This window comes from Rhodococcus sp. NPDC059179, assembly GCF_042754885.1.
Classification (GTDB): Bacteria; Actinomycetota; Actinomycetes; order Mycobacteriales; family Mycobacteriaceae; genus Rhodococcus_G.
Map to the genome: position 1 here is coordinate 56,858 of NZ_JBHZBV010000007.1, position 56,653 is coordinate 113,510.

Consider the following 56,653-nt stretch of genomic DNA (forward strand, 5'->3'; position numbering starts at 1 on the left):
TCTTCACCCATCCCGAACGCGCCGACCACCTGTTGCGACTGCGGGCCGACCGCCTGACCGGCCATCTGACGCCGACGGCGCCCTGAGCGGCGCGCAGCCCGCGTCAGCGAACCGTGCGTGGTTTTCACCCCAGCTGGGGTGAGACGCGTGCACGGGCGGCGGGGCCGCTTCGTGGGATGATGGCGGGCATGCCGCCTTCGTCACCGCTCCCACTCGATCCGATCGAGGAGGCCCATCGCCAATGGGAGAAGCACGGCTGGGGCGACGTCGCGGACGGCATGGCCGCGGTGACCTCGCTGATGCGCGCGCAGCAGATCATGATGGCCCGCGTCGAAGAGGTGCTCAAGCCGACCGGGCTCACCTTCTCCCGGTACGAACTGCTGACGCTGCTCACCTTCACCCGTACCGGCGCACTGCCTATGGCGAAGGCCAGCGCGCGCCTCCAGGTCCACCCGACCAGCGTCACCAATGCGGTCGATCGGCTCGAATCCGCGAAACTCGTTCGCCGGGTGCCGCATCCGAGCGACCGTCGCGCTACCCTGATCGAAATCACCCAGGCCGGCCGCGATTTGGCCCTCACGGCCACCGAGCAGCTCAACACCCAGGTCTTCGCTCAACCCGGATTATCCGCCGATAAGCTCGACACCCTCGTGCGGATTCTCGCGGAGCTCCGCCGTAGTGCGGGCGACTTCGACACCGGGGACGCACCCAGCAAGTGGTGAGCTGATCACGAGCAAGGAGTGCGACGACAGGTGCTGGTTCTTGGCGTTTCGGCGGGCGCTAGTGGAGCCCGTGCGGTGCTGGCGTTCTCGGACCGCCCGCACCACGACCCGGTGGCGCGCTGCGACGTTCGGCGTCGGCCGGGCACGACCATCGGCGAGCCCGTCATCTCCGCGATCCGCACCCTGCGCACCACCGCGGTAGAGCGGGCCGCGGTGATCGGCGCGACCGCGGTGACCCTGCGGACCGGCATCGACCCAGGGGCAGTGGAGAGTGCGACCGCCTCGACCACCCGGCAGCACGTCCGCGTGGTACCCGAAACCTCCGCCCAGTTGCGGTATCTGAGGTTCACCGGCCGGTTGCCGCGCCGCGGGTCGGTCCTGCTCTACGACGTCGGGAGCTCGGGCCTGGCGGCCTGCGTTGCGGACGCGGTGTCCGGCGAGGTGTTGGCATCTCGCCGCAGCGCGGTGGTCGGCGGCGACCAGTTCGATCGGCTGGTTCAGCAGCACCTGGCGGCCCGAGGGATCCGGCTCGAGCCGGCGGCGTGCCGGGATCTCAAGGAGCAGCTCGGGTTCGAACGGATCGTCACGGCCAAGGACCCGGAGAGTGGTGCATGCCAGGTGCTGACGAACAACGACCTGGCCGGACTGTCGGCGGATGCCGTCGCCCACTCGGGGACCTTGCTGCGCAGCATGATCCGCGAATCGGGGTCGATCCCATCCGCGATCGTGTTGCTCGGCGGCGGCGCGCACACCCCGGCGTTGCACTCGAGACTCGAGGCGCTGATGCGGATCCCGGTGGTCACGCCGCCGGAACCTGCATCGGTGGCGGGGCGCGGAGCCGTGCTCCTCGCCGCCGCCACCGGAATGCCGTCCCAGCGCCGAGGTCCTGCGCTCAGCGGTTGGTGAGGCTCGGCGGTTGGTGACACTCAGCGGTGGGTGAACTCCGGTGCCCGCTTGTCCACGAACGCCGCCATGCCTTCCTTCTGATCCGCGGTCGCGAACGTCGAGTGGAACACCCGGCGCTCGAACCGGACACCCTCGGCGAGCGTGGTCTCGAAGGACCGGTTCACGCTCTCCTTGGCCATCATCGCGATCGGCAGTGACATCTCGGCGATGGTGGTCGCCGTCTTCAGCGCCTCATCGAGCAGGTCGGCGGCTGGAACGATCCGCGAGACCAGGCCTGCCCGCTCCGCCTCCTGCGCGTCCATGTTGCGTCCGGTCAGGCACAGGTCCATCGCCTTCGCCTTGCCGACCGCGCGCGTCAACCGTTGCGAACCACCGATTCCCGGGATCACCCCGAGCTTGATCTCCGGCTGGCCGAACTTCGCGTTGTCCGCGGCGAGGATGATGTCGCAGAGCATGGCCAGCTCGCAGCCGCCGCCCAACGCGTAGCCCGCGACCGCGGCGATGGTGGGTTTGCGGGCCGAGGCGAGCCGATCCCACGCCGCGAACCAGTCATCGAGAAACATGTCCATGTACGGCTTCGGCGCCATCTCCTTGATGTCGGCGCCCGCGGCGAAGGCCCGCTCGGACCCGGTGATGAGGATCGCGCCGATACCCGGATCGCCTTCGAGATCGGCGACCGCGGCCACCACCTCGCCCATCAACTGGGCATTGAGCGCGTTGAGCGCCTTCGGCCGGTTCAGGGTGATGACACCGACCCGGCCCTTGCGCTCGAGCAGGATGGTCTCGAACTCGCTCACGCGTTCTCCTCGTTCGCACGCCGACGAATGTCGTTGATGATGGCGGAGAAGTCCAGCGTGCCGCCGGTCTCCTCGTGGAACCGGGAGTAGATCTCCGCGGCGCGTAGGCCCAGCTCGCCCGGAACACCGTTGCCGCGCAGGGCGTTCGCGGCCAGGCCGAGATCCTTGTCCATCAGTGCCGCGGCGAAGCCGGCCTGATACTCGTTGTTCGCCGGGCTGGTCGGCACCGGACCCGGCACCGGGCAGTAGCTGGTCAGCGCCCAGCACTGACCCGACGCGTTCGATGCCACATCGAACAATGCCTGGTTGCTCAGGCCCAGCTTCTCGCCGAGCACGAACGCCTCGCTGACCGCGATCATGGAGATGCCCAGGATCATGTTGTTACAGATCTTCGCGGCCTGGCCGACCCCGGACCCGCCGCAGTGCACCACCTTTCCGCCCATCACCTCGAGCAGCGGGCGGGCCGACTCGAAGTCCGCCTCGTCCGCGCCGACCATGAAGGCCAGCGTGCCCGCTGTCGCGCCCGCCACGCCGCCGGAGACCGGGGCGTCCATGCCGCGGTGCCCCGCCTTGACCGCGAGGTCGTGCGCCTGGCGGGCATCCGCGACGTCGATCGTCGAGCAGTCGATGAACAGGGTGTCCTGGGCCGCGGCCTCGAGCAGTCCGCCCTCGTACAGCCCGATCACGTGTCTGCCGCTCGGCAGCATGGTGATGACGACGTCCGATCCGGCGGCCGCGTCCGCGGCGGAGGCGACGACCGTGACGCCGTCGCGGGTCGCCTGCTCCAGCGCCGCAGGCACCAGGTCGAAGCCGTTGACCTGATATCCGGCCTTCGCCAGGTTCGCGGCCATCGGGCCGCCCATGTGACCGAGACCGATGAAACCGATCCGGAGGTTGGCTGCGGCGCTCATGACTTTCCTTCCCCGATGCTGCTGAGTTCCTGGGTGTTGCCGGGAGTATGTGAGCTGGGCGGGGTTCCGCTCGGACTGAGACCGAGCTCGAATGCCCCCAGCCCGGCGAAGAACCGATCGACCTGCTCCTCGGTGACCTCCTCCAGGGTGGCGGGAGACCAGGCGGGATTGCGGTCCTTCTCCACCACCTGCGCGCGGATGCCCTCGACGAGGTCGTGCGAATGCAGGCAGGCCGACGACACCCGGTACTCCTGGTTCAGCACCTCCTCGAGGCTGCCGAGGTCGCGCGAGCGGCGCAGCGAGCGCAGGGTCACCTTCGCCGCGGTGGGCGACTTGGTGAGGATCTGGTCGGCGGCGTCCGCGGCCGCGGGTATTCCGCTGTCCCGCAGCCGCGCGACGATCTCCTCGACCGTGTCCGCCGAGTAGGCGTCGCCGATCCACCCCCGCTGCGCCAGCAGCGCCGAATCGGGCGCGGGCTCGGTGAACGCGGCGAGGGTGCGCTCGAGGGGCTCGGTGGCGAGCGCCGCCAGGAAGGCGGGCAGTCGGCCGGACGGAATGAAGTGGTCGGCGAGGCCGCAGGCGATGGCGTCGCCCGCGGTCAGCCGGGCGGTGGTGAGCGCGATGTGGGTGCCGAGCTCGCCGGGGGCCCGCGAGAGCAGATAGGTGCCACCGACGTCGAGCACGAATCCGATTCCGGCCTCGGGCATCCCGATCATCGAGCGCTCGGTGACGATGCGGACGCTGCCGTGCGCGGACACCCCGACGCCGCCGCCCATCACGATGCCGTCCATGATCGCGACGTACGGCTTGGGATAGCTCGCGATCGCGGCGTTGAGCACGTACTCGTCGCGCCAGAACTCGCGCGACCCGTCGCCGCCGTCCTGGGCGTCGTGGTAGATCGACACGATGTCCCCGCCCGCGCAGAGCCCGCGCTCCCCCGCGCCGGTGAGCACCACCGCGCGCACGTCGTCGTCGCCGGACCACTCGGCCAACGCGGCCGCGAGTTGGTGCACCATCGAGTGGTTGAGCGCGTTGATCGCCTTCGGCCGGTTCAGGGTGAGCAGGCCGAGGCCGTCGCGCTTGTCGACGATCACCTCCGCCTCGGTCGCGCTCACGCCGCTGGTTCCATGTGCTCCGCTCACTGCGTTCACGCCGCGCCCGCCGATCCGACGACGGAGCGGGCGATGACCACCCGCATGATCTCGTTGGTGCCCTCGAGGATCTGGTGGACCCGCAGATCGCGCACGATCTTCTCCAATCCGTACTCCGACAGGTAGCCGTACCCGCCGTGCATCTGTAGTGCCTTGTTTGCCACGTCGAATCCGGTGTCGGTGGCGAATCGCTTTGCCATCGCGCAGATTTCGACCTTGTCGTTCGCGTCCGCGTCGAGTGCGGCCGCCGCCCGCCACAGCAGGGTGCGCGCGGCCTCGAGTTCGGTGCGCATGTCCGCGAGCTGGAACTGCAGCGCCTGCGAGTCGAGCAACGCCGAGCCGAACGCCTTGCGCTCGGCCAGGTGGTGCACCGCCTTCTGCAGCGCGGCCTGGCCGCCGCCGACCGAGCACGCCGCGATGTTGAGCCGGCCGCCGTTGAGACCGGACATCGCGATGCGGAAGCCGTCGCCCTCCCGGCCGAGCAGGTTGGCGGCGGGAACCCGCACCTCGTCGAGGATCACCTGACGGGTCGGCTGCGCGTTCCAGCCCATCTTCTTCTCGTTCGATCCGAAGGACAGGCCCTCGGCGCCCTTCGGGACGATGAATGCCGAGATGCCCTTGGCGCCTGCGGATCCGGTCCTGGCCATCACCAAATAGACGTCGGAGGTGCCTGCGCCGGAGATGAACTGCTTGACCCCGGTGAGCAGGTAGTCGTCGCCGTCCCGCACGGCCTTGGTGCTCAGTGCCGCGGCGTCGGAACCGGCACCCGGCTCGGTCAGGCAGTAGCTGCCGAGCTGGTCCATGGCGCACAGGCCGGGCACCCACTGGTGGCGCTGCTCGTCGGTGCCGAACGCGTCGATCATCCAGGTGACCATGTTGTGGATGGAGACGTAGGCGGCGATGGAGGGGCAGCCCTTGGCAAGCTGCTCGAAGATGCGGACGGCGTCGAGTCGGGTGAGTCCCGACCCGCCGACGTCCTCGCGGATGTAGATCCCACCCATGCCGAGCGAGCCGGCCTTGCGCAGCACGTCCACCGGAAAGTGTTTGGCCTGATCCCACTCGATTGCATTGGGGGCCAGGTATTCCGAGGCGAAGTCCCGAGCGGTGTCACTGATCGCCCGCTCGTCATCGGTCAGGGTGAACATGATCGGTCCTAGTCCATCGTCGGGATGACGAAGTGGTCCGCGGCTTCTTCCTTCTTGCCGGAAGGCCAGCGCTGCGTCACCGTCTTGGTCTTGGTGTAGAAGCGGATCGAATCCGGGCCGTGCTGGTTCAGGTCCCCGAAACCGGAGGCCTTCCAGCCGCCGAAGGTGTGGTACGCGATCGGGACCGGGATCGGCACGTTGATGCCGACCATGCCGACCTCGACGCGACCGGCGAAGTCACGCGCGGTGTCTCCGTCCCGGGTGAAGATGGCGACACCGTTCCCGTACTCGTGGTCCGACGGCAGCGCGAGGGCCTCCTCGTAGTCGTGCGCGCGGACGACGAGCAGCACGGGTCCGAAGATCTCTTCCTTGTAGACCCGCATCTCCGGGGTGACCCGGTCGAGCAGTGTTGCGCCGGTGAAGAATCCGTCGCCTGCGCCCTCGATCTTCGTCTCGCGTCCGTCGACCACCACATCGGCGCCCTCGTCGACCGCGATCTGGGTGTAGTCCACGACGCGCTTGACCGCGTCCGCGCTGACGAGCGGGCCGAAGTCGACGCCCTTCTCGTTGGACTTGCCGACGTTGAGCTTGTGCACCCGCTCGGTGAGCTTCTCGACCAGCTTGTCCGCGGTCTCCTCGCCGACCGGCACGGCGACGGAGATGGCCATGCACCGCTGGCCGGCGGAACCATAACCGGCGCCGATCAGCTGGTCCGCGACGTCGTCGAGGTCCGCGTCGGGCATCACGATGGCGTGGTTCTTCGCGCCACCGAAGCACTGCGCGCGCTTGCCGTTCGCGGTTGCGGTCTCGTAGATGTACTGCGCGATCGGGGTGGAGCCGACGAAGCCGACCGCCTTGATCCGCGGATCGTGCAGCAGCGCGTCGACGGCCTCCTTGTCGCCGTTGACAACGTTGAAGACGCCTGCCGGCAGGCCCGCCTCGAGGAACAGCTCGGCGAAGCGGAGCGGCACCGAGGGGTCCCGCTCGGACGGCTTGAGCACAAACGCGTTGCCGCAGGCCAGGGCCGGGCCGGCCTTCCACAGCGGGATCATGGCCGGGAAGTTGAACGGCGTGATGCCTGCGACGACGCCGAGCGGCTGACGCATCGAGTACACATCGATGCCCGTGCCTGCGCTCTCGGTGTACTCGCCCTTGAGCAGGTGCGGGATGCCGATGGCGAACTCGATCACCTCGAGGCCGCGCTGGATGTCGCCCTTGGCGTCGGGGACGGTCTTGCCGTGCTCGGAGGACAGCAGTTCCGCGAGCGAGTCCATCTCGTCATTGACGAGCGCGACGAACTTCATCAGCACGCGGGCCCGCTTCTGCGGGTTGAACTGGGCCCACTCGAACTGAGCCTCGGCGGCGTTGGCGACAACGGCCTCGACCTCAGACTTGCTGGCCAGCGGCACCTTTGCCTGCACCTGACCGGTGTTCGGGTCGAAGACGTCACCGAACTTGCCGGAGGTACCGGCGACGCGCTTGCCGCCAATGAAGTGGGTAAGTTCCTGAACCATTTTCTTGGACCTGTTCTCACTAGGGCGAATGCCCGCGTCACTGCGTGGCATCCCACGGGGCGCGCGGCTCGGAGTTCCGGATATGTTGCCATCCTATAGTTGGATGTCCATGTATGTCTAGGGGTGGCGCCGACGACCAGGCGAGACGCCGCCGCCACCCCCGGCCGCCGCGCACAAGATCATTCGAAACCCGGGGTGCGGACGCCGTCGGCGGAGAACAATCACGGTCATCAGGTGCCCGCCGGACAGCCGCCGGGCGCGCGCGAATGGGCAAGAACGTCAGTTGCACTCTCTCGTCTCAGGATGGAGATCGCCCGATGGAGCCCCAGATCGAATCGACCCCGTGCCCGATCGACTCAGCGCAGTGCTCGGCCGAATCACCCTTCCCCCGCCGGACTTTCCTCGGCGCGGCGGGCGCGCTCGTCGCGGCGGGCATGGCGGGAATCGGCGCGGCGGGGCCGAAGGCGGTGGCCGCGGAAGGGTCCGGCATCCCCCTCAGACGCCCGAACATCGTGGTCATCATCACCGACCAGGAACGTCACCCGATGCACTGGCCTGCCGGCTGGGCGGACCGAAACCTGCCCAACCGCAAACGCCTCGCCGACCGCGGGCTCACCTTCACCCGATCGTTCTGCAACAGCGCGATGTGCTCCCCCAGTCGCAGCACGTTTTTCACCGGCCTCTACCCGGCCCAGCACGGTGTCACCGCCACCCTGACCGAGGGCGGCACTGTCTCGCCCACCGAACCGCAACTGCAGGTCGGCGAGCAGAACATGGCCCGGGTGCTGGAGTCGGCCGGCTACAACGTCCACTACCGCGGCAAATGGCACATGAGCAAGGGCGCCTCCGGCGGCGACCCGAGCAGCGCCGACATCGCCGCCTACGGGTTCCGGGGCTGGGTACCGCCCGAGGGCGGGCAGGACACCAATCCGGACCACTTCGGTGGCGGCTGCTCCGATATCGACCAACGCATCGCGGACGACGCGGTCGAGTTCATCGGGGGCCAGGGCGCCGACGGCGATGCGCCGTTCGCGCTGATCGTCTCGTTCATCAACCCGCACGACGTCCTCGCGTATCCGCAGACGTGGGACGCCTTGAACGACAGCTGCGACAACTACGGTTCCGAGGCGGAACAGGCGTTCAACCAGGGCATCTCGCTGCCGCCGAGCGTCGACGAGATGCTCGCCGTCAATCACAAGCCGACCGCCCAGATCCAGTCCCAGCTGCTGCTGGCCGCCGGTCTCGGGCCGCTGATCGGCCCGGAGGCGGCGCAGAATTATGTGAACTTCTACGCCTACATGCACAAGGTGGTCGACGACCACATCGGCGCCGTCCTCGACGCGCTCGAAGCCGAGCCTGGAATGCGCGACCGGACGGTGATCGTCCGGATGTCCGATCACGGCGAGATGGGGCTCTCGCACGGGGGCCTGCGCCAGAAGATCTTCAACGCGTACGAGGAGACGCTCCGTGTGCCCCTCGTCATCAGCAACCCAGTGCTGTTCCCGAAACCGGTCGAGACCGACGCCATGGCGTCGCTCATCGACGTGGTGCCCACCCTGGCCACCCTCGCGGGCGCGGACCCCTCCGCGTGGCGATTCCTCGGCACGGACCTGACGCCGGTGGTGGCCGACGCGGCCGCGCACCCGGACAATCCCAGCGCCACGGTGCAGGACAGCATCCTGTTCACCTACGACGATCAGAACTGCGCCACCCCGAACGGTCAGTTCATCGTCACGCAGCCCAATCACATCCGCTGTGTCCGGGACACCCGATGGAAGTACTCGGCGTACTTCGATCCCGCGGGCGTCGTGCCGCCGCAGTACGAGCTGTACGACCTGGTCGACGACCCGCTCGAGATGCACAACCGGGCGAACCCACTCAACGTCGGCTACTACGCCCCCGAGCAGGCCGCGGCCATGCGCGCGTCGCTGTTCGCCGCGATGGCGCGGACGGGTACCACCCCGGCCCGGGGTCTGTAGGCCGCTGAGCGGGACGCGGGGGTTGTGGGCGCCCCCTGGCAGGCAGACGCTGGGGACATGTCTGAATCCACCAAGCCCTCCCCCACGACCGCCGTCATCGTGACCGGCGGCGCGTCGGGCATCGGCCTCGCGTCCGCCCGCTCCCTCGCCGAGGCCGGCCGTCCGGTCGCCCTCTGGGACCTCAACGAGGCGAAGGCCAAGACCGAGGCCGAGGCCATCTCCGCCGAGTTCGGCGTCGACGCGATCGGCGTCGCCGTCGACCTGAGCGACCCTGACCTGTATGCCGACGCGCTGGCCACCACCCGCGCCGCGCTGCCGAACATCGGCGGATTGGTGCACGCCGCGGGCGTCGTCGACCAGGGTTCGCTCGAGGGCGTCACCGTGGACGTATGGGACCTCGGCATCAACACCCACCTGCGTCCGCTTGTGCTGCTGACGAAGGAGCTGCTGCCCGACTTCACCGCCAACCCGGGCTCGGCGATCGTCGGCATCGCCTCGATCAACGCGCACCTCGGCAACGCCATCAACCCGGTGTACAGCGCGGCGAAGGGCGGCATGCTCGCGGTGGTCCGCTCGCTCGCCGACCGGCTCGGCCCGGACGGCATCCGCATCAACTGCGTCTCGCCGGGCCAGATCCTCACCCCGATGCTGCAGCCCACCGTCGACCTGCTGCCCGAGGGCACGTTCGAGCGCCGCATCCTGATGGGTCGCCTCGGCCGGCCGGAAGAGGTCGGCCGAGCGGTCCGCTTCATGCTGTCCGACGAGGCCAGCTACATCACGGCCAGCGAGCTGGTCGTCGACGGCGGGAACATCTCCTCGCAGCGGATGTAGCCACCCGGCGGCCAGACGCCGCTGCCGACGCGGCCCGGCCCACTACCCCCCAAGGGTTGCGGGACCGGGCCGTTTCCGTTGGCGCAGCACACTATTCGTTGCCGACCCCGCGCCAATGCGAAGGAGCGGAAACACCGGCAGGCAGACGCGTTTCGCCACTACCACGGGCTGCGTTGATCTGCGGCTGGGTGACGAACAACGCGGCGGAAAGATCGGCGCCCTCCAACCTCGCATCACGCAGATCCGCCCCCAGCAGGTCGACCGCGGTGAGGTCGCTTCCCCTCAGGTCGGCGGCGATCAGGCAGGCGCCGCGCAGGTCCGCGCCGCACAGTCTGTGTGCTCGCAGGTTCGTCCCGGCAAGGTCCGACCCGGGGGCGAGGCTCGGGTCCAGATGGCCGGCTTCGGCGAAGTAGGAAGCCCGAGCTTCCTCACTGATGTCCATGAGAACTGCTCTGACGGCGGAGTGCAGGGCCTCCATATCCGCCGAGACCAGTTCGGCAACGCCGCCGCGAGTCATATCGCCGATGGTGGCTGCGAGCTCGTGGGCTTCGCGTTTCGCGTCCGGGTCATAGGCGCGTGCCTGCGCCTCGAACAGGTACCACAGCATCTCGTGTAGCTGCTTCATGATCTTGAAAGCCGAGAACATGGGTTGCTGCGTACTCGGACGCTCGCGCCAGCTGAACCCGGAGAACAACCGCTGCGATACGGCTTGTCCCGCACCGAAACAGTCAAAGACCGTGCAGCCGCGGAAACCTCGGGAGCGGAGTCTGTCATGGACCGTGCAGGAGAAATCCGGCCCGAGGTTCCGACACGGCGAGCCGGCCGGCTTGTCCTCGGCGAAATCCACCGATCGGGAGAATCCGAAGGCGGTGCAGCACAGAGCGAAACAACGTCCGCAATCCGCGCGCAGATCCTGGCGTCGCAGCGGTGCCTGCGCGGCGGTCACCGAAGAACCTCCAGCTCATCGAGGCGGAGGGCGGACGGGCGCCGCGGATACGGCATGACTGTGTGTGTCGATGACACGATCAAGTGAGCTCCAAGTGGCGATTCCAGTACGGGACGGGAGCCGGGAACCCGACATCGGGTTCCCACTCGGGGCACACGGAATCACCAGCGCACGCAGGCGCTGCTCACGATCATCGCGAAAGGTCTGGGTCAAGAACGAGCTGTGTTGTTCACTGCCGACAAAGTACCAGTTCAGGCGCGGCGATCCGAGGTAGGCCGACGGCGCTTGACCCACCGCGGTCGAACGGGGTGGGTCACCGGCCACCCAGGATCCGGTAGTAGGCCGTCAGCTCCCTGAGCGCGGCGGCCACCACCGGCTCCTCCACCCCGCCCGCCCGCAGCGCCCGACGCAGCGGCTCCGGCGTGAGATCGTCCGGGGCGGGGCGGAACTCGACCTTCGGCAGCGGCGGCAGGTCGGTTCGGTCGCCGAAAAAGTTGTCGAGGTCGGGCGCGGACTCCGAGTCGGCACCGTCCGAGTCGAACGAGCGGATCAGGGTGTCGAGGTCGAGGCCGCGCAGGGTCAGGATGACCAGCGGATCGGTGTCCAACCGCTCGGCGGTGAGGTAGACGATGGCCGCCGCGTGCTTGCACGGCCAACCCTGGTCCGGGCAGGTGCACCCGAAGTCCAGTTCGCCGGACTCGGTGGGCAGCAACAGATCCCCGAGCTCGATCGGCACCGTGCCGGACGCGAGCGCGGCGAGCATGCCCGGCGTCGAGCGGACCCGGGCGATGAGCGCGTCGACGGCGTCCGGGTCGAGCGGGCGGAGGGTGAACGTCGCGGTGAAGGGGTCGATCTGGCTGCCCTGCACCTCGCCCACCACCGCCCCCGGCGCGATCCGGTAGCTGATCACCTGTCCCGTGCGGGCGTGGCCGCGACCGCGCGCGATCCGGCCGGCATCGGCGACCTGTTCCATCGACGTCACCAGCGCGCGGCCCCACCAGGACTGGGCGAACGCGCCGCGCCGCGACCGGGCCGCCGCGCCTTGTCCTTTCCGCGGCGTGCCGAACTGGCTGAAATCGGGACGGGGCCTGTTCATTCGCCCACCGCCTCGTCGCCGAGCATCATCAGTTCGCGGAGTTCGTCGGTGGACATCTCGGTGATCCAGTTCTCGCCGGTGCCGACGGCGAGGTCGGCCAGTTCCATCTTGCTCGCCAGCATCGCGTCGATCCGCTCCTCGAGGGTGCCGACGCACACCAGCTTGCGGACCTGGACGTCGCGGCGCTGACCGATCCGGAAGGCCCGATCGGTGGCCTGGTTCTCGACCGCGGGGTTCCACCAGCGATCCAGGTGCACAACGTGATTGGCCGCGGTGAGGTTCAGCCCGGTGCCGCCCGCCTTGAGCGAGAGCAGCATGACCGGCGGCGCGGAGTCGTCCGCACCCTGGAACCGTTCCACCATCGCGTCGCGCTTGGCCCGCGAGACCCCACCGTGCAGGAACGGCACCTCGGTGCCGAACCGCTCGGTCAGATACGGCACGACGAGCGAGCCGAACTCGCGGAACTGGGTGAACAGCAGCGCGCGTTCCCCGTCCGCGAGCACCGATTCCAGGATGTCCTCGACGAGGCCGAGCTTGCCGGAACGGTGCCTGCCGCGACGCTGCACCTGCGAGCCGTCTCCGAGGAAGTGCGCCGGGTGATTGCACACCTGTTTCAGCCGGGTCAGGGCGGCGAGCACCGCCCCCTTGCGGGCCGCGCCCTCGGTGTCCCTGATCCGGTCCATCATGTCGTCGAGCACCGCCCGGTAGAGGGAGGCCTGCTCCGCGGTCAGGTTGGCGCGCACCGTCATCTCGAACTTCTCCGGCAGGTCGGAGATCACCTCCGGATCGGTCTTGACCCGGCGCAGCACGAACGGCGACGTCACGGTCCGCAGCCGCGCCAACGCGCCCTCGTCGTGTTCGCGTTCGATGGGGACGGCGAACCGGGCCCGGAACTGCTGCGCGCTACCGAGCATTCTCGGGTTCACGAAGTCCAGGATGGAACGCAGCTCGTCGAGCCGGTTCTCGACGGGGGTCCCGGTCAGCGCGAGCCGGTGGGCCGCGGGGATGGCCCGCGCCGCCCGCGCCACGGCAGTGCCCGAGTTCTTGATGTGCTGCGCCTCGTCGAGCACCAGGCGGCGCCAACGCTGCTCGCCGAGGGCGGCCGCGTCCCTGGCCAGCAGCGCATAGGTGGTGATCACCAGGTCGTGCTCGGCCACCATCGCGGTCAGGTCCTCGCCGCGGCGACGGTCGGTGCCGTGGTGGACGAGCACCCGCAGCCCCGGCGTGAACCTCGCGGCCTCGCGCTGCCAGTTCCCGACCACGGACATGGGGCAGACGAGCAACGTGGGAGCCTGCTCCCGCGCCGAGCCGCGATGATCCGTCCCGTCGGCCCGTTCGTGGGCGAGCAGGGCGAGCAGCTGCACGGTCTTGCCAAGGCCCATGTCGTCGGCAAGTACGGCGCCGAGGCCGAGGTCACTCATGAATGCGAGCCAGTCCAGGCCCCGCCGCTGGTACGGCCGCAGCCGCGCCACGAGCCCTGGCGGCGGCGGAACGCTGGTCTGCTGCGCATGCGAATCGAGCAGTCCCGCAACCCAACCGGTGGAGGTGATCTCCTCGACGGGGACGGGCGGCGGTTCCAGCGCGGTGAGCTCGCCGAGCAGATCCGCCAGGGTGGTCTCGACACCGTCGGTCTGCCGGGTGACGTACTCGGCGGCCCGCGCTAGCGCGGTCTTGTCGGCCTGCACCCACTGTCCGCGCAGCCGCACCAGGTCGGTCTTGGTCCGGGTCAGCTGCGCCATCTCGGCGGGCGTGAGCACCATGTCGCCGAGCGCGAGCTCCCAGTTGTAGGCGACGAGCTGGTTCATTCCGACCGCGCGGTCCTCGGTGTCCGCCGCCACCGGCGGGCTGCTCACGCGCAGGCGCAGCGACGGGGCCACCACGCTCCACGCGCGCGGCAGCAGCAGTGTGACGCCTGCCTCGGCGAGTTCCTGCGCGCCGTGCGCGACCAGGTCGGTGACGACCTCCAGCGGAAGCAGCAGGTCCAGGCTGTCCGGGTCCGACGGCACCGCGCGGAGCATCGGGTAGACGGCCATGGCCTCGGCGAGCTTGCGCACCCCGACCGTCAGCGCCTTGGGATCGCCCAGATGCACCGGCACCGGGCTGGGCGCCTCGCCCTCCGGCCGCAGGCAGACCTCCAGCCGCCAGAGCACGAGGGCGCCCTCGTCGGATGCGGACCCGTCGTCGTCCTCCGGCTCGAGCAGCCGCAGGACCAGTTCCGGCTCGTCCACGGTGAGGCTCTGCCGCCACTGTTGCAGGTCCGTGGCGATCTGCTGGCTACCGTGCGCGAATGGGGAACCGGCCGCAAGCGCCGCGAGCAGCGGATGCTCGCTGCCCCGGTCCCCGAGCAGGTCTCGGACGATCGGGTCGGTGACCTCGAAGACGAAATCCTCCAAGACCTTTCGCGCCCCGCCGGATCCGCGGAGCACCGCAGGCATCACCGCCGCCAGCTCCGCGAGCCAGGCCCGCTGCCGATCGCCGCCGACGAGCCGCCACCGGACCCACCACTGGCCCTCCGCGCGTTCGAGATCCGGGACGACCCGACCGGCCCGGACCCAGCGCTGCACTCCCCTTGCGACGTGTGCGAGGTAGCGGAGGTCGCCGGGAATCCCGGCCACCTCGCCCGTGGGGAGGTCGAGTAGCAGCGCGGCAGCGGTCGGCGGCGCCAGGGCGAGCGCGGGCACCGTCACCTCACCGAGGGTGCCGTCGCCGTTCGGCAGCGACACGGTGACCCGATGCCGGAACTTACGGCCAAGGGCACGTCGCAGCGACGCGGGCAGGTGCTCGTCGGCGCCGTCGACCGGCTCGGGGGCGCCGCCGTCACGCCACAGCATCAGCCCCGATCCCGGGGACCAGACCGCGTGCACCATCCGACCATCCAATCAGGCCGGTCGGACAGTCCCCGATTCCGCTGGATTTATGGGCCTGACCAGCGGGATAATTGGACATTGTCGAATCCGGTCGGGAGCGGGAGATGACCATACTGGTTCAGGTGCTCGAACAGGGCTACTCGCACAGCACACCGTGGCAGCAGCGTAGATACCAGTTCGTCGACGCAGCCCATATCGTCGGCCTGCGATTGGACGGGCAGTCCGGTGTCTGGCTGGACATGACCCGGCCCGGCGAGTCACACCAGTTGGCACTGACGCCAACGCCCGACCTCTCCGTCTACTTCCTGATGCGGGTATTCGACGACCTCGCGAACTGCGAGCGCCAGGGCGGTTCCTGGATGATCGGCCACGACGGCAGCAACCTCGAATCGATCACCGCGACCCGGTTCCCGATGCCCTGACCTCGGGAGCCCTGCGAAGGCCCGATCTGCCCCCTATGCAACCAACCGAGCGATTGCTAGGTTCGGTGATCCGTACCGCAATTGGGGGGTAGATGTTCCGAGCGTCACGCACCGCGGCCTTGGCCCTGTTTCTTGTCGCGCTGCTCCTGCCATTTGGGGCCGGCACGGCGCAGGCCGACCCGCTACCCGAGAACTACAATTTCTTCGCGGGCATCCCGAACGAGCTGACCAATCCCGGCGGCTCGCTGCCCGGGGCGAACGATTTCGAATGCACGCCGTCGGCCGAGCACCCGCGACCGGTGGTGCTGGTACACGGAACGGGCGGCGGACAGCAGACCAACTGGGGCGCCTACGTCCCGATGCTCAAGAACGCGGGATTCTGCGTGTTCGCCCTGACCTACGGCGCGATTCCCGGTGCGCCGTGGCCGATCTCCGCGATCGGCGGCATGGCACCGCTCGAGAACAGCGCGGCCGAGTTCAAGGCCTTCGTGGACCGGGTGCTGTCGTCGACCGGCGCACAGACGGTGGATGTCGTCGGGCACTCGCAGGGCACGCTGATCCCGACGTACTACCTCAAACACCTCGGCGGCGAGGGAAAGATCACCAACTACGTCTCGATCGCGCCGCCGTGGCTGGGTATCACCGCTCTCGGGGTGGACGGGTTCCCTGCCATCGCCAAGCAACTCGGCGTGTCGGAGACCGCGATGCCGGTCTGTCAGGGCTGCGGCGAGATGAGCGCCGAAGCCGACTTCATCAAGCGGATCAACGCCGGCGGCACCCCCTATGTCCGGGGCGTCAACTACACCAACATCTCCACCCGCTACGACGAGGCCATCGCCCTGCACCAGGGCCAGGTGCCGGGTCCTCCCGGCTACACGGTGAACAACATCGTCGTGCAGGACACCTGCGCGCAGGACTACTCCGAACACGCCGCCATCGCCGGCTCCAAGCGGGCGGCCTACATGACGCTCAACGCGCTCGACCCGGCACACCGACGCGAGGTGCCCTGCATGTTCGTCCCACCGTTCACGGGCTGACGCGGGCAGTCAGGCCAACCGCCGAGGTACCGTCGGAGCACTATGTTTCGTCCAACGCTCGGCAAGTCGATCGCGATCAGCGGACTGACGCTGGCGGGGTTGTTCTGTGCAGGAGCGCCAGCGACGGCGGATCCGACGCGCGACAGATGGGTGAACATTCCGGACACCGCGACCGTCGCTGACGGAATCGCCTGTGGCGGCCGGATCGGAGGAGTCACAGTCGCTACGGACAGGCTGCTCGGGCTGGTCTACGTTCGACTGAACGCGACGTTCGTCGGTGTGTTGACGACGCCTGGAATGCCGTGCTCGGTCCTTGCGACGCTGCACTGGCGCAACCTCGGTACCGGCGCGGCTGGATCGTGGTCCACCGAGGTCAGTGGAGGGGTGATCGACTTCCCGGCGGAGCCGTGGACACACCTCGCAACGGGGTCCGGCCGCGTCGAGGTCACACTGACCACCGATCGTCCGCACATCCCCAGCGTCACGGAGATCGCTGTGTATTGAGTCGGCGAGCCGGTAAATCGGACGGCAACCGCGACCGGCGACTGAACGGGTGGACTACCGACAGTCCCGGCGTTAGCGTCGAGCGGGTGAGCCGGACCATCCGAGAAGCCCTGAACAAGGACACCCGCCTGTGCATGTCGCTGGCCGCGCGGCCGTCGAACATCGGCACCCGGTTCCACAACTACCTCTACGAGGAACTGGGCCTGGACTTCGTCTACAAGGCGTTCACCACCACCGACCTGCCCGCCGCCATCGCGGGCATCCGGGCCCTCGGAATCCGCGGCTGCGGTGTCTCGATGCCGTTCAAGGAAGCCTGCATCGAGCACGTCGACGTGATGCACGATTCCGCCGCCGCGATCGCCTCGGTGAACACCATCGTCAACGACGACGGCCGGCTGCACGCGTACAACACCGACTACGAAGCGGTCGCGACCCTGCTCGCCGAGCACCGGATCTCCCGTGGCCTCACCGTCGCCGTCGCGGGCAGTGGCGGGATGGCCAAGGCGGTAGTCGCGGCGCTGCGCGACAACGGATTCGGCGACGTGACGGTCATCGCCCGCAATGAGGGCACCGGACGCGCACTGGCCGGGCAGTACGGCTTCGAGTGGAGTCCCGAGCTCGGGGCGCGGCGGCCGCAGCTGCTGGTCAACGCGACCCCGATCGGCATGGCGGGCGGACCTGCGGCCGAGAGTTCCCCCTTCTCCGGCGACGCCGTTGGAGCCGCCGAGGCGGTATTCGACGTGGTCGCGATGCCGCCGCAGACCCCGTTGATCCGGGCCGCGACCGCCCTCGGTACGACGGTGATCACCGGCGCCGAGGTGATCGCGCTGCAGGCCGCCGCCCAGTTCGAGCTGTACACCGGGGTGCGCCCGACTCCCGACCAGATCCGCCGGGCCTCCGAGTACTCGCGATCCTGACCATCCGCGGCGTTGCCCTACGGCGTTGGCCCGGTCGCGGCGGGACGCGCCGGATCGCTCGACCACTGCGACCACGACCCCGGGTACAGGGCAGCCTCGGTCCCGGCGATGGCGAGCGCGGCGACCTGGTGCGCGGCGTTGACCCCGGACCCGCAGTAGACCGCGACCGGCGTTGAGCCGTCTGCCCCCAGCCGGGCGAACCGCAGGCGCAGCGCCTCGGTGTCCACGAATCGCCCGGTGCCGTCGAGGTTCTCGGTCGTCGGAGCGCTGCGCGCACCGGGAATGTGCCCGGCGCGCGGATCGACCGGCTCCGCCTCGCCGCGGTAGCGCTCGCCTGCCCTGGCGTCGAGCAACACCCCGTCCGCCGCCAGCTCCCCGGCCTCGTCCGCCGTCACTGTCGGCAGGTGTCCGATGGTGAGCACGACGTTCCCGCCCGGGGCCGATTGGCCCGCACCGGATTCCAGTACCAACCCCGCCGACGTCCACGCCGACAGACCGCCGTCGAGCATCCGCACGTCGGCCACCCCGGCCCAGCGCAGCAACCACCAGGCGCGCGCGGCGGCGGTGTTTCCGGTGGCGTCGTAGACGACGACCGCGTCGCCGTCGTCGATCCCCCACCGCCGGGCGCAGGCCTGCAGGTCCGCGATCCCCGGCAGCGGGTGCCTGCCGAGCTCGGGTGCGGGCGGCGCGGCGAGCTCGGTCTCCAGGTCGACGAACCGGGCACCGGGAATGTGTCCGGCCAGGAAGTGCTCCCGGCCGTTCGGGTCGCCAAGCGCCCAGCGGACGTCGAGCAGCACCGGCGGCCGGGCCGCGCCCAGCCGAGCCGCGAGTTCCTCGGCCGTGACGAGCACCCCGAGCTCGCGTCGCAGCAGCTCGGCCATTTGCTCGCTGAACGCGACGAAGGTGACCGCCTCCACGGAGGTGTCCGCTCGGCGCACCGCGGTGACGGCCTGGTGCACGGCGTCCGCGTGCGGCCAGCCGTAGACGCCTGCCGAGATCAGCGGGAACGCGACCGTCCGCGCGCCCAGCTCGTCGGCCACCTCGAGGCTGCGGGTGTACGCCGACCGCAGCACCGCGGAGCGATCCTCGCCTGCCGAATACACGGGGCCGACCGTGTGAATCACCCAGCGCGCGAGCAGATTTCCCGCGGCGGTCGCGACGGCGTCCCCCGCGGGCAGCCCGTCCGGCAAGGTCGTCGCGCGCAGCCGTCGGCACTCCTCGAGGATCCTCGGGCCGCCTGCGCGGTGAATGGCGCCGTCGACTCCCCCGCCGCCGAGCAATCCGGAGTTCGCCGCGTTCACGATCGCGTCCGCCTCGAATGTCGTGATGTCACCGCGGATCACGTCGATTGCCACCATGGCCACACCGTACCCCCGCCGAGAGTGCAGCTGTCGGGGCAAACCGCCAGGTGAGCCGCCAGCAGGTGCACACTCGACGCCAGCGCCGCGGGTCGCCGAGCGTGCAGCTTTCGGGGCAAACCGCCAGGTGCGCCGTCGGCAGGTGCACACTCGACGGCCGGTCAGCGCACGGTGATGGTGCGACCGTGCCAGCCGGTGGCGCCGTCGGGGATCGGCGGGGTGCGCTCCTCCACCTGCACGTTGCCGTCGAGGTCGGTGGCCCGCACCTGCACGTTGTGCACCCCCTCGGGCGCGTCCCACTGCCAGGTCCACTGACGCCAGGTGTCGAGGGAGTATTCCGGCGCCAGGGTCGCGGTCTGCCAGGGACCCTCGTCCACCCGCACCTCCACCTTCTCGATGCCGCGGTGCTGCGCCCACGCGGTGCCTGCGATCAGCACCCGCCCCACCGGCACCGGAGCGAAGGCGGCGGGCACGTCGATGCGCGAGGCCGTCTTGATCGGTCCCCTGGCCCCCCATCCCCGCTTCGTCCAATACGCCTGCGCCCGATCGAATCTGGTGAGCTCCCAGTCGACGACCCACTTGGTGGCCGAGACGTAGCCGTACAGTCCCGGCACCACCTGACGGACCGGGAACCCGTGCTCGAGCGGAAGCGGTTCGCCGTTCATCGCGACGGCCAGCATCGCGTCGCGCCCGTCGCGCAGCACCTCGACCGGCGTACCGACCGTGAAGCCGTCGACGCTCGTCGACAGCAGCATGTCCGCATCGCCCTGCACGCCGACCTCGTCGAGGAGGTCCGCCATCGGGAATCCGATCCAGGTGGCGTTGCCCGCCAGGTCGCCGCCCACCTCGTTCGAGACGCAGGTCAGCGTGATCCTGCGCTCGAGGGGCGTCCGCCGCAGGAGCTGGTCCCAGGTCAGCGTGACCTCCCGGTCCACCATCCCGTGGATGCGCAGGCGCCAGTCCTCCGTCGTCAGCCTGGGCACCTGCAGCGCGGTGTCGATCCGGTAGAAGATCGGGTTCGGGGTGATGAACGACGTCGCGCCGGGCACCTCGATGTCGACGCCGGGCGGGATCGGCGCCGCCCGGTCCGCGACCGCGGGAATCGTCACCCGGCGTCTGCTGTCGAGCACCCCGCTGAGCCGCTGATTCATCTGCCGCCCGGCGACGCCCGCCGCGGCGGCGACGGCGGCGGCGACCGACGCGAGGACCAGGAACCGCCTGCGGGGCATCCCCTCGGCACGGCCGCGCGGCTGATCGCCGAGTTCGGCGGTGAGCAGCCGCAGCACCACGATGCCCAGGACCACCCCGATTACCGTCGGCACGGTGTCGACCCAGCCCGCGCCCGGCCGCGTGGCGGCGGCGTACACCCCGACCAGACCGAGCCCGACGAGGATCGCGCTGCCGTACGGCCGCCGCCGGCGCTCGACGATGCCCGCGACCGCCGCGGTCACCGCGATGAGGACCGACATCCCGACGAACAGCGCCGGCTTGTCGCTGGTGCCGAAGGTCGAGATGGCGAATTCGCGCGCCCAGGCCGGGCTGCGGTCGACGGTGGTCGACCCGACCGCGTAGAAGGGCGACGAATCCGGGCCGGTCAGCGCCGACAGCAGCTCGCCGACGCCCAGGACGACGCCCGCGGCGACCACCCCCGACGCCGCCCGCGCGATCAGTCGCCGCCTCGGCCTCGAGGCGATGGGATCGCTGTTTCTGGACGTCGAACTCGTAGCCGGCATGCCCGCCTCCGCTCCCCTGCATGGTAGTTCGCAAGGTCTTCGGAGCCGAGGGGTCGCGCGGATGGGTCCGGTCAGCGGGTGGGTTCGGTCGACGCCGTCGCCGCGGGTGCCTGCGCGGTCGCGGCCAGCCGGTAGACGTGATCCGGAGAGATGACCTCTGTGATGGCGGTGCCCAGCAAGGTGCTCGGTTCGGTGCCCTGATACGCCTCGTCGGTGTTCGTCATGATGACCAGGGTGGTCTGCTTCTCCGGCAGGTAGACCGTGACGGTCTGGTACCCGGGCAGGCTGCCGTTGTGCCCGATCCAGCCTGCGACGTCGAAGATCCCCAGGCCGTACCCGATATCCGCGGCATGACCCGGGATGCTCACCGTCTCGAGCCGCTGCGCCTGCGTTTCCGGCTTCAGCAGCGTTCCGGTCGCGAGCGCGGGGCCCCAGGTGTGCAGATCGTCGAGGGTCGAGATCATCGCTCCCGCCGCCCATCCCCACGACGGATCCCAGTCGGTGGCCGCGGCTTCCTTGCCGTCGGCGGTCTGCACGGTGTAGCCCTGCGCGTGCGGCTCCGGGAACGCGTTGGTAGTGGGAAAGACCGTCCTCTCCATCCGCAAGGGATCGAGGATCTTCTGCTGCACGTAGTCCGGGAGAGAGAGTCCGCTGACCTTCTCCACGACGAGTCCCAGCAGCGTGTAGTTGGTGTTGCAGTACTGGAACCCCTGGCCCGGCGGGAACGTCGCCGGCTCGGCGAACGCATAGCCCAGGACCTGCTGCGGGGTGAAGTTCGCTCGGGGGTTCGCGAAGAACGCCTTCTGGAAGGCGTCGCTCTCCGAGTAGTTGGCCAGACCGCTCTGCATCCGGGCGAGTTGGCGGATGGTGATCTGATCGCCTGCGGGGACGCCGTCGATGTACTTCGAGATCGGGTCGTCGAGACCCACCTTGCCCTCGTCGACCAGCTGCAGCACGCCGGTAGCCGTGAACGTCTTGGTCAGGCTGCCGATCCGGCTGTAGAAGTCGGTCTGCATCGGAGCGCGGGTGTCCTTGTCCGCCACCCCGAACGCCTTCACGTAGTTGCCGTCGGGTCCCCAGACCCCGACGATCGTGCCTGGCACCGAGGTCTGCGCCATCGTGGCCTCGATGGCCGCGTCGAGCCGCTGCGCGAGGCCGGAATCGATTGTCACCGCGGCGGTCGGCGCCGCGCCGGTATCCGATGAACCGGAGGTCGAACCGTCGGAGCACCCCGCCGCTACGAGCAGAGTGACGGCCGCGGCCGCGAACAGTCCACGGCGTCTGCGCGTCTGGGTGTCAGTCGGCTGGGTCTCAAGCGTCTGGGTCACATGCGTCCTGGTCACGACCTGTGCTGTCATCGCCGGGTCCCGTCGTCGACGTGCGCTTGCCTGCCGAACCTACTCCCCGCGGCCCGTGCCCGTCCCCGTTTGACTCGAGAGCCGCCGAATCAGAACTGCTGCCACGCCGGCTTGTGCCGCAGCGCGTACCGGTAGTAGTCCGACAGCACAAGCCGTTTCGCCGCCGCCTCGTCGATGACCACGGTCGCGTGCCCGTGCAGTTGGATCACCGAGGCCGGGCAGAACGCGCTGAGCGGGCCCTCCACCGCCGCGGCGATGGCGTCGGCCTTGCCCGCACCGACCGCGACCAGCACCAGGTGCCCGGCCTCGCCGATGGTGCCGAGCCCCTGGGTCAGCACGTGGTGCGGAACGTCGTCGACGCTGCCGAAGTAGCGGGCGTTGTCGAGGCGGGTCTGCTCGGTGAGCGTCTTGATCCGCGTCCGTGAGGTCAACGCCGATCCCGGTTCGTTGAAGCCGATGTGACCGTCGGTGCCGATTCCGAGCAGTTGCACGTCGATGCCGCCTGCCTCGGCGATGGCGGCGTCGTAGCGGGCGGCCTCCGCGGCCAGGTCTGGCGCCTGCCCGTCGAGCCACTGCACGCGGCAGGGGTCGAGTTTCACCCGATCGACGAATTCGGACCGGATCACGGAAAAGTAAGACTGCTCATGGCCTTTCGGAAGCCCGACGTACTCGTCGAGCAGGAAGACCCGGACGGACGAGAAGTCCAATCCGGTTTCGTGATGCCGCCGCACGAGCTCGCGGTAGCTGCCGAGCGGGGACGATCCGGTCGCGAGGCCGAGCGTCGTCGGGCCGCGGCGTACGTGGTGCTCGACGATGTCTGCGACGGTCGAGGCGACCTCTTCGGACGTCGACCGGATCACGATCTCCATGTGGCTTCCACCCTACCGGCGCGGGCACCCTCGACCCGGCCGTTCCCGACGCTGTCGACTCGATCACGATCTCGCGTGCGACGGCCTGGTCCGCGGCCGGAACAGGCCGGATTTCGCTACCGTTGACCACGCGCCGCGGTGGCGCGGACCACCATCGATCAAGGAGTCAACAATGCTCGGACTCGGCATCATCGGCTGGATCATCATCGGTGGGCTCGCAGGCTGGATCGGTAGCAAGATGATGGGCACCTCGGAGCAGCAGGGCATCCTGCTCAACATCGTCGTCGGCATCGTCGGCGGCCTGCTCGGCGGCTTCCTGCTCAACCTCGTCGGCGTCGACGTCAAGGGCGGTGGGCTGATCTTCAGCTTCTTCACCTGCCTGCTCGGCGCGGTGATCCTGCTGTTCGTGGTCAAGAAGGTGCGCACCTAGGTCTCTCGAGGGTGCAGTTTTCGGAGTGAACGCCCAGGTGCGGCGACGCTAGCTGCACGCTCGGCGGGGCGGAGTCGAGGCGGCCGGACCCGGATGTCCCGCGTGCCCCCTTCGACGACTGCGGCAAGATGGCCGACGTGTCAAGAACCCTCGAGCCCGAGCCTGCGGGAGCCGAACCGGCCGACGCCGTCGCGCGCGATCCGGGCCTCTCGCACCCGATCAGCGCGGGCGTGGTCACCGCGCTCGTCGGCTTCACCAGCTCCTTCGCGGTGGTGCTCACCGGCCTGCGCGCGGTCGGCGCGAGTCCGACCGAGGCCGCGTCCGGCCTGATGGCGCTGTGCGTCACCCAGGCGATCGGCATGCTCTGGCTCTCCCGCTTCTACCGGATGCCGATCACCCTGGCCTGGTCCACCCCCGGCGCCGCGCTGCTGGCCGGAACGGGCATGGTCGTCGGCGGCTGGCCCGCAGCGGTGGGCGCCTTCGTCATCGTCGGCCTCGCGGTCACTCTCACCGGGCTGTGGCCCCGGCTGGGCCGACTGATCGCGTCGATCCCTACCGCGCTCGCCCAAGCCATGCTCGCGGGGGTGCTGCTCCCGCTCTGCCTCGCCCCGATCACCGCGTTCCGAGACTCGCCCGCCGCGGTCGCCCCGGTCATCCTGGTCTGGCTGGTCCTGCTGCGGATCTCCAAACGCTGGGCCGTGCCCGCCGCCTTCGCCGCGGCCGCCGTGGTGATCGGCATCAGCATCGCCGCAGGCGACGGCACCCTCGACACCGCCGCGCTGCTGCCGACGCTCGACCTCACCGCCCCGCATTGGACCTGGCAGGCGATGGTCGGCATCGCGGTGCCGCTGTACATCGTGACGATGGCCTCGCAGAACATCCCGGGGACCGCGGTGATGTCGTCCTTCGGGTACCGGGTGCCGTGGAGATCCGCGATGACCGTCACCGGCATCGGCACCGTGATCGGGGCGCCCGCGGGCGGCCACGCGATCAACCTGGCCGCGATCAGCGCCGCGCTGTCCGCCGCGCCCTCCGCGCATCCGGACCCGAAGCGGCGCTGGGTCGCCGCCTTCACGGCCGGCTGCTCCTACCTGGTGCTCGCCCTGTGCTCGGCGGCGCTGGCGACCCTGGTCGTCGCCGCGCCGCGGGGCGTGGTGGAGGCCGTCGCGGGACTGGCGCTGCTCGCCATCCTCGGCGCCTCCCTCGCCGCCGCGGTGTCCGAGGAATCCGATCGGGAGGCGGCCGTGCTCACCTTCCTCATCGCCGCGTCGGGTGTCGGGATCCTCGGCATCGGGTCGGCCTTCTGGGCCCTCGTTGCCGGACTGCTGATCCGGCTGGTCCTGCGGGGTATCAGGCCCCGGCCACGAACTCCTTGAGGATCTGGCTCAGCGTCGCCGGGTCCTCCAGCATCGGCAGGTGCCCCGCCGCCACCTCCCGCCGCCACCCGGCGCCGAGCTCGTCGGCGTACCGGCCCTGCAGCGCCACCGGGAATTCCTTGTCCCGCGTCGTCATGACATATCCGGTCCGCGCGGGCAGGACCCGAGCCGAGACGCGATCGCGGTACAGGCGCTGGGATTCCGGCTCGAAGTCCGCGACGATGCGCGCGACGTCCGCCGCGCCGATCCCGGAGCACAATCCGGCTCGGATCACCTTCTCGGGCGGCCTGGTGCCCGCGACCCGCATGATCAGTCCGACGATCTGCCGCCCAGGCGCGGGCAGGGCGCCGAGGAACGACCGTCCCGCCGCAGGCACGGACGCCGCGACGCCGAGCAGCCCGCCGACCCGCTCGGGCGCGACGGCCACGACCTCACTCGCCACGACCCCGCCGATCGAATGCGCAACGATGGTGAACTCCCCGTCGGGCGCCTGCGCCAGCACCGCCTCCGCGTAGTCCCGCAGCGTCGCGCGCGCCAGCTTCGGGTACCCCGCGACGACCGAGTCGACGGGCAGCGAGGCTCGCACCTCATCCCAGATCCAGGCCGGAAGCCCTGCCCCGCTGAGAAACACGATCGGCGTCTGCGGTTCCGAGGTCATCAGCACTCCTTGTGTGGGGGGTGAACCCAACGGTAGGCGGGGGGTCCGACACGCACCGTGCCCGATCCAGTGCCTCGTGCTCGAAGTCCACTGATGGGAAGACTTCGGGCGGGGCTAGGGTCGGCCCATGCCCTCCTCCCCGCCCGACCCGACCGCCGCCGACTATCCCGTGCTGTGGCCGGTACCCACCCGCTGGGCGGACAACGACCACTACGGCCACGTCAACAACGTCACCTACTACTCGTACTTCGACACCGCGGTGAACGGCTGGCTGATGTCGACCGTCGGGGTGGACATCCGCGACCTGCCCGCGATCGGGGTGGTCGCCGAGACGTCCTGCACGTACCGCAGCGAGCTGAGCTTTCCCGATCAGCTGCAGGTCGGCCTGTCCGTGGACCGGCTCGGCACCCGCAGCATCGTCTACGCGCTGGCGATCTTCCGCGAGGGATCCGGCGGCGCCCTCGACCTCGCCGCGACAGGCCGGTTCGTGCACGTCTACGTCGACGCGCAGACCCGCCGACCGGTGGCCATCCCTGGGGAGATCCACGCCGCCGTGAGCCGACTGGTCCGCGCCGACTGAGCCCGGGTCACCCGCTCCCCGACCGACGGAAACACCGAACGCCCCGCTCTGCAGAGCGGGGCGTTCGGGCAGTGCCTGGAGCTACGTCGTGGTGGTCGGCGGGGTGGTCGGCGGAGTCTCGGAATCCGCCGACAGGCTACTGAGAAGCGGCATCAGCAGGGCGAGGATCTTTTCCATGGTGTTCTCCTTCAGCGTGTTCTCTGTCGCCGTGGTTCCGGCTTGCCGAGAAGTGTGCACCATCGAGCGTGACCGCCGTCACGTTTTAGAAATCTCTTTGGCAAGACATTTTTGATCACGAATCGTCAACGGTTTGGGCTAGCGGAGCCCGGCCTTCCTGGCGATGTCCATCGCCTGCGCCACGATGTCGTCGATCAACTTGGTCGAGGGCGCGCCGACCGCGGCCGTGTTCCGCGGATCCTCCATCGTCCGCCGCAGCACCCCCTCTGCGATGATCGAGATCTTCCACAGCGCCAGCGCGTGCCAGAAACCAAGCGCGGCCGGATCCCTTCCGGTCTCGTGCATGTAGGCCTTCGCCAGCTCCTCCCTGGTCGGAAAGCCCTCCAGCGTCGACGCCGCGAAGGGCCCCGGCACCTCGTCGCCTGCCTGCGCCCAGTACGCGAGCAGCGCGCCGACGTCGGCGAGCGGATCACCCAGCGTGCACAGCTCCCAGTCCACCACCGCGACCACCCGCCCGTCGTCGCGTGCGGTGATCACGTTGCTCAGGTGGAAATCGCCGTGCACCAGGGTCAGTTCGGTCTGAGCGGGTATCGAGCGGGTCAGCAACGCCGCCAGCTCGTCGACCGCCGGGATGTCGCGGGTCTTCGACTTCGCCCACTGCCCGGACCAGCGCTTGAGCTGACGCTCCGCGTACGGCGAGTGGCTCGCGAGATCGTCCAGGCCGGCGAGCTCGAGGTCGACCCCGTGAATGCTGGCCAACGCCTTGGGCATTGACAGCCCGGTGGCACGCCGACGCTCCGGCGTCAGGTCCTTGGCCACGCCGATGCTGTCGATCACGACGCCGTCGACGAAGCTCATCAGCATCAGCGGCGCGTCGGTGATCGCCGGATCCTCCGTCAGGCCGAGAACTTTCGGCACCGGCACCCCGGTCCCCTGCAACGCGGACAGGATCCGGTACTCGCGGGCCACGTCGTGTGCGGACGCCAGCAGGTGCCCGAGCGGCGGCCTGCGCAGCACCCACTGACCGCCGCCTGCGTCGGACACCAGGTAGGTCAGATTCGACTGGCCGTTGCCGATCCGCTTGAAGTCGAGCGGCGCCACGGCGCCGACCCCCATGTCGGCGATCCAGTTCGACACCGCCTCTTCGTCGAGCCCTACGGCGTTGCTCATCGGGTTCCCTTCCCTGTGACGGACTGTGCGGCGGTGGATTCGGTCATGTCGAGACCGCGCCGGACGCCTCGGCCGCGAGCCGGTACGGCCGCAGCTCCTGACGCGCGATGGTTCGTTTGTGTACCTCGTCGGGTCCGTCGGCGAGCCGCAACGCGCGGAGGTGCGCGTACATCATCGCCAGCGGGAAGTCGTCGGACACCCCGCCACCTCCGTGCACCTGGATGGCGCGGTCGACGATCTTGAGCGCCATCTGTGGCGCGGCCACCTTGATGGCGGCGATCTCGGTGCGCGCCTCCTTGTTGCCGACGGTGTCCATCAGCCACGCCGCCTTGAGCGTCAGCAACCTGGCCATCTCGATCTCGATGCGCGCCTCGGCGATCCAGTCCTGGATGTTGGCGCGGGCGCTCAGCGGACGCCCGAAGGTGACCCTGGTCGAGGCCCGCAGGCACATCAGCTCCAGCGCGCGCTCCGCCATCCCCACCGCACGCATGCAGTGGTGGATGCGCCCCGGCCCGAGTCGGGCCTGACTGATCATGAAACCCGCACCGGGACCTGCCAATACGTCGGCGTCGGGCACGCGGACATTCTCGAACAGCACCTCGGCGTGCCCCTCACGGTCCTGATAGCCGAACACCGGAAGCCCGCGCACCACTGTGATCCCTGGGGCGTCGATCGGCACCACCATCATCGACTGCTGGCTGTAGACGGGACCGGTGGGATCGGTCTTGCCCATCACGATCAGCACCCGACAGTTGGTGTGCAACGCATTCGACGTCCACCACTTGCGACCGTTGAGCACCCAGGCGTCGCCGTCCCGGACCATGGTCATCGCGATGTTGGTCGCATCCGAACTGGCCACGTCAGGCTCGGTCATGGCGAACGCGGATCGGATGCTGCCGTCCAACAGCGGCCGCAGCCAGCGTTCCCTGTGCTCGTCGGTGCCGAAAAGCGTGAGCACCTCCATGTTTCCGGTGTCCGGTGCGGAGCAGTTGCACGCCTCGGACGCCAGATGGCTGCGACCCATGATCTCGGCCAGCGGCGCGTACTCGGAGTTGGTCAGTCCCGGTCCCAGCTCGGGGTGCGGGTGAAACAGGTTCCACAGCCCGCGCGCCCGCGCCTCGACCTTGAGTTCCTCGATGATCGGCGGCTGGAAGTGCGGGTCCGCCGACTCGCGCATCTGCTGCTCGTAGACCGCCTCAGCCGGGTAAATCCGCTCGTCCATGAACGCCAGCAGCCTGTCGCGGTACTCCTGGCAGCGCTCGGTGGGTGCGAAATCCATCAGCTTCCCTCTCCCTTGGCCAGCGTGTCCGTGACGACCGCGACCGTGCAAGCAGTGATGCTAGTTCGCGGACGCGGCGGCGACCGGCGGACGGAGATATCGCGGCCGACCCGCAACCAATAGGGGACGACCTACGCAATCGGAGTCGAGTGTGAATCTCAAAGCCCTGTCAGGATGCGCGGCGCTCGGCGGCCTCGCCGCCGGGATCGCGCTGGCGTCGACCATGCCAGGCGATTACGCGATCGTCACCGACGACGCGCGGTTGGACATCCTGTTCTACAGCGACGTCGCGGGCGCGGCCCTCGGCGCGGTCGTGGCGACTCTCGTCGCGTGGTGGGTCCGCGGTCAACGGCGGTCGGCAGGAGCGGCACTGGCGGGCATCGCACTGTTGGCGGTCGCGGCGCTGTCGGGGACCTGGCAGTTCGAGCTGTATCCGAACGCGATCGGCGCCGGACTGCTGCTCGGCGGGCTCGCCGGACTGTGCACCAGCTCTCTTCCGCAGGCGGCGTTGGCGGCGGGTGTGATCGCCGGGTCACTGGTCGCCGGACCCCTGGAGACCTATCGGCAGTCGTCGATGCCGCGGAGATACGCGGATTACCTGGTCGACGCGGGACGCTCGACCGATTCGTCCGGGCCCGCGGGCCTTGTCGTGCTCGTTCTCCTGGCCTCGACCGCGGCGCTGTTGATCGTCGCGCTGGTCCGGTCGGGCGCGTCGCCGGACCACGGGCCCGGCGAGCCCGGGAACCCGGCCGGGGCCCGCGGGCGCCAACTGGTGGTGGGGATCCTCGTGCCCCTCGTCGGGCTGGCGCTGTACTGGTGGTTTGTCCGCACCCTCGAGACTCCGACCACCGGCACGCCGGGACGCTGGGTGTGCGGGATCGCCGTGGTTCCGGTGGTGCTCGCCGCCGCGCTGTGGCTGCCCGGACGTCTCGGGGCGGTGCTGCTCGGCTCGATGGCGTTCATCGCCGCCGCCGAAACGGGCTACCCGGGCGGGATGGACCGCCACGCGTCGCCCTGGTTGCTGGTGACGGTCGTCCTCGTCCTGCTCGGCGCGCTGCTCGGTCGACGCCTGCCTCGGCCGCTGGCGGGAGTCGCGGCGCTCGCCGTGGTCGCCGCGTCCGCGACGCTCGACCAGCCGCCGTGGGACAACCTGCACATCGGCGCGGTCCTGCTGGGGCTGCCGCTCGCGGCCGGATACACGGTCGTCGCGAGCCTGCCGTCGAGCCCGTCGGTGACCAGCACCGCCCTGGCCGCGCCCGCCGTGCTCGTGGTGCCCTTCACGGCCCAGTTCGGGTGGACGGCGTACAGCCCCCTGACCGAGCGCGCACTCGGGTCACCGAGCGTCTGGTCACTGGCGTCGGCGGCCGTGCCGGTGGCCGTGATCGTTGCGTGCGGCGTAGCGATGGGCTGGGTGCGTCGGCGCCCCGCCGAACCTGAACTGAGCTGACAAACCGACCCGCGACAAGGCATCCGATTTGCGCGAAGATGAGGAAACGGCTCGTCATCAGCTGCGCGCCCGGCGAGTTCCCGATCTCGAGCATCGGAGTGAAACCGCGATGAGCACCACCACACTTCCGCACCCGCCGCACCGGATCCCCATCCTGGGCGATCTCCTGACCGCCGATCCCGCCCGTCCCGCGCAAAAACTGGCCGAACTCGCTGACCAGCTCGGCCCCATCTACGACACCAAGATCTTCAACAAGCACCTGACCGTCGTCTCGGGGCCCGAGCTCTATGCCGAACTCGGCGACGAGAAGCGGTTCGGCAAGCACATCGGATTCGGCTTCGAGGAGTCCCGGCGGTTCCTCGGCGACGCCCTGGCCACCGCATACAGCGACGAACCGAACTGGTCCCGGGCCCACAACATCCTGATGCCCGCCTTCACCCTGTCCGCGATGAAGAACTATCACGACACCATGCTCGAGACCGCGCGCGAGCTGATCGGATACTGGGATCAACGGGTCGGCACCGGCACCGTCGACGTGCACACCGACACGAGCAAGCTGACGCTGGAGACGATCGCGCGGATCGGTTTCGGCTACCGCTTCAACTCCTTCACCTCCGCCGAGCCCGACCCCTACGCCGCGGCAGTCTCGCGCACCTTCGCCTATATCGGGCGCGCCGGGTTCCACATCCCGGTGCACTGGGTGGAGAACCTGCTGCACCACAAGTCCGTCACACAGCAGGAGGAGGATGTGGCGTATGCCCGCGGGGTGGTCGACGACGTCATCCGCGCCCGCCGCGCGGACCCGGCCGCTCAGCCCGACGACCTGCTCGCCCTGATGCTCACCACCGCCGACCCCGAGACGGGGCAGCGACTCGACGACGAGAACATCCGCAACCAGGTGATCACGTTCCTCAATGCCGGGCACGAGACCACCTCGGGCACACTGTCGTTCGCGTTGCATCTGCTGGCGACTCACCCCGAGATCGCGGACCGGGCCCGCGCCGAGCTCTACTCGCTGTGGCCGGCCGGAACCGAGCCGGAGCCGGTGTTCGGCGACATCCACAAGCTGAAGTACCTGCGCCGCGTCGTCGACGAGACGCTGCGGCTGTGGCCGATCGCCCCCGGCTACTTCCGTGAACCGAAACAGGACACCGTACTCGGCGGTCACCCCGTGGAGAAGGGTCAGGCCATGCTGGCGCTGACCCTGCAGGTGCAGCGCGACCCGGCGTGGGGCCCGGACCCGCTGACGTTCGACCCGGACCGATTCCTGCCCGACCGCGCCCGCACCCGACCGACCGGGATCTACAAACCGTTCGGCACCGGCATGCGTTCATGCATCGGACGCCAGCTCGCCCTGCACGAGTCCGTGCTCGCTCTCGCGCTGATCCTGCACCGCTACGACCTCGACCCCGAGCCCGGCTACCGGCTCGAGGTGGCCGAGGAGTTCACGCTCAAACCGGTTGGCCTGCGGCTGGGTCTGCGTCGGCGCCAGGGCCCAGCTCCCGGCGACGGACAGCCGCGTCCATGACTCCTGGCACCGGCGATGGCCACATTCGGCCACCCGGTCCGCCTCGAGCAGGACAGGATGGAGCCATGGCAGTCCTCACGGTCGATCGTCCGTCGATGCCCCACCCGCCGCACCGGATCCCGCTGCTCGGGGACCTCATCGGCGTCGATGTCACCAAGCCGACGCAGCACGCGATGGCCTGCGCGCGGAGCCTCGGCCCGGTCTACGAACGCAAGATCCTCAACTACGTGTTCACCATCGTCTCCGGCGCGGACCTGGCCACCGAACTGAACGACGAGACACGATTCCAGAAGCACGTCGGAATCGCGCTGCAGAACCTGCGGCCGATCGGCCGGGACGGGCTGTTCACCGCCTACAACTCCGAGCCGAACTGGTCGAGGGCCCACAACATCCTGATGCCCGCCTTCACCCAGTCCGCGATGCGCAGCTACCACCAGACGATGCTCGACACCGTGCGCGAGCTGATCGAGCACTGGGACGAGCGATGCGACTCCTCGCCCGTCGAGGTCACCCCTGACATGACCAAGGTGACCCTCGAGACGATCGGCCGGACCGGTTTCGGATACGAGTTCGGCTCCTTCCACCGCGCGGAACAGGACCCGTTCGTCGGCGCGATGGTCCGTTCGCTGACCTTCGCCCAGAAGGCGTCGTTCACGATCCCGGTCCCGATGCTGGACAGGGTGATACGCCGCAAGGAGATCCGCGGGAACCGAGCCGACCTGCGATACATGGCCGACGTGGTCGACGAGGTGATCCGCTCGCGGCGCGCCAACCCGGACGAGCACCGCGACGACCTCCTCGGCCTGATGTTGTCCGCCGAGGATCCCGACTCCGGCGAGCGCCTCGACGACGACAACGTCCGCGACCAGGTGATCACCTTCCTCATCGCCGGCCACGAGACCTCGTCGGGCGCGCTGGCGTTCGCGCTGTACTACCTGGCGAACAACCCCGACGTCGCCGAGCGGGCCAGGACCGAGATCTACTCGATGTGGCCGCGGGGCACCGACCCGGCACCGGAGTTCGAGCAGATCCCGAAGCTGCGGTACGTGCGGCGCGTCCTCGACGAGACGCTGCGGCTGTGGCCGACCGCGCCCGGCTACATGCGCGAGGCCCGCGAGGACACGGTGCTGGGCGGCCGCTACCCGATGAAGGCGGGCGAGGCCGCGTTCGTGCTGCTGCCGCAGCTGCACCGTGACCGCGCCTGGGGCGAGAATCCCGACGCCTTCGACCCGGACCGGTTCCTTCCCGCGAACGTCAGGAAGCGCCCCGGCCACATCTACAAGCCGTTCGGCACCGGCATCCGCTCCTGCATCGGCAGGCAGTTCGCGATCCACGAGATCGTGATGGCCCTGGCGCTGCTGCTGCACCGCTACGACCTCGAGCCCGAGCCCGACTACCAGCTCGACGTCACCGAGCTGCTCACCCTCAAGCCCGAGGGGTTCCGGCTGCGCCTGCACCGCCGCTGACCGCGACCGCCGGACACGACGTCACCGGGGACCGACCCTCACGCAGAAGGACACGCCATGGAGATCCTCACCGTCGCCTGCACCGTTGTCCTCGCGATCGCCGTGCTCGGGACCGGCCTGCCCAAGGTCACGCTGCGGGGCCCGACCTGGACGGCGCTGCGCGACCGCGGGCTGAGCCCTGCCCGTGTCCGCTTCATCGGGGCGGCCGAGCTGGCGGGCTCGGTGGGACTGGTGGCGGGACACTTTCAGTGGCACATCGGGGTCGCCGCCGCGACCGGGCTGCTGGTGCTGTTCGCGTCGGCGGTCGTCTTCCACGTCAAGTACGGCGACTTCGGCAACCCGGACGCCAGCACGCCCGCCTGGACCGCGTTCATCCTGGCGCACCTCGCCGCTGTCGTCATCGCCCTGCTGCTTCTGACGAACTGAGCCCCTCGCCCGGTTCATCCAGCGCACTCTCGCTCATGGGGCGGCTCACTTGCGCCGCGCCGTCAAAGGTGGATGCTGAGAAGTAGGGACACATCGAGCGCCGCCGAGGTCTCACGAGGACCGCCCCGGCACAGGCAGCGAGGAGGGTCCGGTGTCCGAGAAAATCGACTATCCGGTCCAACTCATCCAGCCCGACGGGGCCCGGGTACACCGGGCCGCCTACTCGGGCGAGGTCGCCGACGTCGGCCCGGCGGAGCTGCGCGGGCTGTACGAGGACATGGTGGTGTTGCGCCGCGTCGACGCGGAGGCCACCGCCCTCCAGCGTCAGGGCCAGCTCGGGATCTGGGTGCCGAGCCTGGGCCAGGAGGCGTCGCAGGTCGGGTCCGCGCGCGCCCTCGAGCCCGACGACTACGTCTTCACCAGCTACCGCGAGCACGGGCTCGCCTACTGCCGTGGGGTGCCACCCGCACAGTGGCCGCCGCTGTGGCGGGGCGCGGCGCTGTCGAATTGGGATCCAGCCGAATTCAACCTGACGAACCCGGCCATCGTCGTCGGTTCGCAGGGGCTGCACGCCACCGGCTACGCGTTGGCCGCCCACATGGACGGCGCCGAGATCGCGGTCATGGCCTACTTCGGTGACGGCGCCACCAGCCAGGGCGACCTGTCCGAGGCGCTCGGATTCGCCGCCGGGTGGGGTGTGGGCGTGGTGTTCTTCTGCCAGAACAATCACTGGGCGATCAGCGAACCGGTGCAGCTGCAGAGCCCGTTCCCGCTGGTGGCGCGGCCCCGCGGGTTCGGGATACCGGGGATCGCCGTCGACGGCAACGACGTCCTCGCGGTCCTCGCCGTGACCCGCACCGCCGTCAGGCGCGCCCGTGAGGGCGGCGGACCGACCTTCATCGAGGCCATCACCTATCGGATGGGCCCGCACACCACCGCCGACGACCCCACCCGGTACCGGACCGGAGCGGAGGTCGAGCTCTGGCGGGCCCGCGATCCGATCGACCGGCTGCGCCGACTGCTCGAGCGGGAGGGAGCGATCGACGAGGAGTTCACCCGCCGGGTCGACGCCACGGCACGCGAGTCCGCCGCGGCGCTGCGGGCAGGCGCCCTCGCGATCCCCGACCCGGCACCGCTGACGCTGTTCGACCACGTCTACTCCGGGACGCATCCGCTGATCGACGAGGAACGCGAACAGTTCTCGGCCTATCTGGGCACCTTCGAGGAGGCGCGGCCATGACCACCATGGCGCTGGGCGCCGCCCTCAACGCCGGGCTGCGGCGGGCCCTCGAACAGGACCCGAAGGTGCTGCTGATGGGCGAGGACATCGGCAAGCTCGGCGGTGTCTTCCGGGTCACCGACACCCTGCAGAAGGACTTCGGCGGCGCCCGCGTGATCGATACCCCGCTCGCCGAGTCCGGCATCATCGGAACCGCGTTCGGGATGGCGCTGCGCGGCTACCGGCCGGTGTGCGAGATCCAGTTCGACGGGTTCGTCTACCCCGCCTTCGACCAGATCGTGTCCCAGGTGGCCAGGATCCACTACCGCACCGGGGGCAGGGTGCGGGCGCCGCTGACGATCCGGGTGCCGTTCGGCGGCGGAATCGGTGCGGTGGAGCATCATTCGGAGTCGCCGGAGGCCTACTTCGCGCACACCCCCGGACTCCGGGTGGTCACCCCGTCCACCCCGGACGACGCCTTCCACATGATCGTCGCGGCCATCGCCTCGGACGATCCGGTGGTCTTCTTCGAACCCAAGCGCCGGTACTGGGACAGGGGCGAGGTGGACCTCGACGCGTCCGCCCCGCTCGAGCTGCACCGGGCCAGGGTCGCGGCGCCTGGCACCGACGTCACCCTGGTCGCGTACGGCGCGATGGTCGCGACGGCGCTGTCGGCGGCCACGGTCGCGGAGCGGGAGGGGCATTCGATCGAGGTGATCGATCTGCGCTCGCTCTCCCCCATCGACTTCGACACCGTCGAGGCCTCCGTCCGCAAGACCGGGCGGCTGGTCGTCGCGCACGAGGCCCCGGTGTTCCTCGGGCTCGGGTCGGAGATCGCGGCCCGGATCACCGAGCGGTGCTTCTACCAACTCGAGGCACCGGTGCTGCGGGTCGGCGGGTTCGCGACGCCGTACCCGCCGGCCAGGCTGGAGAAGTACTACCTGCCCGATCCGGACCGCATCCTCGACGCGGTCGACAAGACGCTCGCCGCCTGAAGGGACAGCCCCGTGCACCCAGCGAACGAGTTCCGGCTGCCCGACCTCGGCGAGGGCCTGACGGAGGCGGAACTCGTTCGCTGGACGGTCGCGGTGGGCGACACCGTCGAGCTCGATCAGGTGATCGCCGAGGTGGAGACGGCAAAGGCCTTGGTGGAGTTGCCCTCCCCCTTCTCCGGCACGGTGCTCGCGCTGCTCGCCGAGCCCGGCACCACCGTCGAGGTCGGCGCGCCGCTGATCCGGATCGGTGCGCCCGGTTCGGCCGACGCCCCGGCCGGCGAGGCGACGCCCACGGCCGAACCGCCGGACCATCCGGCCACGCTGGTGGGATACGGACCGACCGCGACACCGGAAAGCCGCAGGCGGGGAAGGACTCCCGCGACCCCGTCAGGGGGTTCGGAAACGGATGAACCGGCCCGGCCCGACGCGAAACCCTCCGCGCGCAGGCTGGCCCGCGAGCTCGGCGTCGACCTGACCGAGGTGCCGGGCACCGGGTTCGCAGGCGCGATCACCGCGGAGGACGTACGCGCACATGATGTTCCACGAGAAACAAGAACGCCACCCCCGGCCGCGACGCAGCCCCGCGAGACCCGCACCCCGATCGGCGGCGTGCGTCGGCAGACCGCGGACGCGGTGGTGCGCAGCGCCTTCACCGCGCCGCACGTCACCGAGTTCGTCGACGTCGACGTGACCGCGACCACGGACCTGGTCGCGCACCTGCGCGCGAGCCCGGCCTTCGCCGGCCTCGACCCGACCCCGCTCGCCCTGGTGGCCAAGGTCCTGCTGGTGGCGCTGCGCGGACACCCCACCCTCAACTCGAGCTGGGACGAGGAGCACCGGGAGATCGTCACCAAGCACTACGTCAACCTCGGGATCGCGACCGCCACCGCGCGCGGCCTGCTGGTGCCCTCGATCAAGGACGCGCACCTGATGAGCCTGCTCGAGCTCACCCGGGCGATCCACGAGCTCACCGAGACCGCCCGCGCAGGCCGGTGCATGCCCGCCGACCTGTCCGGCGGCACCATCACGATCACCAACGTCGGGGTGTTCGGCGTGGACACCGGGACCCCGATCCTGAATCCGGGCGAGGCGGCGATCCTGTGCCTCGGCGCGATACGGCCACGCCCGTGGGTGGTCGACGGCCTCGTCGCCGTCCGCTCGGTCACCACCCTGGGACTCTCGTTCGATCACCGCCTGGTCGACGGCGAGCAGGGCTCACGCTTCCTCGCCGACATCGCCGCGACGCTGACCGACCCCCTCACCCTGTTGTAGCGGCTGCGCCGCCCGTGCGCGCGTCATACCCCCATTGGGGTGCAAATCGCGCACAGTCCGGGCGGGCGGCCGCGGGTAGAAAGGACGGGTGCGCCCGAACAGCTCGACCCTGACCGGCCCGATCCGGCTCCGCCGGGCCCGCGCCTCGATCTTCGGGATCTTCGCCGTCAACGGTTTCCTGCTGGCCGCCTGGGTGGTGCACATTCCGGCCATCTCGGACCGCACCGGCATCAGCCACGCGACTCTTGGCTGGCTGCTCCTGCTACTGGCAGGCGGCGCCCTGATCGGTATGCAAGTGACGGGTCCGCTCGCCGACCGCTATGGCAGCCGCCTGATGGTGATCGTCGCAGGGGCGTTGATCTCGTTCGGGGTCATCGGACCGGGACTCGCGACCGACGCCGTGTGGCTCGGCGTCGCTCTCACCGCGTTCGGGTTCGGCAACGGCGCGCTGGACGTGTCGATGAACTCGCAGGCCGTGCACGCCGAGCGGCTCTACCGGCGCCCGATCATGTCGGCGTTCCATGCGTTCTTCTCCATCGGCGGGGTGGTCGGGTCGTTGCTCGGCGCCGCGGCGCTCGCCGCGGGGTGGAGTCCGCTGACCTCTCTGACCGTTGCGTCCGCGATCGGGTTCCTCGCCGTCGCCGCGTGCGGCCCGTTCCTGCTGCCGCACATCGCCCACGACCACACTCCTGACCACGCGTTCCGCGAGCACGCCACCCACCCGAACGCTGCCGTCGGGACCTCGCGGAAGGTATTGGCCCTCGGCGCCCTCGCGTTCGCGCTGTTCCTGTCCGAGGGGGCGGCAAACGACTGGAGCACGCTGCAGGTCAAGGAGCATCTCGGGACCTCCGACGCGACGGCTGCACTGGCGTTCGGCGCGTTCGCGCTGATGATGACGGTCGGCCGGTTCGGTGCGGACCGGGTCAGCGCCGCGCTCGGACCGGTCGCGGTGGTGCGCTACGGCACGCTGATCGCGGCCGCGGGCATCGGACTGGTGACGGTGTCCGGGTGGGTCTGGCTGACGCTGGCCGGGTGGGCGCTGTTCGGTCTCGGACTGTCCGGCTGCATCCCGCAGATCTTCACCGCCGCGGGCAACCTGAGTGCCGGCTCGGCGGGAGTGAACATGTCGCGGGTGGTGGGCATGGGGTACGTCGGGCTGCTTGCCGGTCCCGCGCTGCTCGGCTGGCTGACCAAGCTGATGCCGCTCACCGCGACCATGGTGGTGCCGTTGGTGTTCGTGCTGCTGGCGTCGCGGTACGCGGGACTGGTCGGTCGCCCGCGCGCACCGAGCGAACCCAACTCCCCCACCTGACGACACCCGCGTCGACTACCGGCAGCGTCACCACCGGCTGAGCCCCGAGGACGCCGAAGGCGCCCCTCCCGCGATCGACTCGCGGGAAGGGCGCCTCCGATTTGTAGCAAGCATCGAACTGTGCGCGAATTTCACCCCTATGGGGGTACGACTCGCGCACAGGCGGCGCAGCCGCGCTACAACGCCTTGAGCTCCTCGGTCACCGCGGAGACCATCTTCTTGGCGTCGCCGAACAGCATCGAGGTGGTGTCCGCGAAGAACAGCGGGTTGTCGATGCCCGCGTAACCCGAGGACATCGAGCGCTTGAGGACGATGACGGAGCGGGCCTCGTCGACGTTGAGGATCGGCATGCCGTGGATCGGGCTGCTGGGATCGTTGCGCGCGGCGGGGTTGGTCACGTCGTTGGCGCCGATGACGATGGCGACGTCGGTGCGCGAGAACTCACCGTTGATGTCGTCCATCTCCTTCATGGCGTCGTACTCGACGTCCGCCTCGGCGAGCAGCACGTTCATGTGCCCCGGCATGCGGCCGGCGACCGGGTGGATCGCGTACTTGACCTCGACGCCCCTGGCCTCGAGCAGCGCTGCCATCTCCTTGACCGCGTGCTGCGCCTGCGCGACGGCGAGGCCGTAGCCGGGCACGACGATGACCTGGTTGGCGTACGCCATCTGGATCGCCGCGTCCGAGGCGGACGTCGCCTTGACGGTGCCGCCGGTGGCGCTGACGCCGCCAGCACCGGCGGCGTCGCCCCCGCCGAAGGAACCGAAGATGATCGCCGGGATCGACCGGTTCATGGCCTTGGCCATGAGGTTGGTCAGGATGGTGCCCGACGCGCCGACGATCATGCCTGCGACGATCATCGCCTGGTTGTTCAGCGCCAGGCCCGCCGCCGCGGCGGACAGACCGGTGAGCGCGTTGAGCAGGGAGATCACGACGGGCATGTCGGCGCCGCCGATCGGCAGCACCACGAACAGGCCCATCACACCGGCCGCGACGAGCAGCCCCACGATCAGCCACGACGACTGCGGGTCACCGTCGGCGCCGAGGCCGATGTAGATGGCCAGCCCGACCGAGACCAGCGCGAGGATCATGTTCGCGACCTGGAACGCCTTCGCGTTCGAGACGAACACCCTCTCCACGTTCTTGTTCAGCAGTTCCTGCAGCTTCGAGAACGCGACGAGCGAGCCCCAGAACGAGACGGAACCGATGATCGCGGCGAACAGCGAACCGATGATGAACGGAGCCGACGGCACCGCCTCGACGTGGGTGAAGCCGTCCGAGTTGAGGAATTCGGCCCACGCGATCAGCGCGACGGTGCCACCGCCGACGCCGTTGAACAGCGCGACAAGCTGCGGCATCGCGGTCATCTTGGTGCGCAGGGCAGGCGGGACGCCGAGCACGATACCGACGAGCAGGCCGCCGGCGATGAGGATCCAGTTGTCGGTGTCGCGGACGTCGATCAGCACCGCGACCACCGCGATGAACATGCCGACGGCGGCGATGTAGTTGCCGCGGACCGCGGTCTTCGGCCCGGTCAGGCCGGACAGTCCGTAGATGAACATCGCGAACGCGACGATGTACAGGATCGTGACGAGGTAGCCCATCAGGCGTCAGCCCCCTTCTTCTCGGCCGACGCAGCGGGAGCGTCCTTCTTGGGCTTGAACATCGCGAGCATGCGGTCGGTGACGACGAAGCCGCCGACGACGTTCAGGGTGCCGAACACCAGCGCGACGAACAGGATGATCTTGATGCTCCACGGCGCGTCGCCGGGCAGGTGGCCGAGCACGACCAGCGCGCCAAGCACGACGATGCCGTGGATGGCGTTGGTGCCCGACATCAGCGGCGTGTGCAGGGTGTTGGGCACCTTGGAGATGACGGCGAACCCGACGAACCCGGCCAGGACCAGGATCGCGATGTTCGCGAGAAGTTCGTTGTACATCAGGCAGTCGCCTCCTTGCGGGTGACGCACGCGGCGGCGAGCACCTCGTCGTCGAAGTCCGGTGCGAGCGCGCCGTTCTCGTCGAGCATCAGCTCGATGAGCGCGTACACGTTCTTGGAGTACAGCTCGCTCGAGTGCTCCGGCATGGTCGCCGGCAGGTTCAGCGGGGAGCAGATCGTCACGCCGTGCTTGACGGCGGTCTGACCGGGCTCGGTGAGCTCGCAGTTGCCGCCGGTCTCGCCTGCCAGGTCGACGATGACGCTGCCGGGCTTCATGCCCTCGACCGCGGCGGCCGTGACCAGCCGCGGAGCCGGGCGACCGGGCACCAGCGCGGTGGTGATGACGACGTCGAAGCCCTTGATGGCGTCCTCGAGCGCCTGCTGCTGCTTGGCCTGCTCGGCCTCGGTCAGTTGGCGGGCGTAGCCGCCCTCGCCTGCGGCGTCGATGCCCAGGTCCAGCCACTGCGCGCCGACGGAACGGACCTGGTCCGCGACCTCGGGACGCACGTCGTAGCCGGTGACGCGGCCGCCGAGACGCTTGGCCGTGGCCAGCGCCTGCAGGCCGGCGACGCCGACGCCGAGCACCAGCACGGTAGCCGGCTTGACGGTGCCCGCGGCGGTGGTGAGCATCGGGAAGTACCGAGTGGACTCCGACGCGGCCAGTACGACTGCCTTGTACCCCGCGACGTTGGCCTGCGAGGACAGCGCGTCCATCACCTGGGCGCGGGAGATACGCGGAATCGCCTCGACGGCGTACGCCTCGACACCGGCGTCCGCGAGCGCGGCGATGCCGGTCTCGTTGGTGCGCGGGGCGAGGAAGCCGATCAGCTTCTGGCCGGCGCGCAGCCGGGCGGTCTCCTCGGGATTCGGGGCCGCGACCTTGAGGACGACGTCCGCGGACCAGGCGTCGCCGATGCTCGCACCCGCCTCCACGTACAGCTCGTCGGGCATGAGGGCGCCTAGACCGGCACCGGACTCGACGATGACGTCGATGCCCTTGCCGCGAAGCGCTGCGACGATCTTGGGGACCAACGCGACCCGGCGTTCGCCGTCGTTCGTTTCCCGAACGACGCCGACCGTTGGGCGCGGCTGCTGCGAGCTCTGCGATGTATCCAACTGTCTGTTACTTCCTACGGTAGGCGGACTTGGCGCCGCGGCGGATGGCGGCACCCCCGTGCGACAAGCGGACGATGACCCGACCGGCACGAAGTTCACAACACTAGCCAGAGTTCCGAGAGCATAGGACGTCCTGGTCCCAGCGGGTGGACGCTGAATCGAGTCCGAACAGGATTAATCTCCGATCCCGGACACGCAAATGTGACACCTGCCACACGCGTAGTCTGGTGTTTCCGACCGCATCGGAGGTGCCGATGATCAGGCAGACCAAGCCGACCGTCACGATCGAGCGCGTCTACGACCACCCCGAGCCCGAGCCGGGTGCACGGATTTTCGTCGACCGTCTCTGGCCGCGTGGCATCCGCAAGGACGCGTTCCACTACGACGACTGGGCCAAGGATCTCGCACCGTCGACCGAACTGCGACGGTGGTACAGCCACGAGGTCGCACACTTCCGGGAGTTCCGGGCGCGCTACCGCGCGGAACTCGAGTCCGACGCCGGCCAGGAGGCGATCGCCCGGGTGGAGACGCTCGCGCACGGTCGCCCGCTGGTCCTGCTGACCGCGACCAGGGACCTCGAACACAGCCACGCCGAGGTGCTCGCCGAGTTCCTGCAGGAGTCGGACACGTGAGACCCGCCGATGACCTCGGCGGCGACCCGGTGTGCTGGCTCGACCGGGTGTGCCCCGAGTGCGGCGCCTTCCTGCCGGATGGCCCCGACCACGGCTGCGCCCGCTGCGTGGGCTCCTCGGGGTCCCGGTGCGCGGAGGCCGCCGAGCCGCATATCCCCGCGGCCGGACACCCCAGCACTTAGAGTGACGCCGGTGAGCGATGCCAAGCAGCCGACGCTGATCGATCGTGAACCGTTGACCGCCGCGCTGTTCGAGGAATGGGACGTCATCGACGGCCTGCTCGCCGGGCTCACCGACGAGCAGTGGTCCGCGCCGACGCCGTTGCCCGGCTGGAACGTGCACGACGTCGTCGCCCACCTGATCGGCGTGGAGTCGATGCTCAGCGGCATCGAGCCGCCCGCCACCGAGGATGAGGTGCCGGACTCCCCGCACGTGCACAACGCGATCGGCGCCTACAACGAACGGTGGGTCACCGGGCTGCGCTCGCACACCCACGCGGAGGTGCTGTCCGGCTTCCGGGACATCACCCGCGCGCGCCGCGGCACCCTGTCCGCGATGACGCAGGACGACTTCGACGCCCCGTCGATGACCCCGGTCGGGCCCGACACCTACGGCCGGTTCATGCGCACCCGGCTGTTCGACTGCTGGTTCCACGAGCTCGACATCCGTGACGCCGTCGGATTGCCCGGCGAGGAGGGCGGGCCGCGCGCCGAGTACTCGCTCGCGGAACTGGTCGGCGGGCTCGGCTTCGCGGTCGGCAAGAAGGGCGGGGCGCCGCAGGGCGGGGCCGTGACGTTCGCGCTGACCGGCCCGCTCGCCCGCGACATCCACGTCGCCGTCGACGGCCGCGCGGCGGTCGTGCCCGCCCTGGACGGACCGGCGACCGCGACGCTGCGGCTCGATTCGCGGCTGTTCACCAGGCTATGCGGCGGACGGGTGTCCGCCGCCGATCACTCCGGGGAGATCACGATCCTCGGCGACCAGGCCCTCGGCGAGCAGATCGCGGCCAATCTCGCCTTCACCATCTGATGCGGCTGTTCCTGTCCTCGTACAGGTTCGGCGCGCACCCCGATCGGCTGCTGAGCCTGATCGGCGAGCCCGGTCCGGTGGCCGTGATCGCGAACGCCGCGGACGCATGGGAGGTGGGACGGGACTCGGCGGTGGTCAGCGACGTGGCACCGCTGCGCCGGATGGGCTTCGACGCGCGGGAGGTGGACCTGCGCGATTTCGTCGGCGACCCGGAATCCCTGCGAGCGGAGCTGACGCGGCAGCAGATGGTGTGGGTGCGCGGCGGCAACACGTTCGTGCTGCGCGCCCAGTTCGCGCGTAGCGGCGCCGACGTGGTGCTGCCGGAACTGCTGCGCGCCGACGCGTTGGTCTACGCGGGGTACAGCGCCGGGGCCTGCGTGATGTCGCCGTCGCTGCGCGGGCTCGAACGGCTCGACGATCCGGCGGAGGTCGAGCCCATCTGTGGGATGCCGGTGATCTGGGAGGGACTCGGCCTTGTCGACTACGCGATCGTGCCGCACTTCCGCTCGCCCGGCTACGGGAGCGAGGAGGAAGCCCTGATCGAGGAGGCCGCCGAGCGCTACCGACTGTCCGGCACCGCGTACCGGACCCTGTCCGACGACGACGCGCTCGTCATCGACGGCCGGACATAGGCGAGCGTAGCGACCGGACCCGCGGGCCCGGTCGCTACGCTCAGCACGTCAGCCGAATGCGGCGATCCGGCCGGCAGGCACATGGACGGGCAGCAGGGCGGGACGTCGCACCGTCTTGAGGCGGCGGCGCGAGACCTCATCCGCCCCATCGAGCAGGGCGTCGACGAGAAGCTCCGGATCCCGGCGCCACGCCGAACCGATGAACTCCACCGCGTCGTCGGTGAACAAACCCGAATCGGTCAGGGCGTCGCGCCACTCGGCGAACTCTCCCCCTCGTACCAGGTCGATCGCGCAGGCGTCGACCTCGCCGCCGTCGAACTCGTACGACAGCACGGCACTAACCAGCTCTTTGGTGTGGGATCCCAGGTCTCTCATCGTGTCGGTCCCTTCGTCAATACTGACGGCAAATTCGCTGTAACACTGTGTGGTTCTTCAGCGATAACCCACGCTATCGCCGATTTGGCGCATTGAACCTCTGGCTCGCCAACGATCCGGTAACAGAGTTACTCACGTGACGCATGTGACTCATGTGACTCACTACCCGACCGCCATCCGCACCGACGACGCTTCGTCGCGGAGCGCCTTGCAACGATCGCGGGTCGCCGAGTCCACCCCGTCGAGCAATGCATCGACCAGCAACTCGGGATCTCGCGACCAGACCGACCCGATGGTGTCGACCACCGACGGCGCAAACATCCCGGAGGACTCGACGGCGCCGAGGAACTCGCCGAACTCGCCCGACCGGATGGCGTCGATCACCACCGCATCGACCACGGAGTGGTCCTCGAACTCGTAGGCGAAGATCGCGCGAATGATTCCGTCGACTCCACTGGGCAGTCCGCTCATCGCCCATCCCTTCCCATGACTCCGAGCGCATCGAGCGCTCCGAGCAACTCCCGAACATCGGGATCCGCATCCTCGTGTAACGCATTCGCGCTACGGAGCGATAGGGGGAACTTAGCCCAGTGGGCGGGGAAATTGGGTTGCTAGCAGGACAACGTTGGGTTACGAACCCACAACTCAGGCGCGGTGGGATCGTTGCGGCGTTATAAGCCCAGCGACGCGGTCAGCTGCGGCAGCGACTTGCGCAGATCTTCCTGCCAGTAGCCCCAGGAGTGGGTCCCGCTCGGCCGGAGGTCGACGGTCGCCGGAATGTTGAGCTCGCGAAGCCGGTCGGCCAGCTGGCGGGTGCACAGGTTGGTGGCGGCCTCGATGGCTCCGCCGATCGCGACCTGATCGGCCAACGGCGGCGACTTCGGCCTGCGCGGCGCGTTGGGATCCTCGTGCGTGCCGGGCAGCCCATTGCCGGTCGAGAGGTAGATGGACAGGCCCCGAAGCTTCTCGGCGTTCAGATACGGGTCGTGATCGCGCCAGGCAGGACCGTCATACGGGCCCCACATGTTGGTGGCGTCCGCGCCGCCCATGATCTCGACGACCGTGCGGATGTAGGCCTGCCCGAGCGGGTCGCTCGTGCGGGCGCAGCCGCTGTAGGAGGCGACGCCCTGGTAGAGACCGGGCGCCTGGATCGCCAGGTCGAGGACCGAACCCGCCGACATCGACAGCCCGCCGATCGAGTTGACCCCGTTGGTGCCGAGCGTCTTGTCGATCACCGGCGGCAGTTCCTTGGTGAGGAAGGTCTGCCACATCTCCGGACGACCCAGCTTCGGGTCCTCGCGCTGCCAGTCGGTGTAATAGCTGTAGATGCCCTGCGCGGGGATCACGACGTTGACGTTCTTGTCCGCGAACAGGTCGACGATGTCCGTCTGGTTCTTCCAGTCGGCACCGTCCTCGCCGCCGCCGGCGCCGTTGAGCAGGTACAGGGTGGGTCGGGGCTCGCTGGTGTCCGCGGGCCTGAGCACCTGCAGCGGGATCGTCCGGCGCATCGAGGGCGAGTAGACATACACGCCCCATTGACGATCGGTGCGCTTGATGATCTTCTCCACGGTCGCGGACCCGTCGGCCTGCGCCGCCGGAGCCGCGGTTGCGGGGGCGACCGCGAAAGGGGAAACCGCCATCAGAGCGGCGGTCAACAGCATCGCGGCAAGGGTTCGTGCACGCACCGGCAGCTCCCACTTTCGCTCGACAACGACGGCCACAGTAGTTGGACCGGACCAACCGGACGCCTGTCCACCAAATTGAGTGATGCACGTCACTTTTTGCGATGGATGCCACGGGTCATGCCGAGTTCCGGTGTCCTAGACTCCGGCCGGGGGCTGTCTGAACAATCGACCAGGAACGCCGGTGTGACCGGGATCGTCGGACCTTGTCTGGTCACACGCAACCGACCAATCAGATGCGGGGGAATCGAACGAATGCATGGAACGTCTGACGCCGCGCCGAAACGTGCCGCCCCGAGGCTGATCTCCGTCGTCGTCCCGGTCCACAACGGCCTGCCGCTGCTCGACGAGCAACTCGACGCTCTCGCCGCCCAGGACTACCTCGGCCAGTTCGAGGTCGTGGTCAGCGACAACCGGTCGACCGACGGGCTTCGTCAGCACCTGGCCGCGCACCCGCGGGCCGATCGGCTCGCGCTCCGGTGCGTCGACTCGTTCGGCGCCGCGGGCCGATCACACGCCTGCAACGTCGGTGCCGCCGCCGCGCGGGGCGAGTTCGTCGCCTTCTGCGACGCGGACGACGCGGTGCGCCCCGGATGGCTGACCGCGCTGGCGCACGCCGCCCAGGACTTCGATGCCGTCGGCGGCGCCGTCGAGACCCGGACCCTCAACACCCCGGCCGTCGCGTCCTGGCGCTCCCTGCCCACCCCCGAGGAGCGATTCGAGGACGCCGAGTACCTGCCGTATGCGATCGGATGCAACTTCGGGGTGTGGCGCTCGGCGTTCGACACCGTCGGCGGATTCGACGAGTCCCTCGTCGGCGGCGGCGAGGACGCAGCGCTGTCCTGGTCGCTGCAGCTCGCCGGATTCACCCTCGGCCACAGCCCGGAGGCAGTGGTGTCCTACCGGTTCCGCGATTCCCGCCGCGAAACCTGGCGCCAGATGCTGAATTACGGTCGCGGCTCCGTGCAGCTCTACCTCCGCTTCCGCGACCACGGACTCCCCCGTTCGTCCGTCCGCGACTCGGCACTGAGCTGGATCGGCGTGCTCGCGCTCAACCCGCTGCTCCCTCGGGTCGGCGCCGTCCCGCCGCGCGGGATGTGGATCGCGCAGACAGCCTTTCTGACCGGACGGCTTCGAGAGAGCGCGCGACGGCGGGTGCTCTACCTGTGAGGCGGAGGTATTCATCGATGACGTCAGACCACAGCCGAACGCCGGGAGCCTCCTGATGCACAGCGCATTGGACCAGATTCAGTCCTCGACCACCGCGATACTGACCGACCTCGTGGAGGCTGGTCCGAGCGCCGCGCTCCTCGACTACCCCGACTACGTCAACTCCGGCGATTCAATGATCTACGCCGGACAGCTGACGTACCTGCGCGCGCTTGGACTTCGCGTCGACTATGTCTGCACGACCACCAGCTACGACCGCACCGCCCTCGAGTCCGCGACGTCGCCGAGCGCGACGGTCTTCCTCCAGGGTGGCGGCAACTTCGGGGACCGCTGGCCGCTGCACCAGAAATTCCGCGAGCGGGTCATCCAGGAACTACCGCACCGCAAGATCGTGCAGCTCCCGCAGTCCATCGACTTCGAGTCGCCCGGCAGCCTGTGCGAGGCCCAGGAGGTCTACCGCCGGCACCCCGACCTGACGATCCTGATCCGCGACCGGCCCGGCGCTGCACTCACCGCGGACCTGTTTCCCGACAACAGGGTCGAGTTCTGCCCCGACCTGGCCTTCGGCCTCGGCCCCCTCGCGGCCACCCGGGAGGCGACCCACGACGTGCTCCTGCTGAAGCGGTCGGACAAGGAGTCGACCAGCGCCGCCGAGGACTTTCGGCTGACGAATCGCAGTGTCCACCAGACGGACTGGCACCTGGCCGGTTTCAGCGGATGGAAATGGACGCGAATGCTGCAGGCCGAGAACCTCCTCGCCCTCAACCCCGCGATCCGCACGTCCAGCTACCCCATGCGCAGGCGCTTCTACGATTCGCGGATCGAGACCAACATCGGCGCGGCGGTCTCCATCCTCTCGCGCGGCCGGGTCGTCGTGACCGACCGCCTGCACGCCGCGGTCCTCGCGAGCCTGATGGGCAAGCCTGTGGTCATGACTGACAACGTCACCAAGAAGGTGTCCGCGATCTACGCCGACTACCTCCGCACCATGCCCGAGACGCACCTGGTGTCCGACTTCACCGAGGCCGGAGCCGTCGCCGAGTCCCTGCTCGCGCACTGAATCCGTGTCCATCACGCCGATCGGAGTGTCACCCGTGTCCAACGCAGCAGATCAGGACTCGCACCCCGCCCCGACGCGGGTGTCGGTGGTCATCGCCGCGCTGAACGTCGTCGACGTGATCGATGTGCAGCTGACGGCGCTCGCGGAGCAGGAGTACGACGGCGACCTCGAGGTGGTCGTCGGCGACAACGGCTCCACCGACGGCCTGCGCGCCCACCTCGAGGGTCATCCCCTGCGCGAGCAGCTCGGCCTGCGGTGGGTCGACGCGTCCGGTGCCAGGGGCGTCAGCCACGCCCGCAACGTCGGGGTCGCCGCCGCCACAGGCGATTTCATCGCGTTCTGCGACGCCGACGATCGCGTAGACAGGCTATGGCTGAGCATTCTGACCGAGGCGGCCCGCCAGTACGACGCCGTGGGCGGGGGCCTCGACGCCGCGGCCCTGAGCAGCCCCCGCGCGGTGTCCTGGCGGCCGCTCTCGGACATCGAGAAGCAGCCGTCGTCAGCGAACGCGAGCCTGCCCTGGGTCGGCGGCGGAAACATGGGGATCTGGCGATCGGTCTTCCAGGAGGTCGGGGGTTGGGACGAGACGTACCTGTACGCCCTCGAGGACATGGAGTTCAGCTGGCGGCTGCAGCTTGCCGGCTTCAGCCTCGGCTGGCGCCCGAAGGCACTGATCTCCTACCGGCTGCGTGACGACCTCCGATCGCTGTGGCGGCAGTCGCTGAACTACGGTCGCGGCGAGGTGCGCCTCTACCGCGACTACCGCGGCCGCTGCATGACCGGTCGACCGGTCCCCTACCTGATCCTGCTCATCGTCCTCATTATCATCCGCAACCCGCTGCTCCCGACGTTCCTGACCCGGCTGCCGCGGGGCCAGTGGCTCTGGCACGTCAGCGCCCTGGTGGGACGAATCCGGGGCAGCCTGGAGTACAAGGTCTTCTACGTCTGACTATGGGTAGAACACCTTGTGCCGGAGGCTGCCTCGGACCCGTCCGGCGATGATGCCCGCGTGGAAAGCCCACTTGCCGCGGTGCGCCCGCGACCAATTTCCCGGAAAGATCGGGCACCGCAGCACAACCCACAGTGAGTGCACCCCCCAGTGCAGGATCGGGCGGCGCTTGGCACCCTCTGCCCGATACCTGCTCGCCAGCTGCGCCTCGCCATCCTGGTACGCCAGCGACTGCCGCCAGGTGCCCTTGATGTCCGGGCGGAAACGGTAGGCCACCAACGCTTCCGGGCTGTAGCCGAGGGTGTGGCCACGCAGCTGCGCGCGCCAGCAGATGTCGATGTCCTCGCACGAGGCGAACTCCGAGTCCCACCCGTCGACGTCGTCGAAGGCCTCGCGCCACATACCGACGTTGCACCCGGAGGCAAACGGCAGGAACTCCGCACAGACGGGGAGCGCGTCGACGCTCGACACGTCCCGCCACTGCGCGACATCGGGCGCGTTCAGCGCCGTCTGGTCCAGCCGCCCGCCCACCAGATCGAACGACTCGGCCGCGTGGGTGAGGGCGGTCAGCCAGCCCGGGTACACCCGGTCGTCGTGATCGGTGAAGGCGATGAACTCGTACCGCCCGCTCCGGCCGCCGATGGTGCGGGCGTGCGCGGCGCCGGGCCGGTCGGAGGAGTCGACCCAGGTGAGCGCGAGACGCTCACGCGCGGGATGGTTTTCGAGATGGTCCCGGAGCGCGGAGCTGCCCTGGTTGTCGCTGACGATCACCTCGAAGGGGCCCTCGTAGGTCTGCGCGGCGAGCGCCTCGAGCTGCACGTCGAGCTCCGGCAGCGGGTCGTGGGCGGCGATCACCACGGTGACGCCGTTGGGCGCGCCGCGCCGCAGGTCCACCGAATTCCTCATGTGCGGCCCGCTCACAGGTAGAGGTGCCGGTACTGTCGGCTGCCCCGCAGCCGCCCGGTCACCGCGCCCGCCACCCACATGAACTGCCCGCGCCGCGCGCTCGACCAGTTCCACGGCAGCACCGGCAGCCAGAGCAGCAGCCAGCCGGCATAGCCGATCAGGATCAACGGGTTACTCCCCCGCGCGCCGTGCGCGGCGTACTGCTTCGACAGCCGCGCCTCGGCCACGTTGTAGCTCACGGCCTGGTCGAACATCTCGCCCATTGTCGTCCGGTAGCGGTACGCGACGAGCGCCTTCTGGTTGTAGCCGAGGGTGTGTCCGGCGAGCTGGGCCCGCCAACAGATGTCGACGTCGCTGCCCGCGGTGGGGTACGTGTCGTCCCAGCCGCCGATCTCGTCGAACACCGAACGCCAGATGCCCATGTTCGCGCCGAACGTGATGGGCAGGAAGTGCGCGAGCACCGGCAGCTTGTCCGCCGGGGGCAGCGCCCGCCACTGCGCGACGTCGGGAGCGTTGAGCGTGTCCCGCTCGAGCAGTCCCCCGACCATGCCGTGATTCGCGGCGGTGTCGGCCATCGCCGACAGCCAGCTGGGGTACACCGCGTCGTCCTGGTCGCAGTAGGCGATGAACTCCATCGTCGACGCCCGCGATCCGACGTTGCGCGCGTGTGAGGTCCCCGCGAGCTCCGAGGAGTCCACGCATCGCAGTCGCAGCCGGTCTCGGAGCGGGTGCGTCTCGATGTGTTCGCGCAGGCCTGCCTCGCCGAAGTTGTCGCTGATGATCACCTCGAACTCGCCGTCGAAGTCCTGCGCGGCGAGCGCCTCGAGTTGGGTGTCGATCTCCGGCAACGCCTTATACGCGGCGATCACCACGGAGATGCTCGACGGTCGGCCGAAGTCCCTGGTCACCGGTTCCGCCGCGGCGCCCCGCTGCCTTGATCGTCTCATGTAGTCCCCCTCGTACCCTCGCTCACGGTCCGCAGAATCTCCGTGTATTCCTTCACGATCAGCTCCCCCGCCGCTGTGTCGAACAGATCGGTCGAATACAGCGCCCCACCGGTGATGCCCGCGGGCGAGCCGTCGTCATCGTAGTGATCGTTGAGGCTGAACTCGATGTCGTGCTTGGCCACCTCGGTGACGAACGGGTGCCCCTCGATCCGCAGCCCGCCCAGGTCCACGTCGATGCCGCCGCCGCCGGGCTGCAGGATCAGCTGCACCTTGAACAGTCGCTCCCGCGTCCCGAGCGCCGCCTGCAGTCGGGTGTTCGAGACGTCCGGGTGCGCGAAGGCGCCCAGCGCGATGTCCCGCACCCGAGCCACCACATCGGCGAACGGCTCGCCCTCCAGAGCGGTCACCGGCATCAGCACGTCGTCGGAGAAGTTTCCGACGACCTCGGCCAGCGCGGCCTCGTCGCGGCCCGCGATCGAGGTGGCCAGCGTGATGTCCGGGACCGACGCGAGGTCGCTGACCAGCACCGCGAACGCGGCCTGCATCACCATGAACAGGGAGGCCCGGCACTCGTGCGCGAGCGCGAGCAACGCCGCGTGGGTGGCCGCGTCGATCGCCACGGGCTCGGTGGCGCCCGCGCTCGTCCGCTTCGCCCGCCCGGCTCCCGCGAGCTCGAGGCGCCCGGTCCGGCCCTCCAGCGCGCGGAGCCAGTACTGCAGCTGGCGGTGCGCCTCGCTGCCGGGGTCCTCGAAGTCGCCCAGCACCTCGTGCTTCCACATCGTGTAGTCGCCGTACTGAACCTCCAGCGGCGTCCACTGGGGTTCGACGCCCGTCACGCGCGCGGCGTAGGCGATCATCACGTCGCGGGTCAGCACGCCCATGCTGGCGCCGTCGGCGGCGATGTGGTGCACGACGATCGCGAGCACGTGGTCGTCCTCGCCGAGCGCGAACAGCCGCATCCGCAGCGGCAATTCGCGGGTGACGTCGTAGTCGGCCCACAGGTAGCGCTGCACCTGCTCGTCGAGCCCGGCCGCCGACACCTCGACCCGACTCAGCTGCGGGACGGCGTCCTCCGCGGGCACCAGCACCTGCACCGGTCCCGTCGGGGAGTCCGGGTACACGGTGCGTAGCGCCTCGTGCCTGGTCACCACGTCGGCCGCGGCGGCGCGCAGGATCGCGACGTCGAGCGGTCCGCGAATCCGCAGCGCGACCGGGATGTTCCAGTCCCCGTTGCGGGTTTCGTGGTTCGCGACCCAGATCCGTTCCTGCGCGGGTGCGAGCGGGATCGGCGCGGGCCGCTGCCGGGCGCCGAGCCGGGGCCGGTTCGGGTCGTGCGCGTCCACCCGGCGGGCCAGCGCCGCCACCGTCGGATCCTCGAAGAACTCGCGGACGCTGACCGTGGTGTCGAAGACCTCGCCCATCCGCGCGGTCACCCTCGTGGCGAGCAGCGAGTTGCCCCCGACGTCGAAGAAGTTGTCCTCGGCGCCGATCCGCGGTCGGTCCAGCAGGTCCGCGAAGATGCCCGCAACGATCTGCTCGGTGGGCGTCGACGGCGCGCGGAAGACGCTGGAGCTGAGGAACTCCGGCTCGGGCAGCGCCTTCCGATCGAGCTTGCCGTTCACATTGAGCGGCAGCTCGCCCAGGAACACGACCACCGACGGCACCATGTAGCTGGGCACCCGCTCGCCCGCGAAGGCCAGCAGGGATTCCGCGGTCGGCGCCGCGCCCTCGGCAGGCACCGCGTACGCCACCAGGTTCTCGGCACCGTGCGGGCCGCGGTGCACCAGGACCACGGAGGCGTCGACCGCCGGATGGGCGGTCAGCGCCGACTCGATCTCGCCGAGCTCGATCCGGAACCCGCGCAGCTTCACCTGGAAGTCGCTGCGGCCGACGTAGTCGAGCACGCCGTTCTCGCGGCCGAGCCAGCGCACCACGTCGCCGGTGCGGTACATCCGGGAACCGTCCGGGCCGAACGGGTTCGCCACGAAACGGTCCGCGGTCAGGTCCGCGCGGCCGGCGTACCCAAGTGCGAGCTGTGCGCCCGCGATGTACAGCTCGCCGGGCACCCCGACCGGCACCGGGTGCAGCCGCGTGTCGAGCACGTACACCTGGGTGTTCCACTCGGGCACGCCGATCGGCACGGTGCGCTCGTCCTCGGGCCCGCAGCGGTGGTGCGTCACGCTCACCGCGGCCTCGGTGGGTCCGTAGAGGTTGAACACCGGCGCGTCGCTGAACTCGGCGAACCGGCGCACCGTCTCGGCGGGCAGCGCCTCTCCGATGCAGATCACCTGACGCAGCGACGCGATCGGCTCCGAGCCCGCCGACGCCAGGAACGCGGTCAGCAGCGACGGCACGAAATGCATGGTGGTGACGCGGTTCTCGCGCATGAGCCGGGCGAGGTACTCGGGGTCCTGCTCGCCGCCGGGCTTCGCGATCACCAGCCGGGCACCGGCGGTGAGCGCCCACCAGAACTCCCACACCGACAGGTCGAAGGTGGCAGCGGTCTTCAGCATCACCGCGTCGCCGCCGTCGAGCCGGTACTCGGACTGCTTCCACAGCAACTGGTGCGCGATCGCCCGGTGCGGCACCGCGACGCCCTTGGGACGACCGGTCGATCCGGACGTGTAGATCACGTACGCGGTGTTCTCCGGCCGCAGCGGGGCGATCCGGTCCGCGTCCGTGATCGGCGCTGCGCTTTCATCGAGGTCGCTGTGGTCGCCGAGGTCACCGCCGAGCGTGTCGACGAGCAACAGCTCCGCGCCCGCGGGCGGTGTGACGGCGACCCCGGTCGTGGACAGCAGCACCACCGGCTGCGCCGAGTCGAGCACGTAGGCGGTGCGGTCGGCCGGGTGGTCCGGGTCGATCGGCACGTAGACGCCGCCCGCCTTGGTCACCGCGTACATCGCGACCAGCAGCTCCACCGACCGCCTGATCGCCAGTGCCACGCGCGTTTCCGGCCCGACGCCGCGGGCGATGAGCTCCCGGGCCAGCCGGTTGGCGCGCGCGTCGAACTGCGCGTAGGTCTGCTCCGCACCCTCGAACACCGTCGCGATCGCGTCCGGTGTCCGGCGCACCTGCGCGTCGAACAACTCGGCGAGGGTGGTCTCGGGCACCGGGTGGGCGGTCTCGTTCCACGCCGACACCAGCTCCCCGCGGCGGCTGTCGTCGAGGATCGGGATGTCGCCGACGACGGCGGCCCCGTCGGCCACCACCGTCCGCAGGATCCGCTCGAATCGGGCCGCGAACTGCGCCACGGTGTCCCGGTCGAACAGGTCGGTGGCGTAGGTGAAGGACGCGGCGATCTCGGCCGGGTCCCCGGTCTCGTCGTGCCGATCCACGAGCGTCAGGTGCAGGTCGAACTTCGCGGGCTCGAATCCGGCGTCCAGCACCCCGATCTCGAGGTCCGGCAGGGCGAACCGGTTGCGCTCGAGGTTGTGGAAGGACAGCGCCACCTGGAACAGCGGGTGCCTGGCGGTCGACCGGGTGGGGTTGAGCACCTCGACGAGCCGCTCGAACGGCACGTCCGCGTGGCCGAACGCGGCCAGGTCGTTCGCGCGCACCAGGTCGAGCACCTCGGCGAACCGCTGCTCCGGGCTGACCCGGGTGCGCAGCACGAGGGTGTTGACGAACATGCCGACCAGGTCGTCGAGCGCCTCCTCGCCGCGGCCGGCGATCGGCGAGCCGATCGCGATGTCCGACTCGCCCGTCAGTCTGCTCAGCAGCACCGCGAGGGCGGCGTGCATGACCATGAACAGGGTGGAGTCCTGCCCGCGGGCGAGATCCAGTAGCGCCCGGTGCATCCGGGCGTCCAGGGTGAAGGCGTAGGTGTCGCCGCGGTAGGACTGCTCGGCAGGCCGGGGCCGGTCGGCGGGCAGGTCGAGCTGCTCGGGCAGGCCAGCCAGCTCGGCGGTCCAGTAGGCCACCTGACGCGCCGCCACCGAATCCGGGTCCTGCTCGTCGCCGAGCGCCGCCCGCTGCCAGAGGCTGTAGTCGGCGTACTGCACCTCGAGCGGCGACCACGACGGCTGCGCCCCATGCAGGTGCGCCGAGTAGGCGACCATCACGTCCCGCGCCAGCGGACCCATCGAGAAGCCGTCCGCCGAGATGTGGTGCACCACCAGCGCGAGCACGTGCTCGGTGTCGCTCACCCGGAACAGCCGCACGTGCAGCGGAATCTGGGTGGTGACATCGAAACCGGTGGAGGCGAGCTCGATCACCCGTGCCAGCACCTCGTCCTCGCCGACCGGGATCGGCGCCAGCTCGGGGACCGCCTGTTCGACGGGCAGGATCACCTGGCACGGACCGGAATCGCCGTCCGGGTACACGGTGCGCAGCGACTCGTGCCGCTCGATCGCGTCGGCCACCGCGGCGCGCAGCGCCGCCGCGTCGAGACGGCCGGACAGCCGCAGCGCGAGCGGGATGTTGTTCACCGCGGAGGCGGTGTCGAAGCGGTTGAGGAACCACATCCGCTGCTGCGCAAGCGACAGCGGAATCCGCTGCGGCCGGTCCATCTTCGCCAGCGCGATGCGGCCGGTCTCGCGGGTCGCGGACTCGGCGCGCACGGCCAGTTCCGCCACCGTCGGGTGCTCGAACACCGCGCGGATCGCGAGCGAGGTGCCCAGCGCGGAGTTCACCCGGGCCACCAGCCGGGTGGCCAGCAGCGAGTTGCCACCGAGCTCGAAGAAGCTGTCGTCCACCGACACCCGCTCGGCGCCGAGCAGGTCGGCGTAGACGTCGGCGATGGCCGCCTCGATCGGGTTGGTGGGGCCTCGGAACTCCCTGTCGGTCACGAACTCCGGCACCGGCAGCGCGCGCCGGTCCAGCTTGCCGGTCGCATTGATCGGCAGCGCGTCCAGCACCATGACCGCCGACGGCACCATGTAGGCGGGCAGTGCCTCGCCCACCGCGGCGCGCAGCTCCTGCGGGTCCAGCGCGGCGCCCGCCTCGGCCACCACATACCCGACCAGGTTCTCCCCGGTGTGCGGGTCGCGGTGCAGCGCGACAACCGATTGCGCGACGCCGTCGCGGCCGACCAGCGCCGCCTCGATCTCGCCGAGCTCGATGCGCAGGCCGCGCAGCTGGACCTGGGTGTCGCCGCGGCCGACGAAATCCAGTGCCCCGTCGCGGGTCCGGCGGACCAGGTCGCCGGTGCGGTACATCCGCTCGCCGTCGCCGTACGGGTTCGCGACGAAACTCGACGCCGTCAGCGCGCCGCGACGGTGGTAGCCGCGGGCGAGGCCCGGCCCGGACAGGTACAGCTCGCCGACGACGCCCGCCGGGACGGGACGCAGTCGCCGGTCGAGCACGACGGCGCCTGCACCCTCGAGCGGCGTGCCGATGGTGATCCGGTTGCCCTCGCGCAGCGGTTCCGTCACGGTGATGACGATGGTGCTCTCGGTGGGGCCGTAGCTGTTGAAGAAGCTGCGGCCGGGCGCGAACCGGGCCACCAGCTCGGGTGGGCAGACGTCGCCGCCGACCATCACCGAGCGCAGGTCCTCGAGACCGTCCGCGTCGACGGTGCCGAGCGCGGCGGGCGCGGTCAGGATGTGGCTGACCCGCTCGGAGCGCAGCAGTGCCGCCAGCTCGCCGCCACCGATGACCCCGGGCGCCGCGATGACCATGGTCGCGCCCGCGCTGAAGCCGACCAGCATCTCGAACACCGACGCGTCGAAGCTCGACGACGAGAACCGCAGCACCCGAGACGAACTCGTCACGGCCAGCTCGGTGCGCACGTCCGCGCAGAAGGCGGCCAGGCCGGTGTGGGTGACCACGACGCCCTTCGGGACGCCGGTGGATCCGGACGTGTAGATCATGTACGC

Annotated in this window: 51 protein-coding genes and 1 pseudogene (2 of these 52 cut by a window edge); 27 read left to right on the top strand and 25 right to left on the bottom strand. The window is 69.7% G+C overall.

The features are described 5' to 3' along the window. From ACFXMV_RS15470 to ACFXMV_RS15480, 3 genes are all read left to right on the top strand, one after another. Window positions 1–86, top strand: the end of a protein-coding gene (locus ACFXMV_RS15470; RefSeq protein ID WP_378500019.1) for an SDR family NAD(P)-dependent oxidoreductase. 739 nt of this gene lie to the left of the window's left edge; the window shows 86 of its 825 coding nt (coding positions 740–825); its start codon lies off the left edge, out of view; it ends in the stop codon at window positions 84–86. 102 nt (window positions 87–188) lie between these two features. Next, window positions 189–722, top strand: coding sequence for a MarR family winged helix-turn-helix transcriptional regulator (locus ACFXMV_RS15475; protein ID WP_378406672.1), 534 nt, complete (start codon window positions 189–191; stop codon window positions 720–722). A 75-nt stretch (window positions 723–797) separates the two neighbouring features. Then, a complete protein-coding gene (locus ACFXMV_RS15480) occupies window positions 798–1,628 on the top strand; it encodes a hypothetical protein (RefSeq protein WP_378503070.1) in 831 nt (276 codons plus the stop codon). Between the two features lie 20 nt (window positions 1,629–1,648). Here ACFXMV_RS15480 and ACFXMV_RS15485 read toward each other — a convergent pair whose 3' ends face one another. The 5 genes from ACFXMV_RS15485 to ACFXMV_RS15505 are packed head-to-tail and all read right to left on the bottom strand — an operon-like array spanning window position 1,649 to window position 7,146. Beyond that, window positions 1,649–2,425, bottom strand: a complete 777-nt coding sequence (locus tag ACFXMV_RS15485; RefSeq protein ID WP_378500021.1) for an enoyl-CoA hydratase — start codon at window positions 2,423–2,425, stop codon at window positions 1,649–1,651. Then, a complete protein-coding gene (gene mmsB / locus ACFXMV_RS15490) occupies window positions 2,422–3,336 on the bottom strand; it encodes a 3-hydroxyisobutyrate dehydrogenase (RefSeq protein ID WP_378500022.1) in 915 nt (304 codons plus the stop codon). The genes ACFXMV_RS15485 and mmsB overlap by 4 nt, the downstream gene beginning before the upstream one ends. Continuing rightward, complete coding sequence (locus ACFXMV_RS15495) at window positions 3,333–4,451, bottom strand: enoyl-CoA hydratase/isomerase family protein (protein ID WP_378500023.1); 1,119 nt, start codon at window positions 4,449–4,451, stop codon at window positions 3,333–3,335. The genes mmsB and ACFXMV_RS15495 overlap by 4 nt, the downstream gene beginning before the upstream one ends. Before the next feature lie 32 nt (window positions 4,452–4,483). Then, window positions 4,484–5,632 carry an acyl-CoA dehydrogenase family protein gene (locus ACFXMV_RS15500; RefSeq protein WP_378500024.1) on the bottom strand — a complete coding sequence of 383 codons (1,149 nt, stop codon included), beginning with the start codon at window positions 5,630–5,632 and terminating at the stop codon, window positions 4,484–4,486. Between the two features lie 8 nt (window positions 5,633–5,640). Next, window positions 5,641–7,146, bottom strand: a complete 1,506-nt coding sequence (locus ACFXMV_RS15505) for a CoA-acylating methylmalonate-semialdehyde dehydrogenase (RefSeq protein ID WP_378500025.1) — start codon at window positions 7,144–7,146, stop codon at window positions 5,641–5,643. A gap of 317 nt (window positions 7,147–7,463) precedes the next feature. On the opposite strand from ACFXMV_RS15505, the gene ACFXMV_RS15510 reads away from it, so the two are divergent. After that, window positions 7,464–9,125 (top strand): sulfatase-like hydrolase/transferase, encoded by a 1,662-nt coding sequence (locus tag ACFXMV_RS15510; RefSeq protein ID WP_378501043.1) that lies wholly within the window; start codon window positions 7,464–7,466, stop codon window positions 9,123–9,125. 57 nt (window positions 9,126–9,182) lie between these two features. Next, a complete protein-coding gene (locus ACFXMV_RS15515) occupies window positions 9,183–9,956 on the top strand; it encodes an SDR family NAD(P)-dependent oxidoreductase (protein ID WP_378501042.1) in 774 nt (257 codons plus the stop codon). 91 nt (window positions 9,957–10,047) lie between these two features. Here the strand turns inward: ACFXMV_RS15515 and ACFXMV_RS15520 are convergent, their stop codons facing one another. The 3 genes from ACFXMV_RS15520 to ACFXMV_RS15530 form a co-directional block, all read right to left on the bottom strand. Continuing rightward, window positions 10,048–10,902 carry a pentapeptide repeat-containing protein gene (locus tag ACFXMV_RS15520; protein ID WP_378501041.1) on the bottom strand — a complete coding sequence of 285 codons (855 nt, stop codon included), beginning with the start codon at window positions 10,900–10,902 and terminating at the stop codon, window positions 10,048–10,050. Between the two features lie 313 nt (window positions 10,903–11,215). After that, window positions 11,216–11,998 carry an SWIM zinc finger family protein gene (locus ACFXMV_RS15525; RefSeq protein WP_378501040.1) on the bottom strand — a complete coding sequence of 261 codons (783 nt, stop codon included), beginning with the start codon at window positions 11,996–11,998 and terminating at the stop codon, window positions 11,216–11,218. Beyond that, window positions 11,995–14,865, bottom strand: a complete 2,871-nt coding sequence (locus tag ACFXMV_RS15530; RefSeq protein ID WP_378503069.1) for a DEAD/DEAH box helicase — start codon at window positions 14,863–14,865, stop codon at window positions 11,995–11,997. The genes ACFXMV_RS15525 and ACFXMV_RS15530 overlap by 4 nt, the downstream gene beginning before the upstream one ends. Before the next feature lie 104 nt (window positions 14,866–14,969). Here ACFXMV_RS15530 and ACFXMV_RS15535 point away from each other — a divergent pair, with 104 nt between their 5' ends. From ACFXMV_RS15535 to ACFXMV_RS15550, 4 genes are all read left to right on the top strand, one after another. Further along, complete coding sequence (locus tag ACFXMV_RS15535; RefSeq protein ID WP_378500629.1) at window positions 14,970–15,287, top strand: hypothetical protein; 318 nt, start codon at window positions 14,970–14,972, stop codon at window positions 15,285–15,287. A 92-nt stretch (window positions 15,288–15,379) separates the two neighbouring features. Beyond that, entirely contained in the window at window positions 15,380–16,324 is a 945-nt protein-coding gene (locus tag ACFXMV_RS15540) for an esterase/lipase family protein (RefSeq protein WP_378500628.1), read from the top strand. 42 nt (window positions 16,325–16,366) lie between these two features. Next, entirely contained in the window at window positions 16,367–16,828 is a 462-nt protein-coding gene (locus ACFXMV_RS15545; protein ID WP_378500627.1) for a hypothetical protein, read from the top strand. Between the two features lie 86 nt (window positions 16,829–16,914). Beyond that, window positions 16,915–17,745 carry a shikimate 5-dehydrogenase gene (locus tag ACFXMV_RS15550; protein WP_378500626.1) on the top strand — a complete coding sequence of 277 codons (831 nt, stop codon included), beginning with the start codon at window positions 16,915–16,917 and terminating at the stop codon, window positions 17,743–17,745. 17 nt (window positions 17,746–17,762) lie between these two features. On the opposite strand, the gene ACFXMV_RS15555 is transcribed toward ACFXMV_RS15550, so the two are convergent. The 5 genes and pseudogenes from ACFXMV_RS15555 to nagB all read right to left on the bottom strand — a co-directional run bounded on the left by ACFXMV_RS15555 (window position 17,763) and on the right by nagB (window position 23,063). Next, window positions 17,763–18,626, bottom strand: coding sequence for a sulfurtransferase (locus tag ACFXMV_RS15555; RefSeq protein WP_378500631.1), 864 nt, complete (start codon window positions 18,624–18,626; stop codon window positions 17,763–17,765). Beyond that, window positions 18,612–19,103, bottom strand: a pseudogene (locus ACFXMV_RS15560) (O-acetyl-ADP-ribose deacetylase); the annotation flags it as partial. The gene ACFXMV_RS15555 and the pseudogene ACFXMV_RS15560, both read right to left, overlap by 15 nt. 161 nt (window positions 19,104–19,264) lie before the next feature. Beyond that, the gene (locus ACFXMV_RS15565; RefSeq protein ID WP_378503068.1) at window positions 19,265–20,836 is read right to left on the bottom strand and encodes a molybdopterin-dependent oxidoreductase; all 1,572 of its coding nucleotides are present in this window, start codon (window positions 20,834–20,836) and stop codon (window positions 19,265–19,267) included. Window positions 20,837–20,907: 71 nt separating this feature from the next. Then, complete coding sequence (locus tag ACFXMV_RS15570) at window positions 20,908–22,194, bottom strand: serine hydrolase domain-containing protein (protein WP_378501194.1); 1,287 nt, start codon at window positions 22,192–22,194, stop codon at window positions 20,908–20,910. Window positions 22,195–22,283: 89 nt separating this feature from the next. Further along, window positions 22,284–23,063, bottom strand: coding sequence for a glucosamine-6-phosphate deaminase (gene nagB, locus ACFXMV_RS15575; protein ID WP_378501195.1), 780 nt, complete (start codon window positions 23,061–23,063; stop codon window positions 22,284–22,286). A 172-nt stretch (window positions 23,064–23,235) separates the two neighbouring features. Between nagB and ACFXMV_RS15580 the strand changes: the two genes are divergently transcribed. Together ACFXMV_RS15580 and ACFXMV_RS15585 are read left to right on the top strand one after the other, a co-directional pair. Continuing rightward, window positions 23,236–23,493: a GlsB/YeaQ/YmgE family stress response membrane protein gene (locus tag ACFXMV_RS15580; protein ID WP_378501196.1), complete on the top strand. Its 258-nt coding sequence runs from the start codon at window positions 23,236–23,238 to the stop codon at window positions 23,491–23,493. Window positions 23,494–23,621: 128 nt separating this feature from the next. Beyond that, a complete protein-coding gene (locus ACFXMV_RS15585; protein ID WP_378501197.1) occupies window positions 23,622–24,869 on the top strand; it encodes a benzoate/H(+) symporter BenE family transporter in 1,248 nt (415 codons plus the stop codon). Here ACFXMV_RS15585 and ACFXMV_RS15590 read toward each other — a convergent pair. Then, window positions 24,844–25,527: an alpha/beta fold hydrolase gene (locus tag ACFXMV_RS15590; protein WP_378501198.1), complete on the bottom strand. Its 684-nt coding sequence runs from the start codon at window positions 25,525–25,527 to the stop codon at window positions 24,844–24,846. The two genes, ACFXMV_RS15585 and ACFXMV_RS15590, sit on opposite strands and share 26 nt — an antisense overlap. A 127-nt stretch (window positions 25,528–25,654) precedes the next feature. On the opposite strand from ACFXMV_RS15590, the gene ACFXMV_RS15595 reads away from it, so the two are divergent. Beyond that, window positions 25,655–26,107: an acyl-CoA thioesterase gene (locus ACFXMV_RS15595; protein ID WP_378503067.1), complete on the top strand. Its 453-nt coding sequence runs from the start codon at window positions 25,655–25,657 to the stop codon at window positions 26,105–26,107. 315 nt (window positions 26,108–26,422) lie between these two features. Here the strand turns inward: ACFXMV_RS15595 and ACFXMV_RS15600 are convergent, their stop codons facing one another. Then, a complete protein-coding gene (locus tag ACFXMV_RS15600; protein WP_378499936.1) occupies window positions 26,423–27,454 on the bottom strand; it encodes a phosphotransferase family protein in 1,032 nt (343 codons plus the stop codon). 43 nt (window positions 27,455–27,497) lie between these two features. Further along, entirely contained in the window at window positions 27,498–28,733 is a 1,236-nt protein-coding gene (locus tag ACFXMV_RS15605; protein ID WP_378499935.1) for an acyl-CoA dehydrogenase family protein, read from the bottom strand. Between the two features lie 151 nt (window positions 28,734–28,884). On the opposite strand from ACFXMV_RS15605, the gene ACFXMV_RS15610 reads away from it, so the two are divergent. From ACFXMV_RS15610 to ACFXMV_RS15645, 8 genes are all read left to right on the top strand, one after another. Beyond that, window positions 28,885–30,180 (top strand): hypothetical protein, encoded by a 1,296-nt coding sequence (locus ACFXMV_RS15610; RefSeq protein WP_378499934.1) that lies wholly within the window; start codon window positions 28,885–28,887, stop codon window positions 30,178–30,180. 109 nt (window positions 30,181–30,289) lie between these two features. After that, window positions 30,290–31,708: a cytochrome P450 gene (locus tag ACFXMV_RS15615; protein WP_378499933.1), complete on the top strand. Its 1,419-nt coding sequence runs from the start codon at window positions 30,290–30,292 to the stop codon at window positions 31,706–31,708. A 65-nt stretch (window positions 31,709–31,773) separates the two neighbouring features. Further along, window positions 31,774–33,174 (top strand): cytochrome P450, encoded by a 1,401-nt coding sequence (locus ACFXMV_RS15620; protein ID WP_378499932.1) that lies wholly within the window; start codon window positions 31,774–31,776, stop codon window positions 33,172–33,174. Window positions 33,175–33,231: 57 nt separating this feature from the next. Then, the gene (locus ACFXMV_RS15625; protein WP_378499931.1) at window positions 33,232–33,600 is read left to right on the top strand and encodes a DoxX family protein; all 369 of its coding nucleotides are present in this window, start codon (window positions 33,232–33,234) and stop codon (window positions 33,598–33,600) included. A 151-nt stretch (window positions 33,601–33,751) separates the two neighbouring features. Beyond that, entirely contained in the window at window positions 33,752–34,840 is a 1,089-nt protein-coding gene (gene pdhA / locus ACFXMV_RS15630) for a pyruvate dehydrogenase (acetyl-transferring) E1 component subunit alpha (protein WP_378499930.1), read from the top strand. Next, the gene (locus ACFXMV_RS15635) at window positions 34,837–35,814 is read left to right on the top strand and encodes an alpha-ketoacid dehydrogenase subunit beta (protein WP_378499929.1); all 978 of its coding nucleotides are present in this window, start codon (window positions 34,837–34,839) and stop codon (window positions 35,812–35,814) included. Before pdhA ends, ACFXMV_RS15635 begins: the two co-directional genes overlap by 4 nt. Window positions 35,815–35,826: 12 nt before the next feature. Beyond that, window positions 35,827–37,086, top strand: a complete 1,260-nt coding sequence (locus ACFXMV_RS15640; protein ID WP_378503066.1) for a dihydrolipoamide acetyltransferase family protein — start codon at window positions 35,827–35,829, stop codon at window positions 37,084–37,086. 88 nt (window positions 37,087–37,174) lie between these two features. Continuing rightward, complete coding sequence (locus ACFXMV_RS15645; RefSeq protein ID WP_378503065.1) at window positions 37,175–38,398, top strand: MFS transporter; 1,224 nt, start codon at window positions 37,175–37,177, stop codon at window positions 38,396–38,398. Window positions 38,399–38,574: 176 nt separating this feature from the next. Here ACFXMV_RS15645 and ACFXMV_RS15650 read toward each other — a convergent pair whose 3' ends face one another. From ACFXMV_RS15650 to ACFXMV_RS15660, 3 genes are read right to left on the bottom strand one after another with little or no spacing between them, the layout of a single operon-like run. Continuing rightward, a complete protein-coding gene (locus ACFXMV_RS15650; protein ID WP_378501807.1) occupies window positions 38,575–40,002 on the bottom strand; it encodes an NAD(P)(+) transhydrogenase (Re/Si-specific) subunit beta in 1,428 nt (475 codons plus the stop codon). After that, window positions 40,002–40,337, bottom strand: a complete 336-nt coding sequence (locus tag ACFXMV_RS15655; RefSeq protein ID WP_378501808.1) for an NAD(P) transhydrogenase subunit alpha — start codon at window positions 40,335–40,337, stop codon at window positions 40,002–40,004. The genes ACFXMV_RS15650 and ACFXMV_RS15655 overlap by 1 nt, the downstream gene beginning before the upstream one ends. Then, window positions 40,337–41,452: a Re/Si-specific NAD(P)(+) transhydrogenase subunit alpha gene (locus ACFXMV_RS15660; protein ID WP_378503064.1), complete on the bottom strand. Its 1,116-nt coding sequence runs from the start codon at window positions 41,450–41,452 to the stop codon at window positions 40,337–40,339. The genes ACFXMV_RS15655 and ACFXMV_RS15660 overlap by 1 nt, the downstream gene beginning before the upstream one ends. A gap of 254 nt (window positions 41,453–41,706) precedes the next feature. Here ACFXMV_RS15660 and ACFXMV_RS15665 point away from each other — a divergent pair, with 254 nt between their 5' ends. Genes ACFXMV_RS15665 through ACFXMV_RS15680 form a run of 4 tightly spaced genes read left to right on the top strand, consistent with a single transcriptional unit; the run spans window position 41,707 to window position 43,745 of the window. Next, window positions 41,707–42,084: a DUF488 domain-containing protein gene (locus tag ACFXMV_RS15665; RefSeq protein WP_378502345.1), complete on the top strand. Its 378-nt coding sequence runs from the start codon at window positions 41,707–41,709 to the stop codon at window positions 42,082–42,084. Next, window positions 42,081–42,266 (top strand): hypothetical protein, encoded by a 186-nt coding sequence (locus ACFXMV_RS15670; RefSeq protein WP_378502344.1) that lies wholly within the window; start codon window positions 42,081–42,083, stop codon window positions 42,264–42,266. The genes ACFXMV_RS15665 and ACFXMV_RS15670 overlap by 4 nt, the downstream gene beginning before the upstream one ends. A gap of 10 nt (window positions 42,267–42,276) precedes the next feature. Beyond that, complete coding sequence (locus tag ACFXMV_RS15675; protein WP_378502343.1) at window positions 42,277–43,113, top strand: maleylpyruvate isomerase family mycothiol-dependent enzyme; 837 nt, start codon at window positions 42,277–42,279, stop codon at window positions 43,111–43,113. After that, window positions 43,113–43,745 (top strand): Type 1 glutamine amidotransferase-like domain-containing protein, encoded by a 633-nt coding sequence (locus ACFXMV_RS15680; RefSeq protein WP_378503063.1) that lies wholly within the window; start codon window positions 43,113–43,115, stop codon window positions 43,743–43,745. The genes ACFXMV_RS15675 and ACFXMV_RS15680 overlap by 1 nt, the downstream gene beginning before the upstream one ends. A 48-nt stretch (window positions 43,746–43,793) precedes the next feature. Here the strand turns inward: ACFXMV_RS15680 and ACFXMV_RS15685 are convergent, their stop codons facing one another. The 3 genes from ACFXMV_RS15685 to ACFXMV_RS15695 form a co-directional block, all read right to left on the bottom strand. Beyond that, the gene (locus ACFXMV_RS15685; protein ID WP_378501988.1) at window positions 43,794–44,120 is read right to left on the bottom strand and encodes a hypothetical protein; all 327 of its coding nucleotides are present in this window, start codon (window positions 44,118–44,120) and stop codon (window positions 43,794–43,796) included. Window positions 44,121–44,282: 162 nt separating this feature from the next. Further along, window positions 44,283–44,591, bottom strand: coding sequence for a hypothetical protein (locus tag ACFXMV_RS15690; protein ID WP_378501989.1), 309 nt, complete (start codon window positions 44,589–44,591; stop codon window positions 44,283–44,285). Between the two features lie 200 nt (window positions 44,592–44,791). Then, entirely contained in the window at window positions 44,792–45,781 is a 990-nt protein-coding gene (locus tag ACFXMV_RS15695) for an alpha/beta hydrolase (protein WP_378501992.1), read from the bottom strand. 276 nt (window positions 45,782–46,057) lie between these two features. Between ACFXMV_RS15695 and ACFXMV_RS15700 the strand changes: the two genes are divergently transcribed. The 3 genes from ACFXMV_RS15700 to ACFXMV_RS15710 are packed head-to-tail and all read left to right on the top strand — an operon-like array spanning window position 46,058 to window position 48,981. Then, the gene (locus ACFXMV_RS15700; protein ID WP_378503062.1) at window positions 46,058–46,972 is read left to right on the top strand and encodes a glycosyltransferase; all 915 of its coding nucleotides are present in this window, start codon (window positions 46,058–46,060) and stop codon (window positions 46,970–46,972) included. Window positions 46,973–47,027: 55 nt separating this feature from the next. Continuing rightward, complete coding sequence (locus ACFXMV_RS15705; RefSeq protein WP_378502351.1) at window positions 47,028–48,032, top strand: polysaccharide pyruvyl transferase family protein; 1,005 nt, start codon at window positions 47,028–47,030, stop codon at window positions 48,030–48,032. A 34-nt stretch (window positions 48,033–48,066) separates the two neighbouring features. Further along, a complete protein-coding gene (locus tag ACFXMV_RS15710) occupies window positions 48,067–48,981 on the top strand; it encodes a glycosyltransferase (RefSeq protein ID WP_378503061.1) in 915 nt (304 codons plus the stop codon). Here the strand turns inward: ACFXMV_RS15710 and ACFXMV_RS15715 are convergent, their stop codons facing one another. The 3 genes in view from ACFXMV_RS15715 to ACFXMV_RS15725 are tightly spaced (at most 11 nt apart) and all read right to left on the bottom strand, a layout consistent with a single transcriptional unit that may run on beyond the window. Then, complete coding sequence (locus ACFXMV_RS15715; RefSeq protein ID WP_378498231.1) at window positions 48,982–49,887, bottom strand: glycosyltransferase; 906 nt, start codon at window positions 49,885–49,887, stop codon at window positions 48,982–48,984. It lies immediately after the preceding gene. A gap of 11 nt (window positions 49,888–49,898) precedes the next feature. Further along, on the bottom strand, window positions 49,899–50,834 hold the full coding sequence (locus ACFXMV_RS15720) for a glycosyltransferase family 2 protein (RefSeq protein WP_378498230.1): 936 nt from the start codon (window positions 50,832–50,834) through the stop codon (window positions 49,899–49,901). Further along, a protein-coding gene (locus ACFXMV_RS15725; protein ID WP_378503060.1) for a non-ribosomal peptide synthase/polyketide synthase crosses the window boundary here: on the bottom strand, window positions 50,831–56,653 show its end. The gene runs 12,825 nt beyond the window's last position; only the last 5,823 of its 18,648 coding nucleotides appear in the window; the start codon falls outside the window, past its right edge; its stop codon occupies window positions 50,831–50,833. The genes ACFXMV_RS15720 and ACFXMV_RS15725 overlap by 4 nt, the downstream gene beginning before the upstream one ends.

Bases quoted from the DNA above. Each gene is read 5' to 3' on its own strand.
- ACFXMV_RS15625 (WP_378499931.1), top strand. From the start codon at position 33,232: ATGGAGATCCTCACCGTCGCCTGCACCGTTGTCCTCGCGATCGCCGTG.
- ACFXMV_RS15635 (WP_378499929.1), top strand. From the start codon at position 34,837: ATGACCACCATGGCGCTGGGCGCCGCCCTCAACGCCGGGCTGCGGCGG.
- ACFXMV_RS15525 (WP_378501040.1), bottom strand. From the start codon at position 11,998: ATGAACAGGCCCCGTCCCGATTTCAGCCAGTTCGGCACGCCGCGGAAA.
- ACFXMV_RS15600 (WP_378499936.1), bottom strand. From the start codon at position 27,454: ATGAGCAACGCCGTAGGGCTCGACGAAGAGGCGGTGTCGAACTGGATC.
- ACFXMV_RS15605 (WP_378499935.1), bottom strand. From the start codon at position 28,733: ATGGATTTCGCACCCACCGAGCGCTGCCAGGAGTACCGCGACAGGCTG.
- ACFXMV_RS15685 (WP_378501988.1), bottom strand. From the start codon at position 44,120: ATGAGAGACCTGGGATCCCACACCAAAGAGCTGGTTAGTGCCGTGCTG.
- ACFXMV_RS15540 (WP_378500628.1), top strand. From the start codon at position 15,380: ATGTTCCGAGCGTCACGCACCGCGGCCTTGGCCCTGTTTCTTGTCGCG.
- ACFXMV_RS15580 (WP_378501196.1), top strand. From the start codon at position 23,236: ATGCTCGGACTCGGCATCATCGGCTGGATCATCATCGGTGGGCTCGCA.
- ACFXMV_RS15695 (WP_378501992.1), bottom strand. From the start codon at position 45,781: ATGCTGTTGACCGCCGCTCTGATGGCGGTTTCCCCTTTCGCGGTCGCC.
- ACFXMV_RS15590 (WP_378501198.1), bottom strand. From the start codon at position 25,527: ATGACCTCGGAACCGCAGACGCCGATCGTGTTTCTCAGCGGGGCAGGG.
- ACFXMV_RS15705 (WP_378502351.1), top strand. From the start codon at position 47,028: ATGCACAGCGCATTGGACCAGATTCAGTCCTCGACCACCGCGATACTG.
- ACFXMV_RS15530 (WP_378503069.1), bottom strand. From the start codon at position 14,865: ATGGTGCACGCGGTCTGGTCCCCGGGATCGGGGCTGATGCTGTGGCGT.
- ACFXMV_RS15615 (WP_378499933.1), top strand. From the start codon at position 30,290: ATGAGCACCACCACACTTCCGCACCCGCCGCACCGGATCCCCATCCTG.
- ACFXMV_RS15505 (WP_378500025.1), bottom strand. From the start codon at position 7,146: ATGGTTCAGGAACTTACCCACTTCATTGGCGGCAAGCGCGTCGCCGGT.
- ACFXMV_RS15680 (WP_378503063.1), top strand. From the start codon at position 43,113: ATGCGGCTGTTCCTGTCCTCGTACAGGTTCGGCGCGCACCCCGATCGG.
- ACFXMV_RS15595 (WP_378503067.1), top strand. From the start codon at position 25,655: ATGCCCTCCTCCCCGCCCGACCCGACCGCCGCCGACTATCCCGTGCTG.
- ACFXMV_RS15565 (WP_378503068.1), bottom strand. From the start codon at position 20,836: ATGCCGGCTACGAGTTCGACGTCCAGAAACAGCGATCCCATCGCCTCG.
- ACFXMV_RS15690 (WP_378501989.1), bottom strand. From the start codon at position 44,591: ATGAGCGGACTGCCCAGTGGAGTCGACGGAATCATTCGCGCGATCTTC.
- ACFXMV_RS15620 (WP_378499932.1), top strand. From the start codon at position 31,774: ATGGCAGTCCTCACGGTCGATCGTCCGTCGATGCCCCACCCGCCGCAC.
- ACFXMV_RS15665 (WP_378502345.1), top strand. From the start codon at position 41,707: ATGATCAGGCAGACCAAGCCGACCGTCACGATCGAGCGCGTCTACGAC.
- ACFXMV_RS15715 (WP_378498231.1), bottom strand. From the start codon at position 49,887: ATGAGGAATTCGGTGGACCTGCGGCGCGGCGCGCCCAACGGCGTCACC.
- ACFXMV_RS15570 (WP_378501194.1), bottom strand. From the start codon at position 22,194: ATGACAGCACAGGTCGTGACCAGGACGCATGTGACCCAGACGCTTGAG.
- ACFXMV_RS15655 (WP_378501808.1), bottom strand. From the start codon at position 40,337: ATGTACAACGAACTTCTCGCGAACATCGCGATCCTGGTCCTGGCCGGG.
- ACFXMV_RS15650 (WP_378501807.1), bottom strand. From the start codon at position 40,002: ATGGGCTACCTCGTCACGATCCTGTACATCGTCGCGTTCGCGATGTTC.
- ACFXMV_RS15545 (WP_378500627.1), top strand. From the start codon at position 16,367: ATGTTTCGTCCAACGCTCGGCAAGTCGATCGCGATCAGCGGACTGACG.
- ACFXMV_RS15700 (WP_378503062.1), top strand. From the start codon at position 46,058: ATGCATGGAACGTCTGACGCCGCGCCGAAACGTGCCGCCCCGAGGCTG.
- ACFXMV_RS15475 (WP_378406672.1), top strand. From the start codon at position 189: ATGCCGCCTTCGTCACCGCTCCCACTCGATCCGATCGAGGAGGCCCAT.
- nagB (WP_378501195.1), bottom strand. From the start codon at position 23,063: ATGGAGATCGTGATCCGGTCGACGTCCGAAGAGGTCGCCTCGACCGTC.
- ACFXMV_RS15720 (WP_378498230.1), bottom strand. From the start codon at position 50,834: ATGAGACGATCAAGGCAGCGGGGCGCCGCGGCGGAACCGGTGACCAGG.
- ACFXMV_RS15555 (WP_378500631.1), bottom strand. From the start codon at position 18,626: ATGGCCGAGCTGCTGCGACGCGAGCTCGGGGTGCTCGTCACGGCCGAG.
- mmsB (WP_378500022.1), bottom strand. From the start codon at position 3,336: ATGAGCGCCGCAGCCAACCTCCGGATCGGTTTCATCGGTCTCGGTCAC.
- ACFXMV_RS15515 (WP_378501042.1), top strand. From the start codon at position 9,183: ATGTCTGAATCCACCAAGCCCTCCCCCACGACCGCCGTCATCGTGACC.
- ACFXMV_RS15500 (WP_378500024.1), bottom strand. From the start codon at position 5,632: ATGTTCACCCTGACCGATGACGAGCGGGCGATCAGTGACACCGCTCGG.
- ACFXMV_RS15510 (WP_378501043.1), top strand. From the start codon at position 7,464: ATGGAGCCCCAGATCGAATCGACCCCGTGCCCGATCGACTCAGCGCAG.
- ACFXMV_RS15585 (WP_378501197.1), top strand. From the start codon at position 23,622: ATGGCCGACGTGTCAAGAACCCTCGAGCCCGAGCCTGCGGGAGCCGAA.
- ACFXMV_RS15535 (WP_378500629.1), top strand. From the start codon at position 14,970: ATGACCATACTGGTTCAGGTGCTCGAACAGGGCTACTCGCACAGCACA.